We start from the raw sequence: 57,671 nt of genomic DNA on the forward strand, positions 1-57,671 counted from the left end.
CATCAATGCCTGGCAAAAGCTCCCGTTGCCTGTGGCGAACGTGATCGGCCCGCACATCGTAAAAAATCTTGGCTAGACCGATGGACGAACTTCTTTATCTCGTACATCGGTTCCCGTATCCGCCGAACAAGGGCGACAAGATAAGGTCCTACCATCTGCTCAAGCATTTGAGCCAAAGTTATCGTATCCATCTTGGTACTTTTATTGATGACGAGAAAGACCTGGAATATTTCGATACGGTCAAGGCCTTATGCGATGAGACTTGCCTTGTCAATCTTCGCCCGGCTTTCGCTCGTTTCCGCGGCCTCTACGGCCTGATTTCCAATCAGCCTCTAACCTTGCCTTATTACGCTGACAGGCAATTACAGGAATGGGTGAACAGTGTGCTGGAGCGGCGGCCCATAAAAAGTATACTGATTTTTTCCTCCGCCATGGCGCAGTATGTGAGTCACGCGCACAGGCAACACCGCGTCATCGACTTTGTGGATATCGATTCGGACAAGTGGAAGCAATATGCGGTCACGGCAAGATGGCCGATGAATTGGATTTATGGTCGTGAATCGAGGTTACTGCTGGGCTACGAAAGACAAATCGCCCAGGAATTCGACAGCGCGACTTTCGTTTCCGAGGCAGAGGCCAGTCTATTCAGACAGCTTGCGCCAGAAGCCGCACGCAAGGTCTCTCACTTCAACAATGGGGTCGACTCGGATTATTTCTCACCGGCGAATAACTATGCAAACCCGTATCCGCCCGGAATTACTCCATTGGTCTTCACCGGGGCAATGGATTATTGGGCCAATGCCGACGCGGTCGAGTGGTTTTCGCGTCTTGTCCTGCCTCTGATTAACACTCATTTGCCTGAGGTTAAGTTTTATATTGTGGGCGCACGTCCAACCCCAGCAGTGCGATCGCTTACCGCTCTTCCAGGGGTTGTCGTCACCGGTTCAGTGCCGGATGTGCGCCCTTATCTTGCCCATTCTGAGCTGGCCGTAGCGCCGTTACGTATTGCTCGCGGTGTACAGAATAAAGTGCTGGAGGCCATGGCGATGGAAAAAGCGGTTATCGCCTCATCGCAAGCCGTAGAAGGCATATTCGCTGTTCGCGGGCATGAGTTGCTGGTGGCTGATGACGAGGGCGAGTTCTCCAACCGCGTCGTTGAACTTCTGCGGGCCGAGCCCGAGCTGAAACGCGCCATCGGTCAGGCCGCCAGAGCCCGTGTTCTCGCGAGCTACAATTGGGAACAAAACCTGGCCCGGATTTCGGCGCTTCTAACCCATACACAAGCGCCGCGTGCAACCCTGGGATTGCCAGGCTACCTGCAGCACGACCTTCAATCTAATGGAGATAGGGTCGCATGAGCGCGCAAACGCCACGGGAAATTCCGCACAATGCGGTAACGCTGGACCAGCAAAACGTAAAATTGGCGGCATTGCTCACCATTCTTACGGTTGCCGCAATACTGGGCGTCTACTACAAGACTACCTGGTCCATGATCGAGATATGGGAACGATCCGACACTTTCGCTCATGGTTTTCTGATCTTTCCGTTCAGCGCATACCTGATCTGGGGACAGCGCAAATATCTCAGCGCCTTCCAGCCCCAGCCCAACCTGATGGGGTTACTGGTGCTTGCCGCTCTGGGTTTCAGCTGGTTGCTCGCGACACTTGCCAGTGTTCTGGTAGTCGAGCAGTTTTTCCTGATAACCATGATTCCAGCCGTGGTATGGACGATACTCGGGAGCCGGATAGTCCGTGAACTCGCTTTTCCCCTAGTGTATCTTTTACTTGCCGTACCATTTGGCGAGGCGCTGATTCCTCCTCTGATAGATTTCACCGCCGATTTTACTGTAAAGGCGTTGCAATTGACCGGCATTCCGGTTTACCGGGAGGGTAGTTTTTTTACCATCCCGAGCGGGAACTGGTCTGTAGTCGAAGCTTGCAGCGGCTTGCGATACCTCATCGCCTCCTTTACCTTGGGCACGTTATACGCCTATTTGACTTACCGCAGCCTAGTGCGTCGGTTGGCGTTCGTTGCACTGTCGTTAATTGTGCCCATTTTTGCCAACGGCATCCGCGCGTATCTCATCGTAATGACTGGTCATTTAAGCGACATGAGCCTGGCGGTCGGGGTCGATCATCTCATTTATGGCTGGATCTTCTTTGGTTTTGTGATGATGTTGTTGTTCTGGATCGGCTCGATCTGGCGTGAGGATGACAACAGAGGGAACACGTTCGACGCTAGGCCACAGCAAGGCCGGCTATCCGACAACAATCGGGGTTCGCCTAAAAGCGCCATCGTTGCCGTAAGCGGAGTCTTTGCGGTCGCGCTCATCTGGCCCCTGTTCGCAACCTACCTTGAGAACAGTTCGTCTGCGGACACGAGCCGGGCAATAAAAATAGCCGACACCTCCGGGAAGTGGCGTAGCGCTCAGGAGCCGATTTCCGATTGGAGGCCCATTTATTCGGGCGCCACGAGCGAACTCAGGCAAGGATACCAAAACAGCGGTAACGCGGTAGAGCTTTACATCAGTTATTACCGCAATCAGCAGCAAGGATCAGAGTTGATCAGCTCGCAAAACGTGCTCGCACCCGAGTCGGGGTCGCGGTGGCGCCATATAAGTGAGCGAACGCGCGATGTGGCGTTGCATTCCGGTCAAATCGTACTTAAGCAGAACCAGCTCGATTCGCCTTCAATTAACCTGCTGGTATGGAGGTGGTATTGGCTCGGTGACGAGGTAACCGCCAACCCTTACGTGGCTAAAATGATCCTGGCCAAGAGAAAACTTCTGGGTAGGGGCGACGATGGTGCAGAAATCCTGATCGCCGCGCCGTACGAAGACTCGCCGGATGAGGCTGTCCCGGTTCTCAGCGACTTTATGAATGAGATGATGCCTGCGATAACGACCGGGCTCGAGCATGCATCCAATCGATAGCTCCCAGCCCGACGAGATAAAAACTGGTCAGGACGTTTGCCCGGCGCCATTGATCGTGCATGTGATCTATCACTTGGGCGTTGGCGGCCTGGAAAACGGCCTTATCAACTTGATCAATCACATTCCGCCGGACCGTTACCGTCACGCTATTGTTTGCCTGAAGGGGTATTCAGATTTCCGTCGGCGAATTGTGAGAGAGAATGTGGAGATCGTCGCCTTGCACAAGCGCGAGGGGCACGATCTTACTGTTTATTTTAATCTGTTCAAAACACTCAGGCGTTTGAAACCCGATATCGTGCACACTCGAAATCTTGGCACGATGGAGGGTCAGGTCATCGCGGCGATTGCCGGGGCGCGGGTACGCGTTCATGGGGAGCACGGTCGGGATGTATTTGATTTGTATGGAAAGAACCGCAAATATAATTTATTGCGGAAAGCGATCCGTCCTTTCGTAAACCATTTCATTGCCGTAAGCAGGGACCTGGAAAGCTGGCTTGCCACTACCGTGGGTGCGGTGCCCCACCGGATCAACCAGATCTATAACGGCGTTGATAGCCAGCGTTTTCATCCGCGTCACCAAACAGAAGATCGCGGCGCTCAATTAACCGATGTGCCGGCTAGTTTTTTTTCGGAAAATACTTTTGTCATTGGCAGTGTGGGAAGAATGACGGAGGTGAAAAACTTTCCCAGCCTGATTCAGGCCTTTCTCCTGCTACTGAAAGAGGTGCCCTCCGCTCAAGCGCACTTGCGTCTCATGATCGTGGGTGATGGGAATGCGCGGCAGGCATGCCGTGAGATGTTACGTAGTGCTGGCGCCGAGGCCCTTGCGTTGCTGCCGGGCGAACGCGCGGACATACCGCAATTGATGCGGGCGATGGATCTGTTCGTGCTTCCATCATTGGGCGAAGGTATTTCCAACACCATCCTGGAAGCCATGTCCACGGGCTTGCCAGTCGTGGCGACCAGGGTAGGCGGAAACGCAGAGTTGGTGAAGGACGGTCTTACTGGAATGCTCGTTCCTCCGGACGAGCCCGCGGCGTTAATGAAAGCGATACTATGGTATTACCGCAATCCGGATCTACTGGCCAGTCACGGCAGAGCCGCGCGGCAACAAATCGAGACGGGCTTCAGCATTGAGGCGATGACACAAGGTTATATTCGTGTCTATGACAAAGCGCTGGGCGCATAGCGGAAGACTCAAAGGGAAGCAATAGCATGTGTGGAATTGTTGGGGTATTTGATACGCGCGGAAAAAGAGAAATCGATCGGCAGCTGCTGTCGCGAATGAATCAGCTGCAGGTCCACCGCGGGCCGGATGAGGGTGAACTGTACACTGAGCCCGGTGTCGGTTTTGGGCATCGCCGCCTCTCCATCATGGACGTCTCCGGCGGACAACAGCCACTATTCAATGAGGATGGCACGGTGGTCGTTGTCTTCAACGGCGAAATTTACAACTTCGAGGAGCTTGCCAAAGAATTGAGTGCTGCGGGCCACGTCTTCCGTACGCACTGCGATACGGAAGTGATTGTGCACGCCTGGGAGGAGTGGGGCGAGCAGTGCGTGGACCGTTTCCGTGGGATGTTCGCCTTCGGCCTGTGGGATCGCAACCGCGAGATCCTGTTTCTGGGACGCGACAGGCTCGGTATCAAACCGCTTTACTACAGCCTGCTTAAGGACGGAATGCTCATTTTCGCCTCGGAACTCAAGGCTCTGCTAGCCCATCCGGGCTTTATACGGGAGCTGGATCCGCAGGCGGTGGAAGAATATTTTGCTTATGGCTATGTGCCTGAGCCAAAAACCATATTCAAGCATGCTTACAAACTGTCCCCCGGGCACATCATGAAATTTCGCACCGGGCAAAGCATGGCGCGTCCCCATCAATACTGGGATGTGCCATTCATCCCACACCAGGCGATGAGCATGCAAGAAGCGGAGGAAGAGCTGATTGTCCGGTTGCGCGAATCGGTAAAAATACATCTTATGACCGAGGTGCCCCTCGGTGCTTTCCTTTCGGGAGGGGTTGACTCAAGCGCAGTGGTGGCAATGATGGCCAACCTCATGGCGGAACCGGTCAATACATGCTCCATCTCGTTCGGAGACCCCGCATTCAATGAATCCCAATACGCGCAGAAAGTGGCCGATCGCTATGGGACTCATCATCATGTGGAGCAGGTGGACCAGGACGATTTCGACCTTATCGATAGACTGGCATTTCTATACGACGAGCCCTTCGCCGATAGCTCGGCCATGCCGACTTACCGCGTTTGCGAGCTGGCGAGAAAGCGTGTCACTGTTGCCCTGTCCGGAGATGGCGGCGATGAAAATCTCGCCGGGTATCGCCGCTATCGCTGGCATCTCTATGAAGAACGCATGCGGGCCATACTTCCCCTTGGACTTCGCAGACCATTATTCGGCGTGCTGGGCGGGATCTATCCAAAGGCTGACTGGGCACCAAAGTTTTTACGCGCGAAGTCCACTTTTGAAGCGCTTGGCCGTGATTCGGTCGAAGGGTATTTCCATGGCGTGTCGATCATGAAGGACAGCATGCGTCGACGCTTGTTCAGCGCGTCCTTCCATCGTGATCTGCAAGGCTACAACGCAGTTGAAGTACTTCGTCTCCATGCCGGCAAATGCCCGGTGGAGGACCCCTTGTCCCGCGTGCAATACCTGGACATGAAAACCTACCTGGTCGGCGATATCCTCACCAAGGTAGATCGCGCCAGCATGGCTCATGCCCTGGAAGTGCGTGTACCGCTGCTGGACCATGAATTGGTCGAATGGATATCGGGTCTGCCAACGTCACTGAAGCTTCGAGGGCACGAGGGAAAATTTGTTTTCAAGAAAGCCCTGGAGCCTTATCTGCCTAATGACGTGCTTTACCGCGACAAGATGGGGTTTGCGGTACCGTTGGCAAGCTGGTTTCGTGGCCCGTTGCGCCAAAGATTGAACGAAGCGTTAATGGATCCCGTCTTGGCCGATAGTGGGTTTTTTAATAGAAACGTCATAAAGGAGATGCTGGACCAGCACCAGTCGGGACGACGTGATCATAGCGCACCGCTCTGGACGCTGCTCATGTTTCAATCGTTCCTGCGGAATGTGCTCTATGGCGAGCGGACGGGCTCAGCAAAAAATGACCTGAAGGTGGCATGAGGATGAGTTGCGCGCACAACCAGAAGCGACGAAATCCAGTTGGGATCACTGGCAAGAGGGCTAGCGCGCTGTGCCATGCCGACGGGGAAGGACAAGCCGGCGGTTTACCGAAGGCTTGTTACCTACTGCGCGTGAAGTTCGCCTGGCGCTGAACCTGAGGTGTCCCTATGCTGGATGTATTCCTGACAGTTGACGTAGAGGTGTGGTGTGACGGCTGGGACAATATTGACGCCAAGTTTCCTGATGCGTTTAAGCGCTACATCTACGGCCCGACGTCCACAGGCGATTATGGCTTGCCGTATCAGCTCAGACAGTTACAGGAGCACGGCCTGACAGCTGTTTTCTTCGTTGAGCCTCTCTTCGCCACCCGGTTCGGTTCGGCGCCGTTAGCGGAAATTGTTGGTTTGGTGCGAGAACCGGGTCATGAGATACAACTTCACCTGCATACTGAGTGGGTTGACGAATCGACCGAACCCCTGCTTGAAGGCATAACAGGTAAAAGGCAATTTCTGCGCTACTTTTCCCTCCAGGAGCAAATAACTCTCATCCGCGCAGGGGCAGGATTAATCGAAACCGCGGGTGGGGGGCGTGTCAATGCGTTTCGAGCCGGCAGCTTTGGTTTCAATAGAGAAACCCTCACAGCCCTGTCGTTGAACCGGATCCCTTTTGACAGCAGCTACAACGCCAGTTTGTTCGGCCCGGATAGTGGCGTCAGTCCGCAAATCCTCCTGGTGGAGCCCATGGAGTGTGAAGGCGTTTACGAGTATCCGATGACAGTTTTTCAAAGCGGCAGCCGTAAACTACGGCATACGCAGGTTACGGCATGTTCCTACCGGGAGATGGAAGGCCTGCTCTGGCAAGCGCTAGAGTCGAGGCGTAAGGCGTTTGTCATTCTCTTTCACAACTTCGAATTGCTCAACAGCCGCATGGATAGACCGGACGATATCGTGGTGGCGCGCTTTCGAAAGCTTTGCTCGTTTTTGGACCGCCACCGTGATTGTTTTCGAGTTCGTGGTTTCCAAGGTTTGGCTCCAGCACCGGTGCTTTCACAGCCCGCTCCACTCACTTCACCGCTATGGAAAACCGGGCTGCGAATGCTGGAGCAGGGCTTGCGCGGAGGGTTTAGTTGAGTCAGAGCTGGAGCTGTAAATCAGTGCCTATCAAGATAAGGCTTGGGGATAAGACGCTGTTTGCGCCGAAGCTGTGGCTGCAGGTGCGGGAGGTGGCGCTGGATGATGAATCGGCTTCGGTGGTAGAGCCGGAGCCACCGACCGAGGCGCTTCAAGCCGGCTGCCAGGGCTTCCTGATACGTTCGCTGGGCGTTGTTGGACGTCAACCGGTGTTTCGAAGGCAGGAGGAATATCTTTGTTATGTCCCTTCGCAATACCCACGTTATTACATCGACATGCGGCAGTCGTTCGCCGAATACAAGAACAAATTCTCGTCCAAGACACGCTCGACATTGAACCGCAAGGTTCGGAAATACGCGGAATATTGCGGCGGAGAGATTTCGTGGCGCGTATATAAGGATGGACATGAAATGCCGGAGTTCTTTCGATTAGCCCGCGCTGTTTCCAGGATTACGTATCAGGAGAAGTTGCTGGACGCCGGATTGCCCGATTCGGAGGAGTTTCTACAAGAAATGAAACGGCTTGCTGACGAGGGACGGGTGCGCGGGTTCATCCTGTTTCATCAGGACAGGCCAGTTTCGTATCTTTATTGCCCAATTGATAATGGAGTATTGATCTATGCGTTTCTCGGCTACGACCCCGAATACATGAATCTTTCGGCTGGCACTGTTTTGCAATGGCTTGCTCTGGAGTATCTGTTCGAGGAGCGTTCCTTCCGCTTCTTCGATTTTACGGAAGGTGAATCGGAGCACAAGAAACTATTTGCCACTCATAGCGTCCAGTGTGCGAACGTTTTTTTTCTGCGCAGCAATTTACGTAACAAATTTTTGTTGTATAGCCAAAAAGCGTTTGATGATTTCAGTAAATCCGCCGGTACCGCGCTTCATCAGCTCGGTATAAAAACAATGGTAAGAAAACTGATGCGATTCGGGGGGTGAAATACTCCGCCATCAGACTCGCGGACAATATGGAGTTACATGCTCAAAATCGTTTATCCCTGGTCGTTCACGAAGTTTTAAGCAATTTTAATTAAAGAGAGCCTTCAACGGTAAGGACAGTATGCCCATCAGAGAATTTGTAAAACGTGTAATAGACGCCGAATGGGTCGCCCGCGTGATCGAAGTGCTGGATCGCCGGTCTGATAATCGCATGACCGAGCTTGGAATGCTCGGCCAGGCCTTCGAGTTCGCAAAAATCAATCACGTTCCGGGAGATTATCTGGAGTTTGGGCTGTGGCGAGGAAAAACCTTCAGCTACGCGTACAGGATGATGCATCGTTACCGTCGCGGCGACATGAAGCTATGGGGGTTCGACTCCTTTCAGGGATTGCCCGAAACTGGGGATCATCCCGACAATATCTGGTACAAAGGCCAGTTTGCCTGCACGCGACCAGAGTTCGAGTCAATTCTCCGTGATCGCGGGTTTAGGCGGGCAGAATATGAACTTGTGGAGGGCTTTTACAGCGAAAGCCTGAATGATGCTACCCATAGACGATTCTCCGGACGCAAGGCGGCAATCGTTTACGTCGATTGTGACTTATATGATTCTACAATTCAGGTGCTCGATTTTGTCCAACCCTATCTCGTGGACGGTTCCATCATCTGCTTCGATGACTATTACAACTATAAGGGGGACCCGGAGCAGGGTGAACAGAAGGCTCTTGCGGAATTTTTGCAAAAGCAAACGCGTGTCCGGGTCATTCCCTATATGGACTACGCTCCCCTGGGAAAATCATTTATTTGCAGAGTAAATGAGTGAGCGAATGATTTCCGTTGTTAGCGATATGAAAAGGCACCCGATCCGGTAGTGGCGAGCCATGTTCGAATTCGATAAATATGAGGAGCATCTGCATGTGGATCGCGGACTTGCGCCGGCATCCGCTTATGATCCTGTTGATGACATTGCAAAAATGTCCTTGCTCATGTGGGGGGAGCATTGCGTGGAGTGCGCCGCTCCGAGTTGTTTCACCTCCTGCGATCTCTATCAAAGCAGGCCGGATAGCAGGTGCAGACGTCTGACTTATGGGATGTACCGCAACCAGAGTTTTCCTTCCGCTCGCGGTTACGGAGCAGAGGTTGCTTTCAAGAAGTGGGGCAAAATCGAGGCGCGCGGTAACACCTTGATGTTGCCGGCGGGCGCGGCACTCCTTATCGAACGCATGATCAGTTTTTCGGCGCCGCTTGCCAACGCCGCGGGTGCCTTGATGTACCGGCTGACACGCGACAGTCGTTGGTCATATCTGGAACAGGCGCTCCTCGAACGCTTCGGCCGCTGGTTACACCGCAGGAATTCGTCCTCGCGGCAGCAGCCTGAGGTCTTCTTGCTGGAAGTCTACAATCCTATGGATGTGCCGGTGCGCATACAACTGAACATGATTATTGCTTCCGGGATGAGCAAGACTCTGCATGCCTCTAGTCTGCCTCCGCCGTTCAGGTCATCGGTCACCCTGCCGCCCGGATACTCGCGCCATGAATTCGGACGCGAGCATTTTTCAAAAATTACCGATTGTGGCCTGCCGTTCGATGTCAACATCGTCCCCGATGGCGAAGGAATGGCCCGCATCGTGTTTCTCACAGCCGATTTTGTCGTTCACCGCAAGGGTGCAAGGGGCGAGAGTTCCGGTCCGCCAAAGATAAAGTGCGTAGTGTGGGATCTCGACAATACGATGTGGAACGGCATATTGCTTGAGAACGAAGCGGTGGCTTTGCGGCCCAATGTGATCGAGCTGCTGCGTTTCTTTGACGAGCGCGGCGTCTTGCTGAGTATCGCCAGCAAGAACGATGAGCCGAGCGCATGGAGACGTCTGGAAGAGCTGGGTATCGCCAACTATTTCCTGTATCCCCAGATCAACTGGATGCCGAAGAGCGAGAACATCAAGGTCATAGCGGAGCAACTCAATATCGGTCTGGATACCTTTGCGTTTATTGACGACAACCCGTTCGAGCTGGAAGAAGTGTCACGAGCGCTCAAGGGTGTTGCCTGCGTCAACGCGGCTGATATCGATCAGCTGTTCTCAAGCCCTCGCTATCAGGGCACGATGAGCGACGAGGCCAAGAAACGCAGCAAGTTTTACCGCGAAGAGTTCGTGCGCAAGAAGAGCGCATCGCAGTTTGGTTCAGACTATCTAGGGTTTTTGGCCTCATGTGGAATCAAATTGAACGTTGATCTTTATGCCGATGATGATCTTGACCGTGTGTCTGAACTCGTCCAGCGCACCAACCAGTTGAATTTTTCCGGACGCAAGTACCTCCGAAGCGAAATACTCCCCATACTGGTCGACAACGAAGTCAGCAAATACGTCCTGCGCTGTGCCGACAATTACGGTTCTTACGGCGCCGTGGGATTTTGTATCGTCCGTTTCGACAAGGACGAGATACGCGTTGAGGATTTCATGCTCTCTTGCCGGGTCCAAGGGAGATTTATTGAACAGGCTCTCTTCAATCACCTTGTGAACGAGCTGGAAGGCGAAAAGCCGAAGAGCTTATGGGTCAACTTTCAGCCTACGGGTCGCAATATACCGGCTCAGCAAGTGCTGGAAAGCCTGAATTTCGTCCCGTGCCCATCTGGCAAAGGCCTGCGTCTCGATCTCAGTCGCCATACGCTTGAGTGCAATTTCATCTCGGTACAGTCCTCGGCTGCGCAGCAGGAAAGGTAGAGATGGTAAAACCTCTCCATTGAATAGTGCATGCGCGCCACGCTGGAATCGAGCTTTATCTATCCGAAGTTGGCAAGTGTGGCGTATGGCTTGATCCGGCTGAGCCGTGCACATACCCGCCTTGCATTTTATCCCGCTGCGGTGCCCGCGTTACCCAGCGCCACAGCGAGCCTTGCACCATGATGACAGCTGCGACGAAAGCGCTGTAAACCAGGGCGTATCGAACAACCAGCTCGCCCGTTCCCGCCAGATTCGAACGGCTGCTGCTCAACAAGAATTGCAATGCAGAGAAAACGTGTCCGTACTTGACGATGATCTGTTCCAGACCGAAATGAAGTGCGAAATATGCCAAAGCGCCGGCTCCCAGTACCCACACGATTGCCTTGTCAGCGCGCGTGGACCCGGGGTTAAACGCCAGCGCGGCTTTTGCCCCGCCAAGCAGCATCAGCATGGCGGCTGAACCAATCAGCAAAAAAGAGCCGACGCCGCCATTGTTGGCCATCAGCTCCACCAGGTTATCAGTCGATGCTTGCGACACCACGACATAGTACGAAACCGGCACAACCAAGAAGGCGCCAATCGCCCAGCCCAATAGTGCAGTCCTGGCACCTTGGAGCACACCGGTTGCGGCCATGATCGTGCCTGCAGTGGCCGCTACGCTCCAAGCGCCGAACAATGCCAGAAAACGCCCGAGCAGTTCCCACTTCCATGGCCAACCCAGGACGGGGGATCCGACAATATCGTGAATGCTTTCGGTTGGCACTGCGGATACTATCAGCAGCCATGCAATTAAACCATGCAGCAACGCCAGCGGTGGGAAACTGAGCAAATACATTCCTCCCTTCGTCAGCCATCGTGCGATGAACACGGGGAAGCCGACCGACCAGTACAAAAGCGCTACAAGCAATGCCAGCGATCTAAACGGATGCCCGTGGTACACCAGTTCGCGCACATTGTACGGGGTCAACTCTGACCGAGTAACGAGCCATGCAATTGCGACGCATATCGTCATTCCTATTGCTATGGAGCGGAGCGCGCGTTTTCCGCTTATCTCCGCAGGGGCCGCTACCGAATTGTCGAGCTGCGGCGCGGCCGTTTCTGCCTCCGGCTCGGATCGGGGTTGATGGCTTTGCAGGACGCCCAACACCCAGCCAACCAGCATCAATAGCAGCGGCTCTGTCACATCCGCGGTCCGGCCCAGCAATCCCATATGCATAAACTCGATCAAGCACGACCATATAACCAGTCCAACGATGGCCTTTCTGGCGTCCACCCCGTTTTTATGCGCAAGCCATAGCAGGGCGGAATAAATGAACAATGACCGCACCAATCCACGTGCACCAGTTTCCATCGATCCCTGAAGCATGGTGGCGAAAGGGATGATATTTAGCGCTCCGCCGGAGGCTGGTGAGAAAGGTGTGAGCTCAATCACAGTCCAGGCTACCAGCATCAGCCAGAACGCTGCCCGAAAAATTGTTTTGAAATGCCCGCGGTGGAACATCGATATGAACAGCAGGTAACCGGATACCGTGCCGATCAAAGCCGAAGCGTCCAGCGACAGATTCACGACAACCAGCTTCGCCGCAAGAACTGATAATAGCGCGCCTGCCAGCCATAAAGCCGGTCGCCATCTCAACGCCATCAAGGCCGTCCCCGCCACAACCACGCCAGCTGCATGCATCAGGCTACGGGACAAGCTGAATCTAAACTCGAGCAGTGGCTTCAGCGCATCCTTGATTTTTTGCCAGTCCAGCGTCGGCGCCAGCGGCAACGACTCGGTGAGCAGCCACAATATCAATATGGAGAGGGGTACAAGCTCCACCAAACGCAATGAGCGGGTTCCGCTGTCCACCCCTCTCGCAAGGAAACGCCCTGCCGCCATGCCTGATGCCATACCCACCATATTCCAGAGCACATCGGCGAGCGCCGCGGAGCGAGACGGCAGCCAGACTTGCGCCAGTTGGAGGGCGAGTGAATATAAGAACGCAAGCAAAAGCGTCGCAGCGACACGAGTCCCGTCGTGCTGCCTTCCCGAAGAGAACAAAATGGCGGCGATTCCCAGGGGAAAAAAGAGCGCAATATTCCCGAGCAGATCCCCGATCGAAGTAAAAACACTGAAATTGGTTAGAAACGCGTTTAGAGCGCCTTCCGGCGGGGCGGAAAAATTTCCAGGATACAGCGAACCGTAAGCGATCAGCAGCAGGATGACCGAGAGAATCCGCATTTTTTAAAAGCTTCTGTTGAAGAGAACGTGGAAGGCAAGCCTCATCATGGTTTATCGCGGACCGGTTTGATTTCCAGGGTGGGTCGCCAGCGTGGCTGGCTCTTGTCGAGGGCATAAGCGCCTAACCCAGCCGTTTCACGCATATCGCCATCAAAATCCAGCAATGCGTCGGGGAAGGCGCGAACGCGCGGCTCATCACCGCCACCCGCACGCGTCCTTGCGCGGAAACCTGGCAGCAAATTCAACTCGCCCAGTGGTGCTCGGGGTTTGATGAGGTAGTTGACCGCTTCCTCGTATTTGCCAACCAGGTTGCCCTCATACCCAAAGCCGGCGAGCGGCGCACGAGCAAAGACCTCATTGCCCTTTGCCCATTGCTGAAACGACGAATCGTCAACTCCCCGCAAGAGGGAAATTCCTGCCCCAGCCGCGACAATCGTATTGTAGAACACGGAAATGGAGCGCACCTTGTCATTATGTGGACGAATGCGGATTGCATCACCCGAATCGTTTACGAAGAGATTGTTATATAAGGCGATGTTTCCTTCGCCTTGGAATAAGGACTCGTGCTGGTTCTGGTAAAAGAAATTACCGTATACGAGATAGCGGTCATTCGAACCGTGGCCTGCAAGCGGCCAATGCCCAACCAGGACATTGGGCCTTGCCATCTCTTTGGATCCGCCGTTGGTTTTACTGAAGACATTGTGCCTGATGATTGTCGCACTGACCCCATCGGGCATTTCCGGCAACGACGGCCGCAGCTGCTGATGTTTGATCTGCAAGTTGTAGCCAATCGTATCGACGATCAGGTTGTGCTCGATCACCCCGGCAACGAATGGCGCACGTCCGTCCGAGTTCCCAAGATAGAGACCCGTTCCCGCTCCCGTAATCACGCTGTTGCGAATCACCCAGCCCCAGGCTGGACACTTGGTTGAAATAGCGACCGTCTGTTGATTGTTGCCGTGACCTCGTACGCGCAACCCATCAAGGGTGATATGGTGCGCCCAGTCCGCATGCCCCTCGCATTTCACGCCATCCACGCGCAGGTTTCGCCCTTCGAGGTCCACGTTGCGTATGGTGACGTAACTGGAATTGATGATGCTGACTGTATTATGACCGGGTCGCGCTAGAAAAATCGCGCGTGGCCCGGTTTCGGGCCCAAGAATCGTAACTGGCGCTTCCGCCGTACCGCGAAGGTATTGAACAGGCAGACCGTTCCTATATTCTCCTGGCATGAGCCTGACGGTGGCACCCGGCTCCAGTATTCTTAACCTGGCAAGGTAATTGTCTGGATTTACCGTGTAAACCGTTGCGGCAGAAATGGATGAGGCGCAAGCTGGGACAGTGACCAGCGCCAAAAAAAGAACAAGAGTTGATTTGATCATTTGTATGAGACCAACCGGGCCATCATCCACGAATTCACTCTGAACAATTTGTCTATAGCAATTCGATCATCCTCATCTTGCAATTGCGCGGGGACGGTAATTCGGCTATAGTTAAATGCAACTTTGTTGCAATACTACCACTTATGTTGGAACTGCATAAGCAAGCTGAAGAGATGATCCGCGCCCGTGGTGAGCGAGCGACGTCTGCCAGGGTCCATGTCCTAGCCACACTTCTGGCGGAGCAACGGGCGGTTGCGCACCACGAAATTGAAGAGCGTGTGCGCCGCAAACAGAAATTGGACCGTGTTACGCTTTATCGGGTGCTCGAATGGTTACAGGAGAAATGCCTCGTTCACAGGGTCGTGAGCGCCGATCGGATCTGGTTATTCCGCGCGAATCTGGATGCGCATCCACATCCTCATGCGCATTTCGAGTGTACGCGCTGCACGACCGTAATCTGCCTCGACGATATGAAAGCCGAGTATGACCGCCAGCTCCCTCCCGGGTATCGCTCGCATGAAATTGAGCTGAGAGTGAAAGGACTATGTGCCGAGTGCACATGATTAATCCCATGCATAAATCCAAGAATTCTCCTGGTGTTGATGAAAGAACGCATCAATGATTTTGCGCAAACTCGTTAAGGCGTTATTTTTTTTATTGCTACTGGTGTTAGCGCTGGTGCCGGTGCTTCAGGCGGCGCATGCGCTGACGCATATCGCGCCTGACGAGACTGGGGGCATTGCCCAGTCAAGCGATGGCCGGTTTGTCGGCATCGTTGCGTCCGAAGCCGAAGCCGAAGCCAGTGCAACTGTAGACGCGGACCTGGACAGCGACAGAATTTGCCTGGACTGTCTCGCTTTGGCGGCGTTTGGCTTACTTCTTCCAGCGCTGGCATTCTGTTTTTTTGACCAAGCCCGGCGACAGCTGCTATCGGATTTCCGCGCAGTATTTGTTCTCATCAGTTTTTCTTCTCCCTACCTCACCCGCGCACCCCCTCGGTCGTAACGCTCTCGATTTTCCAACGGCTGACCTGATCGAACGTCGTTAACTCCGGTTGATGTGATTCACACCGGTTAACCGCGATTGGGTCTCATACCTATCCTTGCCCGTGTAATGCGCGACACGATATGTTGCGTGAGACTTTGGCGGTTGATTTTCGAAGAATTGTCATGACCTGTTTGGGTTGTAATCCAACCGATATACCCTTAGCCGGCGAGGAAAGAAGGGCACCCAACGTTCTGCCCGTAAAGTGCCAGGGCGCAAACCTCAAGTGGAAATTGCCTGTGGCGATTGTGCTTGCTCTATTCCATAACACCGCTCAAGCTCAAGGTTCCGGGACGGACAAAGTATTAACACCCGTCGTGGTGACGGCCACGCCATTTGAGAACCGTGGCGAATTGGACATGGCTCAGCCTGTTTCGGTGTTGCGTGGTGATGATCTGCGCCGCAAGCGGGAGGCGAGCCTCGGCGATACGCTTTCGCGCGAGCTGGGGGTTGCGTCAAGTTCGTTCGGTCCGGGAGCGGGGCGACCCATCATTCGCGGTCTCGATGGCCCCCGCATCAGGGTGCTGGAAAACGGAATCGGCACGCTCGATATCTCTTCCATCAGCCCGGACCATGCGGTGACCACCGAATCGCTCAATGCTTCTCAAATCGAAATTCTGCGGGGTCCGGCAACACTGCTCTATGGCAGCGGCGCTTCGGGCGGGGTAGTCAATGTCGTGAATAACCGTATCCCGAGCCAACTGTTCAAATCTCCAAAAGGAGACTTTGAAGTCCGCGGAAACACCGCAACGGAAGAACGCACGGGCGCCTTCAATGCGGCCGGGAGCATGAGGCAGATGTCCTGGAGCATCGGCGGCTTCAGGCGTAAGACCGACGATTACCATATTCCCGGCCGAGCAAATGAGAGCGATCCGGCCAGCCCGAAAGGGATTGTAGAAAACAGCGCGGTGAATTCGGGTGGTTTGTCCGGGGGCGCATCCTTCGTGGGTGAGCGTGGCTTTTTGGGCGGATCGGTAGGCCACCTGGAAAGCAAATATGGGATACCCGGCCCGGAAGGCGCGAGGATCGACCTCAAGCAGACCCGCTACGATTTCTCGAGCGAGTTGGACAAGCCGGTTGCCGGGTTCGAGAAGCTGAAAGTACGGATGGGATACAACGATTACAAGCATGCCGAAATCGAGCGTACCGGAGAGATTGCAACGCGATTTAAGAATGAAGCGATCGAAAGCCGTGCCGAGCTCTTGCATGAGCCTCTGGCGAACTGGAAGGGCGTAATAGGAGTTCAGTTTCGTGATCGCCACTTTTCAGCACTGGGCGAGGAGACAGTGGTACCCGTTACCAAATCGCATTCGGTGGGCGTGTTCCTCGTTGAGGAGCGCAACTGGAACCGATGGCGCTTGGAGCTCGGCGGGCGGGGGGAGTATGCTGTGCAGGATCCCAAGGGCGACCTCCTCCCCTCGCGCTCATTTGGACTCTACAACGCATCCGTGGGTGCGTTATGGAAATTCATGGAAGGCTACGGGTTGGGCTTGACAGCCATTCGCGGCCAACGCGCGCCATCGACCGAGGAACTGTACATAAAAGGCCCGCACCATGGCACAGCCACCTTTCAGACAGGTGATAATAATTTAAGCAGTGAGACCACCAGCAATATCGACCTTGCGCTACGCAAGACCACCGGTGCCGTGACTTGGAAAGTCAATGCATTCCACAACTGGATCAACAACTATATTTTCGTGCGCAGTGCCGATGTCAATGGTGATCGCGTGGCCGATCGTGCTGACGATACCGGAGCGCTCGATCCAAACGGCGAATTTCTGGTGCAAAATTTTACGCAGGGTGGAGCCAGATTTTACGGCGCGGAAGCGGAAGCGATATTTACCATAAAACCGGACGAGATCAATTTGCGCCTTTTTACCGATTATGTACGCGGAAAACTGGATAGCGGGGGAAATGTGCCGCGACTTACACCGTGGCGGTTTGGCGTGGAATTCAATCATCAAACCGGGCCATGGACATCGAACATAAGCGCAACCCGGGTTATGCGGCAAAACCATGTCGCAGAACTGGAAAGCAGTACACCCGGCTACACACTTGTAAATGTCGAGGTGAGCTTTCGCATCAAGCAAACCCGGTCGAATGGGATAAAAATCTTTCTTCAGGGCCGAAATCTTCTCAATGAAGAAATGCGTGTCCATACCTCCTTCCTGAAGGATTTCGCGCCGCTGCCGGGAAGGGCCCTGGTGGCAGGCGTGAGAGGCGAGTTCTAACTGCTTCAACGAGGTGCGGGTCTGTTCGCGATCGGCTTTTTACATTTGCAAGACAGCGCGTGTGCTGCCTAAATGCTCAGTCGGCTATCAAGCCATAGCGGAATGTGGCAAACTTCGGGATTGGGTTTGATATCAGGTACGCTCATCCGTGTCGTCTTACGAACTTTTTATTGGTTTGCGCTATACCCGTGCCAAGCGCCGTAATCACTTCATCTCCTTCATCTCACTGATTTCCCTGCTCGGTATTACACTCGGAATGACGGCGCTCATCACCGTCATGTCGGTGATGAACGGCTTTCAAAAAGAAGTCCGAACGCGGATTCTCGGCGTGGCATCCCACATTCAGGTGAGCGGTATCGACGGCAAGCTTACCGGGTGGCGTCTTGTTGCAGGCGAAGCCCTGAGGCATCCCGAGGTAGAAGCGGCGGCTCCCTTTGTCAGCGCGCAAGGCATGGTGTCATACGACCAGATCGTCAGCGGTGTCGCGGTAAGAGGCATTTTGCCGGAAATGGAAAACGAGGTGGCTGACTTTGCCGGCATGATGGTGGATGGAGAACTCAGCGACCTGGTGCCAGGGAGCTTCGGCATGGTCATCGGTCGGGAATTGGCGCGGGCATTGGGTGTTTTCACCGGGGACAAGATCGTATTGATCTCACCTCAGGGGCAGGTAACTCCCGCAGGCATCCTGCCGCGCCTCAAGCAGTTCACCATTACCGGTATTTTCCAGGCCGGGCATTTCGAATATGACTCCAGCTTGGTGCTCATCCACTTGGCGGATGCACAAAAGCTGTACCGTATGGGCAATGATGAGGTCTCGGGGGTACGTCTCAAGCTGCGCGATCTCTTCCACGCACCGCAGGTCGTCCAGGAGCTTGGCCCGATGATTTCGGCGGAGGTTTATATCAGCGACTGGAGCCGGCAGCACGCCAACTATTTCCGTGCGATCCAGATCGAGAAGCGGATGCTGTCTCTCATCCTTGCTCTCATCATCGCGGTTGCGGCGTTCAACATTGTGTCCACCCTGGTGATGGCAGTCACCGACAAACAGTCGGACATTGCTATTCTTCGCACCTTGGGCGCCAGTCCTCGCAGCATCATGAAGGTTTTCATCGTCCAGGGCACCCTCATTGGTGTCCTCGGGACGACACTGGGTGTGATCGGGGGGGTGCTGCTGGCGTACAACATAGAGGCGGTCATCGCGGCCATAGAGCATGTATTCAGTGTCCAGTTCCTTTCGCGGGAGGTTTATTACATCAGCGAGATTCCCTCGGACCTGCAACTTGCCGACGTGATCACAGTGGCAGTTGTATCGTTTGTGCTGACTTTGCTCGCGACGCTTTACCCGAGCTATCGTGCGTCCAAGGTCAACCCCGCCGAGGCGCTCAGGTATGAGTGAGCACATCATATCCTGCGGCAACCTGCGCAAGAGTTATTATCAGGGAAAGCATGAAGTGCCCGTGCTGATGGGTATTGACCTGGACGTTGCCAAGGGCGACACGCTCGCGATCGTCGGTGCGTCGGGCTCCGGAAAAAGCACGCTCCTGCACCTGCTGGGCGGATTGGACGCGCCCACCGGCGGCGAAATACGAATCATGGGGCACGACATCGCAGCCATCGACGAGGAAGAACGATGCAAGTTGCGTAACCGGTCGCTCGGCTTCATTTATCAGTTTCATCACCTGCTACCGGAGTTCAGCGCGCTTGAAAACGTTGCCATGCCGCTGCTCATCCGTCGCATCAGCAGTACCGAGGCCTACAAGAGCGCGGCGGAAGTTTTGAAGCAGGTGGGACTGGGTCATCGCCTCACCCACACCCCTGGCGAACTATCGGGCGGCGAGCGTCAGCGTGCCGCCGTTGCCCGGGCTCTGGTCACTCGCCCCGCCTGCGTGCTGGCCGATGAACCCACTGGAAATCTCGACCGCCGCACCGCGGGAGAGGTATTCGACTTGATGCTCGAACTCAACCTCAGCATGGGCGCAAGCCTGATTATTGTGACGCACGATCCGGAGCTGGCGAAAAAGGCCGCGCGCATGTTGCAACTGGAAGACGGTGTATTGGCAGGATAACGAGATATTCCAACGCCGCAAGGGTGAACTCAGCGTTCCGCTGTCCTCGGCCCGCCTCGTCCATAAAAGGATGAAATTCCCGTTACGAGCTCCTTCCTGCCCTTATTCCAGGCTTTTTCCAGCATGGCGTCCCCGCCGTTTCGCACGCTTGCGCCATTCGTAAACGGTGTATAGCCGCCACCCGCCCCGCACCAGAACGTAGCCGGCGATCGAAAGCAGCAGCGCCAGCAACACCAGTCCCACGAGTAGCGGTCTGCCCAGCGAGACAACCCATTCGACCAACGCTGGTATCCAGTCTCCAATGCTTTTGTCCATCAGGTTGAGCTCTGTTCGGGGCAGGGCGCGCGACCCCTCACCGGTAACGAATGCGCCTATCGCATAAGCCGCAGCATAGATCGGCAATATGGTGAAGGGATTGGAATAAAGCGTCGTAATAATTGCTACCGGGAGATTGACTTTGAAAAGGACAGCGAACAAAGCGGCGAAAAAGAACTGTACCGGGTTGCTGCCGGGAATCAGGCCGGTGAACAGGCCAACCGCTACGCCGCCCGCTACCGAGCGGCGGTGGAGATGCCACAGATTGTGATGGTGCAGCCGTTCTCCGAATATCCCCACAAAGCGGCTCTGGCGGATAGTTTCGTGAGATGGGAGGTATTTTTTGAAAAATTTTCGAGGCACAAGAAGAGTGTACGTAAATAGAGTGGCGAACTGTAAACATTATGCCCCGCGTCGATGCGATTGGCAGCATCGGATCAAGTCGCTATTTAAGAATAACCAACCGGTTACGGGTACCTGTCCATAGTTCTCAAAGGTTTCGAACGCGAAAAAAGATAATGCGCAGATATATTCTGGCGTTTGCCTTTGGGGTGATATTGCTCCAGCAACAAGCTGAACTGCCGAATACTTTTTGGGCCTGGGCACTGCCGCCACTCGCAATATCCGTGTTTCTCCTCTTGCGCTGCCAGACCGCCTTTCTCACGGAAATGGGCAAGATTTTGCTTGTCATCGTTTTTCTAGGCGGCGGATTCTTCTGGGCGGCTGCTTTGGCGCAGTGGCGGCTGGCAGACGCGCTTCCACATGAATGGGAAGGCCGCGATATCCAGTTGGTGGGCGTAGTTGCAGAGCTGCCGCAGGCCAATGAAAGCGGTGTTCGTTTTGCATTTGACGTCGAGCAGGTGCTGACGCCAGATGCCGTTGTTCCCGAGCGCATTTCCCTCGCCTGGTATAAGGATAAGGAACGGGGAAGATCATCCCGTGCTGAGGCGGTGCCGCAGCCAGTTACCGCAGGCGAGCGCTGGCAACTGACGACACGGCTCAAGCGTCCGCACGGCACCAGCAATCCTCACGGTTTCGACTTCGAGCAATGGGCACTGGAGCACAACCTCCGAGCCAGCGGTTATGTGCGCAAAAGCGACAGAAACATACGTCTGGAGGAAATGGTCAATCGTCCATCTTACCGGGTCGAGCGTTTACGTCAGGAAATCCGGGAGCGTTTCCTGGATTCTCTAGCCGGCAATACCTACGCCGGTATTCTGGTTGCCCTGGCGGTGGGGGATCAGCGCGCCATTCCACCCCAGCAGTGGCAGATACTGACCCGCACCGGCGTGAACCACCTCATGAGTATCTCGGGACTTCACGTGACCATGGTATCGGGCCTGATATTTTCGCTGGTTTACGGTTTGTGGCGCAGGAGCCACCAGTTGACATTATGGCTGCCCGCGCGCAAAGCCGCGGCTATAGCCGGCGTGGCGGCGGCACTGGGTTACGCGCTACTCGCAGGCTTTGCGGTGCCGGCGCAGCGAACGGTATATATGCTTGCGGCAATCGCCATTGCTTTATGGCTGGGGCGGTCCATTTCCATGACCGCAGTACTGGCCTGGGCATTGCTGGCGGTAGTTGTGACCGATCCGTGGTCGGTGCTCTCGGCTGGCTTTTGGTTGTCGTTTGGCGCCATCGCGGTCATCCTGCTTGTGTCTGCCGGAAGGGTAGGCAGAATGCACTGGTTGACCGGTTGGGCGCGGGTACAATGGGCTATCACGCTTGGTCTGATCCCGCTATTGTTGGCGATGTTTCAGCAGGTATCACTGATTTCACCCTTTGCGAACGCGATCGCAATCCCATTGGTCAGTCTGGTGGTGGTTCCCTTAACGCTGCTGGCGACATTGCCTCCCCTTGATGTCATGTTGTTTCCGGCGCACTGGATGCTGAGCGGATGCATGCAGATAATGCAGTGGATGAGTGAGGTGCCGCAGGCGGTCTGGAGTCAGCATGCGCCACCGGCCTGGGCAGTGGTAGCTGGAATGGCAGGCATTTGCTGGATGTTGCTGCCCGGGAGATTGGGCCCCGGTTTTCCCAGGGGCTTTCCGGCCCGCTGGTTGGGCGCAGTCGCGCTGCTGCCGCTCTTTCTAACGCCGCGGCCGACGCCTTCGCCGGGTGAATTATGGGTGGCAGTACTGGACGTGGGTCAGGGATTAGCGGTAGTGGCACGCACGCAAAATCATACCCTGCTCTACGATACAGGGCCGGGCTTCAGTCTGGAAGCCGACAGCGGCAACCGGACCATTGTTCCATTCCTGCGAGGAGAAGGCGTAAAACGTGTGCACGCAATGGTTGTCACACATGCAGACGCTGATCACAGCGGCGGCGCATTGTCCGTGCTCCAGGCAGTACCAGTTGACCGGGTGTTTTCATCTTTGAAAGAGGATCACGCCATACAACTGGCTGCTGCCAAAACGCATCAATGTCGAGCCGGCGAGTCCTGGCAATGGGATGGCGTTCGGTTTGACATGCTGCACCCGCCGGAGCAGAGCTACAGTAATCCCAAGCTTAAAACCAACGCGTTGAGCTGCGTAATGAAAATCACCACATCGCACGGCAGCGTTCTGCTGCCGGCTGACATCGAAAAAAGATCGGAATATCAATTGGTCGAACATACCGCCGATGCGCTTCCGTCGACCGTGCTGGTCGCACCTCATCACGGCAATAAAACCTCCTCCACCAATGAGTTTGTGAGCCGGGTGAACCCCAGGCTGGTAATATTCACCGCGGGTTACCGTAACCGCTTCGGCCATCCAAACGCCGAAGTGGTGGAGCGTTATCGGTCTATCGGGAGTAGAGTGCTACGAAGCGACGCGGATGGGGCGGTGTCGCTGCGCTTTGCAAACAGCGAGGTCGCGGCGCAGGCCGAGCGCACGCGAAATCGCCGCTACTGGCACAATATTCCGCAATAACCGCCGGAATCGTCCCAGGCTTTATCGCCGAATCGTTCGAGAAGACTTTTAGATTTGCCGTTCAATGAAAAACAATATTGATTCCGATCGTCCCGTCAATCGGACAGACTCGAACTTGGAAGCGAGCGCGTTGCCGGACTCAGGCTCAATCGGATCTCCATTCTCTTTCACAGCTGGTCCGTTTGCCACCAGCGAACCGAGCGCATCCGTATGGCTGCAGACGTTGGCGCCCATTTTTTCTCCTACGGAACTGGACGCATTTGCCGATGCTCTGAACTTTTCTCAGCCGTTCTATGCAGACAAAATGCTCCTTACGGGCGAGCCGGTCGCGCAACACATACGCGGAATGGTGCTGATTCTTGCGTCGCTACGAGTCGATGCCGATACACTTCTGGCGGGCATCCTGCATTCGGTTCCAATTTATCTGGATGGATATCAGGAGAAGCTGAACGCGGCTTTCAATCATCATGTGGCTCACCTCGTAGAAGGCGTTGCGCGCATGGGCCGCATCCGTTCGCTTGGAGCGCCCACCGGCAATGTTCCGGATCGTGGCGCGCAAGTGGAGGCATTGCGCAAGATGCTGCTCGCGATGGCAGAGGACATTCGCGTCGTTATCATTGCGCTGGCGGATCGGGTACAAACGATGCGTTATATTGCGGCCAATAATGTTCACGGCCGAGTGGAGACCGCGCACGAAACGCTGGACATATTTGCCCCGCTGGCAAACCGTCTGGGGCTGTGGCAGGTGAAGTGGGAACTGGAAGATTTCTCATTCCGGATCATCGAACCTGAACGGTATAAAAAAATAGCCACATTGCTGGAAGAGACGCGCCGCATTCGAGAAGAGTATATTGCCCTGGTGGTGGAGAAATTACAGGGCGAATTGCGGCGAACGGACATCAAGGCTGAGGTTACCGGACGGCCCAAGCACATCTATAGTATTCACAAGAAAATGCAACGCAAGGGCGTGGACTTCAAGGAAATACACGATTCCCGCGCGGTACGCGTTCTTGTGGACGATGTGAAAGACTGCTATGCCGTACTGGGTGCGGTGCACAATCTGTGGGTACCCATCCCGAAGGAGTTCGACGACTATATCGCACGACCGAAAGGCAACGATTACCGGTCGCTGCATACTGCAGTGATCGGCCCTGAAGACAAGGTGGTCGAAGTGCAGATTCGCACTTATGAAATGCACCGTCATTCCGAAATGGGTGTGGCCGCGCACTGGCGCTACAAGGAGGGTGCAAGACGCGACGCCAGATATGACGACAAAATCGCCTGGTTGAGGCAGATCCTCGAATGGAGGAACGACGTAGCGGATGCGGGCGAACTGGCCGAGCACTTCAAGGTTGCGCTGTTCGAGGACTCCATCTATGTATTGACGCCCCAGGGGAGGGTCATTGCTTTACCGAAAGGCGCCACCCCGGTGGATTTTGCCTACCATATTCATACTGACCTGGGCCACCGCTGCCGCGGCGCAAAAGTCGATGGCGTCATGGTACCGCTCGACTACCGGCTGAAAAATGCCCAGCGCGTGGAAATCATCTCCGCCAAACAGGGCTCGCCTAGTCGTGACTGGCTCAACCCCGCTTTGGGCTACCTGAAAAGCCAGCGTGCAAAAGCGAAATTGAGACAATGGTTTAGCGGACAAGAGCGGGAGGCTTTATTAGCCCAGGGCCGGGCCCTGGTGGAAAAGGAGTTGCAGCGGCATGGCATGACTGCGCTGGGGTTGGACAAGCTTGCTGCCGAGTTCAAGTTCGCCAAGCTTGATGCCTTCTTGGCTGCGGTCGCCCGAGGTGAGATCGGTAACCGGCAATTAGCGAACTTTCTGGGCGAGAAGATCCCGTCTCCAGTCCAAGGTTCTGAAGCGGCGCCGAGCGTCGCAGCGGTTTCTTCATCACCTACGGGCATAGTCGTTGCCGGTGTCGATAAACTTCTCACCGTTCTGGCAAAATGCTGCAAGCCGGCACCACCCGACCCCATCGTCGGCTTTATTACACGTGGACGCGGCATCACTGTACACCGGCAGGGATGCGCCAGTTTGTCGCGATTAGCTGAAGAGAGCGCTGAGCGTCTCATTGCAGCGGAGTGGGGTACGGCCGAGCTATCAAAGGGAGGGGGGTACGAGGTGGATATCGAGATCGAGGCGGTCGACCGGCAGGGATTGCTGCATGACATCTCGACTATTCTGCTGCGAGAAAAAATAAACGTGACTGCCACTCGCACTCACAGCCACCATCACGCCGCCATCATGCGGTTTACCCTGCTGATCACAAGTGTGGCGCAATTGAGCCGGCTCCTTGGATTGATACAGAGCCTGCCCGGAGTGAGCTCGGCTTTCCGGAAGTGACTGCCGGTTTGCACCAGGGAGGTGGGCGCTATTATCGGGCTTGTCTATTCCCCCGTCGCCTAATCATCTGAAGCTGCATATTCACTGCGGCAGCTATTCGCTTCTGCCGCCTATATAAGCCCTTCCTCAGACAAATTCTCGTTGTCGCGCGTCCGCGCGTTCATTATTTGCATCAACTTATTTCCAGCCCGGCATTGCCGGTTTCACTGCCCGCGATCATCTTTTTAACTCATTGTCCTACAACTAATAACCCTGCTTTTGGCCTTGACTTTGCTATTTTTTTTAATTACAGTGGGCAAAAGTGGGAAAAAGTGGGGGAAGTTTTCCGGGCAACTTCATCCTGCAAATAAGGGAGCACAATGTTTCGCGGTGGGACACCTATCAGTCTCGACAACAAGGGAAGACTCGCGGTGCCTGCTAAATACCGCGAAGACCTGCTATCGCTTTGCGGAGGCCGTCTGGTCATTACCGCCGATCCATCCAAGTGCTTGCTGGTTTATCCCCATACTGTGTGGGAGCCGATTGAGCAAAAACTCAACAGTCTTTCCAGCTTCAATCCACAAACCCGCAGTTTGCAACGTCTTCTCGTCGGCAATGCAAGTGACGTGGACATGGATGGCGCGGGCCGCATTCTCGTGCCGCCCCCTTTGCGTCATTTCGCCGGCTTGACCAAAGATGTGGTTCTGGTCGGGCAGGGTGCGAAGTTCGAGTTATGGGACGGCGAAAAATGGGATCAGCAAATCGAAAATGCGCTCACTTTTAAAGATGGAATTCCGGCGGAACTTGACGGTTTTTCGCTGTAAGCCGTGGTTGAAATATCAGCGCATACCCCGGTCCTGCTGCGGGAAGCCGTAGATGCGTTGGCGGTCACGCCGTGCGGTATTTATGTTGATGGAACTTTCGGCCGTGGCGGCCACAGCCGCTTGATACTGGAACGTCTGGGAGAATTCGGTAGGTTGATAGCGTTTGACCGAGACCCCACTGCCTTCGCGGCAGGGCAGGCGCTGGAAGCTGGAGATGCACGTTTTTGCATGGTTCACAGCAGTTTTTCACGGATACAGGAGGTCTTGCGGAAATTGGATGTGGATCAGGTGGATGGGATACTGCTGGATTTGGGTGTGTCCTCGCCACAGCTTGAAGAAGCGGACCGCGGTTTCAGTTTTCGCCTGGATGGACCGCTGGATATGCGCATGGACACGAGCGAGGGACAGACTGCTGCCGAGTGGCTTGCTTCTGCCTCGCAAGCTCATATGGAAGAGGTGATCAAAAACTATGGCGAGGAGCGGTTTGCTAAACAGATTGCAAGAGCGATTGTTGCGGCTAGATCGCGGCAGCCCATTACCACTACGCATCAGCTTGCCGCCATCGTGGCGACCGCGGTGCGTTCGCGCAAACGGGAAGATAAGCAAAATCCGGCGACCCGCACTTTTCAGGCTATCAGGATTTATATCAATCAGGAGCTTGAGAAACTGTCGCTGGTCTTGCCGCAATGCGTTGAGGTATTGAAGCCGGGCGGCCGGCTCGTGGCCATCAGTTTCCACTCTCTGGAGGACCGTATTGTGAAGCGATTTATGCGCGAGTCGGCGAACCCCGACACCCTGCCGAAGGATGTGCCGCTGCGGGCAATCGAGGTGCAGCGTTTAAGCCGGCACAAGCTGCGCGTGGTTGGAAAGGCCCGCGGCCCTGCTGAGGAAGAGTTGGCGGCAAATCCCCGCGCCCGCAGCGCGGTGATGCGCGTGGCCGAACGGCTGAACACCACCTAGCTGAAGCCCGGCGTGGCTGTGATTGGCGGTTAATGAGAGGCTGATGTGACCAGAATAAACATTCTGTTGACCTTAATCCTCGTCGCCTGCGCGCTGAGTGTTGTGACTTCACAGCACAAGGCGCGCAAGCTTTTTGTAGAACTGGAAAATGAACAGTCGCTCGCGCAGCGGCTGAGCGTAGAGTGGGGACAATTGCAGCTTGAACAGAGCACTTGGGCGATGCATACACGTGTAGAAAAGATCGCTACTGAGCAACTGCATATGCGGTTGCCGGACGCGTCGAGAGTCCAGATTCTCTCTCTGATGGCGCCTGGCGGCTCAGCAGTTTCTATCGAAGCGCCAAAATGATAAAGACGAACCGTCTGCCGCATATTGTCCTGCCCGCCGGGCGCTCTCGCCTGCTTGCGGCGCTATTGGTGCTTGGGCTGGCGGGATTGGCCGGGCGCGCCGTCTATCTGCAGGGGATACACAACGACTTCTTGCAAGAGAAGGGCGAGTCGCGCTACAGCCGCGTACTGGAGATGAATGCTAACCGGGGAATGATCACGGATCGCAATGGCGAGCCGCTCGCCATTAGCACGCCAGTTGAGTCAGTATGGTGCAGTCCTCAGGATATGAGAGCCTCCCCCGAGCAGATGAAAAAATTGGCAAAATTGGTCGATCTGGATGTGGGTGAAATTCACCAGCGCGTGAACGCTACACCGCGCGCCACAGCGGGCACGACGACGGGGGAGGCACAGCATCCCTCGCAACAGGGGCCGAGGCGAGACTTTGTATACCTCAAGCGGCACTTATCACCTGATATTGCGTCCAAGGTGGTCGAACTTAATATACCGGGTGTGTTCCTGAAACGTGAATATCGTCGCTATTACCCAGCCGGGGAGCTGACTGCGCATTTGCTCGGTTTTACTGATGTGGACGACAAGGGGCAGGAGGGGGTGGAGCTCGCCTGGCAGGATGAGCTCGCGGGCAAGCCTGGCAGCCGTCGGGTCATCAGGGACCGGAAAGGGCGTATTGTCGAGGATGTTGAAAGTATTCGCGCCCCGAAGCCGGGACAGAATATTGCCCTGTCCATCGACAGTAAAATCCAGTATCTGGCCTACCGGGAATTGAAGCAGGCGGTAGAAGTCAATAAGGCAAAGGCTGGAGGGATTATTGTTCTGGATGCAAAGACGGGCGAGATTCTGGCCCTCGTCAACCTGCCGGTTTACAACCCCAATAACCGGAAAAACATGAAAGGCGGCCGAGCCCGTAACAGGGCCCTGACTGACGAATTTGAACCAGGCTCGACCCTGAAGCCGTTCACCATCGCGGCGGCGCTGGAGGCAGGGGGGGTTAAACCTGACACCGTTCTTGAAACGGCTCCGGGCAGCTTCTCCATCGGTAAGGCAACCATACGCGACGCGCATAAGGAAGGCGCGCTGACTGTCGCGCAAGTGATTCAGAAATCGAGCAATGTCGGTTCAGCGAAAATCGCCTTGTCGCTCCCGCCGCAAACATTATGGGAAATGCTCAACGACGTGGGATTCGGGGCGGCCACCGGGTCGGGGTTTCCAGGAGAGGTGAGCGGTAAGCTGCGGCCCTACCGCAGCTGGCGTCCCATTGAGCAGGCCACCATGTCATACGGACATGGAATTGCTGTCAGTCTTCTACAGCTCGCGCGGGCCTACACCCTGTTCTCAGCGGAAGGTGAATTGAAACCGGTGTCGCTGTTGAGGCTGGATGATATTCCAGAAGGTAAGCGCGTCATTTCCCGGAATACCGCGCTCGCCGTGAGCGAAATGCTGGAACTGGTGGCGCAACCGGGGGGCACCGCAACACAAGCCCGGATCAACGGCTACCGGGTGGCGGGAAAAACTGGCACCGCGCATAAACTGGAAGGGAACGGTTACGCAAAAAACCGCTATCTGTCCACATTTGTCGGCTATGCACCTGCTTCCAACCCGCGCTTTGTCATCGCGGTCATGCTCGATGAGCCTTCCGCTGGCCAATATTTTGGCGGTGCCGTGGCGGCGCCGGTATTCAGCCGTGTCATGGCCGGCGCTTTGCGTATGCAGAACGTTCCGCATGATGCGCCCGCAACGAACGTGGTATCGCTTACTGCGGCGCCCAAGTCCCCGGGTGACGCATGAGTCTGCAGACAAACGCCGGCTCGCTTGCCGAAAGCTCCCATATTCATTTTGAGTTACATCAGCTGGACCGCCTGGGTGTCCGAATTCACAACCTGGTGACTGACAGCCGGATGATCAAGCCGGGGGATACGTTCCTCGCCTATGCTGGGGAAAAGGAGGACGCCCGCAAGTTTATTCCCAACGCGATTGTGGCGGGTGCAAATGCCGTCATATGGGAAAGCCAAGGCTTTGAATGGGAGTCGGGTTGGAAAGTACCTAATTTGAAGGTTCCCAACCTGCGGGCGAAGGCGAGCATGATCGCAGATCACGTCTACGGTCATCCTTCAGGAAAGCTGCAGCTGATCGGGATTACCGGCACGAATGGCAAGACATCGTGTAGCCATTGGATCGCACAGGCCTTGACTGCGCTGGGCAGGAAAACCGCGATAATCGGCACTATGGGAACCGGTTTTCCCGGAGAGCTCGAGCCGAGCGTTAATACGACGCCGGATGCGGTGTTGTTGCAGCGTAAAATAGCGGATTTTTTGTCGCATGGCGCATGCGGAATTGCAATGGAGGTGTCGTCACATGGAATTGCACAGGAGCGCATCGGCGCTCTGACATTTTCTATCGCCGTGTTCACCAATCTTTCGCAGGACCATCTTGACTATCACGGCAGCATGGAAGCCTATGCTGCAGCCAAAGCCCGTTTATTTGGCTGGCCTGGACTCAAGTATGCAGTGCTGAATATGGATGACGCATTTGGGGCCGACCTGGCAAAGCGCATGAACGCTGCCGGCACTCAGGTCATCGGTTACGGCTTTACTGAACTGAAGGATTCGAATCAGGAAAAATTAAAGGTGCTACAAGGCCGAAATCTCAGAGCAAGTTCCCGTGGCTTGGTTTTCGATGTCGAGTTCCACGGCCAACCGCTGGAATTCAAAACCGGCTTGATAGGGCGCTTTAACGCGTCAAATTTATTGGGCGTACTAGCGACCTTGCTGGCAAGCGGAATCGGATTGGAAGAAGCTGCGCGAGTCCTGCAGGAAGTGGGGCCAGTCGCTGGCAGAATGGAGCTAATAGGTGGCGGGGATCGACCCCTGATCGTCGTGGATTACGCGCATACGCCGGATGCAATGGAAAAGGTGTTGGTCACGCTGCGCGAAATTCTTCAATCCGGCTCGAACCAGAATGCGGGAACGCAACTCCCCAGGTCAAAGTTGGTCTGCGTGTTTGGCTGTGGCGGCGAGCGTGATCGCGGCAAGCGGCCATTGATGGGGGAAGTGGCGACGCGACTCTCAGACGAGGTCATCATCACCAGCGATAATCCTCGGCGGGAGAACCCCGATGCAATTATCGGCGAAATCGCCTCGGGTACAACCGCCCGCTTCCACATCGAAAAGGACCGGGCGGCGGCGATCGGACGGGCCGTTCATTGCGCGCGCAGAGGCGATATCGTATTAATCGCAGGAAAAGGGCACGAAGCTTATCAGGAAGTCGACGGACAAAGATTGCCTTTCGACGATCGAGCGGTCGCCCGACGGGCTCTGGTCGAAAGCGTGGGGGCAAACGCATGATGACTGTTCAGGCAGCAGCCCGTGCGTTGCAGGCAGAGTGGGCGGGCGAGGACAAATGGTTTGACCGGGTCAGTACGGATAGCCGCGCAGTGATGCCCGGCGATTTATTTATCGCCTTGATGGGAGACAAGTTTGACGGTCACAGTTTTGTTGCCGAGGTGATGGAAAAGGGCGCCGCAGCAGCTCTCGTCCAGATGGACTGGGCGCAAAAAAATCCGCAGCCAGGACGCTCTCTTGTTCTGGTGGAAGATACGCGGCTGGCATTAGGACGCCTCGCCGCGTACTGGCGCAGGCGTTTCCAGATTCCGCTGGTCGCGGTGACTGGCAGCAACGGCAAGACGACGGTAAAGGAGATGATTGCGTCGATCCTCCACCATGTTACTGCTGAGGCAGGGGGGGCAGGGCAGATGGATGACTCCGACAGGGTGCTCGCGACGGAAGGGAATCTCAACAACGATATCGGTGTGCCTTTAATGCTTTTGCGATTGCGCGAAAGGCATCAATACGCGGTAATCGAAATGGGGATGAATCATGCCGGTGAGATTGGCTATCTCACCAGGCTCGCCCGGCCCACCCTAGCGTTGATAACCAACGCAGGCGCCGCGCACGTGGAAGGACTGGGTTCAGTAGAGGCAGTAGCGCGTGCCAAGGGCGAAATTTTCGAGGGGCTTGATCAACAGGGCATTGCTGTTATCAACGCGGACGATCCGTACGCGTCGGTGTGGCGCGGCCTTGCCGGCGACAGAAAAGTGGTGGATTTCGGTCTTGAAGAAAAGGCAGCCGTGCGTGTCCGCTATCAGCCTGGTCCCTTTACGAGCAGAGTAACACTGCTCCTGCCTGATGGGACTCAAGAGGTGGAATTAAAGGTTCCCGGGGAGCATAACGTGGCCAATGCCGCCGCTGCCGCTGCCGTAGCCGTCGCCATGGGTATCAAGATCGCAGCGATTGCTTCCGGACTGAGCATTTTCACTGGGGTAAAAGGGCGCATGCAGAAGAAACAAGGTTTACATGGGTCCACCTTAATAGACGATACGTATAACGCCAACCCTGATTCGGTGCGCGCCGCTTTGGCGGTGCTGGCGAAAGCGGCGGGCAGGAAGATACTGGTGCTGGGCGACATGGGCGAGCTGGGTGCAGCTGCCAGGGACCTACATGAACGGATTGGGGCTGAGGCGCGTGCTGCCGGCGTGGACGCCCTGCTGGCCATGGGCGAGTTGAGCGCGTATACGGTGGCGGCATTCGGCGCAGGAGCCCGGCATTTCACGAGAATCGAGGAGCTGGTTTCCGAAGTCCAAAGTCTGCTGGCGCCTGGAGACACCATGCTGATAAAAGGTTCGCGCTTCATGCAAATGGAGCGGGTGGTCAAGTGCGTTGAGTCATAACCTGCTAAACGATGAGTATGCCAGGATGGTAACGGAAGTGCGTCAATTGATGTTTTTGCATATGCTGAAGAGCAATGTCTCGTTCTGGCGGTTGACATGCTGCTAGAACTCGCCCAATGGCTGGCGAAAGACATTCGTATCTTCAACGTGTTCAACTATATCACCCTGCGCACTGTCCTGGCCGCGCTGACCAGTCTGGCGATTTCGTTCATAGTCGGCCCGGCAATGATACGCAAGCTTACCGCCTATAAAATCGGCCAGTCCGTGCGCGATGACGGGCCACAAACTCATCTCGTCAAAGCGGGGACGCCGACGATGGGCGGCGCGCTCATCCTGGTATCCATCGCCGTCACCACGCTGCTTTGGGCGGATCTCAGCAATCGCTACGTCTGGGTAGTGCTCCTGACAACGCTTGGCTTCGGAATGATCGGCTGGGTGGACGATTACCGCAAAGTGGTATATCGCAATCCAAAGGGGCTTTCCGCCCGCGCCAAACTGTTCTGGCAATCGGCCATCGCGATCTCGGTGGCATTGTATCTCGCTTTGACGGCAGAGCTGCCGGCGCAAACGACGATGATTGTTCCGTTCTTCAAGCAGGTGGCGATACCTCTTGGCGTCGCCGGGTTTGTGGCGCTCGCCTATTTCGTCATCGTGGGCACGAGCAACGCGGTGAATCTCACCGATGGCCTCGATGGGCTCGCCATTATGCCAACGGTAATGATAAGCAGCGCCCTGGCCATCTTCGCCTATGTGGCCGGACATGCGGTGTTCGCGAAATACCTGGGTATTCCCCACATCCCGCAAGCGGGCGAGCTGGCTGTATTTTGCGGTGCGCTCGCTGGCGCGGGACTTGCGTTTCTCTGGTTCAACGCCTACCCGGCCGAAGTATTCATGGGCGATGTGGGCGCGTTGGCGCTTGGGGCGGCCCTCGGCATTGTGACGGTAATCGTGCGGCAGGAGATCGTACTCGTCATCATGGGCGGGGTTTTCGTGGTCGAGACCCTGTCGGTTATGTTGCAGGTGGCCTCGTTCAAGCTGGTCGGTAAACGAATTTTTCGCATGGCGCCGCTCCACCATCATTACGAATTGAAGGGCTGGAAGGAAAATCAGGTGGTGGTCAGGTTCTGGATCATCACCATGATGCTGGTGTTGTTCGGATTGTCCACGTTGAAGTTGAGATGACATTCAGCATATGAGCTTTCAGGAAAAAAAAGCAGTTGTGCTTGGAATGGGAGAGACCGGGCTCTCGATGGCCAAGTGGCTGTCCCGCAGGGGAGCGAACGTGCGGGCTGTTGACAGCCGCGCCACGCCGCCTTGTTTGGAGGCGTTGAAGCGGATTCTGCCCCAGGACCGGCTGTTCACCGGCACTTATCCAGCGGAAGTTTTTGCCGGGATAGACCTTATTGCTATCAGTCCTGGGGTGCCGCTGGCGCAGGCATCCGTGCAGCAGGCGGTACAGGACGGCATCGCCGTAATAGGCGATATGGAGCTTTTTGCTTCGGCAATCAGGCAACCTGGCGCGTCGAAGCCAATAGTACTGGGCATAACCGGCTCCAACGGCAAGACTACCGTGACCGCCATGGTCGGCGCGATGGTGAAAGAAGCAGGTATGGATGTCGAGGTGGCTGGGAACATCGGTCCAGCTGTACTCAATGCGCTAATGCGGCGCGAAGATTCAGGGACACTCCCGCAAGCGTGGGTGCTGGAGGTTTCCAGTTTTCAGCTTGAAACGACGCAAAGTCTTGAACCGGACGCGGCCGTGGTACTGAACGTGAGCGAGGACCATTTCGATCGTTATTCCGGAATGCAGGACTACGCAGCCGCAAAAGCACGAATATTTACGGGCACCCGCGATGGCGGAAGTGAAGCGGGGGTGCAGATTTTGAACCGTGACGATTCCATCGTGCGCGCAATGGCATTGGCCGGACGCAGGCAAATAACTTTCGGTCTGGATGAGCCAGCGAGCGATAACGATTTTGGCCTCCTGCACGAGAGCGGGAATATCTGGTTGGCACAGGGGCAGGTGCGCCTGCTGAAAACCAGCGAACTCCACGTCGCAGGGCTGCACAACGTGGCCAATGCGCTGGCCGCGTTGGCGCTATGCCGGGCGGTAGCGCTTCCATTGCCACCTTTGCTGCACGCTTTGCGCGAATTTCAAGGGTTGCCGCACCGGATGGAGAAGGTCGCGGCTTTCGGCGACATCACATTCTATGATGACTCGAAAGGCACCAATGTGGGCGCGACCGTCGCGGCGCTGAACGGGATGATGCAAAGCGTGGTTTTAATAGCTGGTGGAGACGGCAAAGGCCAGGATTTCTCACCATTGGCGGCCCCGATCGCGCGTCAGGCTCGGGCAGTGGTGTTGATCGGGCGAGATGCAGATAGAATCGGCGCCGCCATAAATCACCGGGGGGTCCCGCTTTATTATGCGAAAACAATGGAAGAGGCGGTGCAAAGGAGCGTTGATCTGGCCCGCGCCGGGGACGCGGTATTGATGTCGCCTGCCTGCGCAAGCCTGGATATGTTCAGGGACTACGCTCACCGTGCGGAAGTGTTCATCGCGGCAGTGCGGCGTATTGAGGCTGGAAGACAGGCCATGGTTCAGACAACTGTCAACTCATGATTTACCAATACGACATTCGCGGCAAAAAAAACCTGCCTGACTTTGATCAGTCACTGATCTGGTCATCAATATTATTGTTGAGTCTTGGGCTTGTGATGGTTTATTCCGCTTCCATTTCTATCGCTGAGGCGGGCCGGGGCACGAATGGCCATCCAGCCCATTTCCTTGCCCGGCATGGCGCTTATCTTGCAGTGGGCTTGCTGACGGGTCTGGTCGCTTTTCAGGTTCCGATGCGTCTGTGGCAGAAATACTCGTTTCCACTCTTCCTTCTGGGTGTGGTGTTGCTGGCCCTGGTGTTGATTCCGGCCGTAGGTCATGAAGTAAACGGCAGCCGGCGCTGGATATCGTTGTGGATCGTGAATCTCCAGCCATCGGAGTTCATGAAACTGTTCATTGTCTTCTACGTGGCCAACTATACCGTGCGCAAGGCGCATCAGCTAGGAAGCTTTCGTAAAGGATTTCTCCCCATGTTGATCGTGGTGCTGATCGTGGGCGGATTGCTGTTGCTCGAGCCGGACTTTGGCTCATTCGTCGTTATTACCGCCATTATGATGGCCATATTGTTTTTGGGCGGGATGGACCTGAAGCTGTTCGCGGGTTTGATCGGCTTTTTGATTGCGGGACTGCTGGCTCTAATCTGGATTGAGCCCTATCGCATGCAGCGGTTTTTCGGATTCATGGATCCGTGGGACGATCCCTACGGGAAGGGCTACCAGTTGAGTCATGCTTTGATCGCATTCGGGCGGGGCGAATGGCTGGGTGTCGGCCTGGGTGGCAGCGTGGAAAAACTTTTTTATTTGCCGGAAGCGCATACCGATTTTTTGCTTGCCGTAATCGCCGAGGAACTCGGCTTTGTCGGTGTTGCGACAGTCGTGTCGCTGTTCGCATGGCTGGTGATACGCGCATTTGTCATCGGGAGACGAGCTGCGGCGCTCGAGCGACATTTTTCGGCATTAGCGGCGCAAGGCATCGGCGTGTGGCTGGGCGTGCAGGCTTTTATAAATATGGGCGTGAACATGGGTGTGCTGCCAACAAAGGGATTGACACTACCGTTAATGAGTTTCGGCGGCAGCAGCATCGTCGCCAGCTGCATTACGCTGGCGGTGCTCATGCGCGCGGATTGGGAGAACAGGCAGTTGACGAAGGGGTTAACGATATGAAAACGCAGCGGACGAGGTGGCAAACAACGCATTCAGTTGCTCGGATTAACGTCGTACTCGCGTGATTCGCACCGTTCTCATCATGGCTGGCGGAACCGGTGGACATGTATTTCCAGGGCTTGCAGTAGCGGATTACATGAAGTCGGCGGGTTGGCGAGTCATTTGGCTGGGAACTGAGGGAGGGATGGAAACAACGCTCGCGCCGCGGCATGGGTATGACATGGAAACAATCCGGTTCTCGGGTTTGCGCGGTAAAAATCTCCGCACTTGGCTGCTGCTGCCGCTGCGCCTGTTATTGGCGCTATGGCAAAGCGCCAGCGTCATACGCAGGGTGCGCCCGGATGTAGTTCTGGGTATGGGCGGATATCCAGCCTTTCCGGGGGGAATGATGGCGTCTTTTTTGGCGAAGCCGTTGCTGATACACGAACAGAATTCGATTCCAGGGCTCGCCAACAGGATCTTGACGAAGGTCGCGGATAAAGTGTTGCTGGGTTTTCCCGGCGCCATCAGGAACGGGGGAAAAGTGATGTTTACGGGCAATCCCGTCCGCAGCGAGATCAGTCAATTGCCCCCGCCCAGAGAGCGATATGCGTCACGCAGCGGCAGACTGAAGCTGTTGGTGATCGGGGGCAGCCTCGGGGCCCAAGCGCTGAATACTATTTTGCCACTAGCTTTAAAACGCATTCCAGGGGAGGCGCGACCGTCTGTAACTCATCAGGCTGGAGCGCGTCACCTGGAAGTGCTCAAAAAGAATTATGCGGAAGCGGGCGTGGAAGGCGAGTTGGTTACATTTATCGACGATATGGCGGCTCGATATGCCGAATGCGACCTTGTGATCTGCCGGGCCGGCGCGCTCACCATTGCCGAGGTCAGCGCCGCGGGCGTGGCAAGCATCCTGGTGCCGTTCCCATACGCTGTAGATGATCACCAGACATTCAATGCGAAATTTCTGAGTGACAGGAACGCGGCGGTACTCATGCCTCAAACTGCGTTGACGCCGGAGACACTGACGGAGTTACTGATGGGTTTGAGTCGTGAGTCACTCATGGGAATGGCAATAAAGGCGCGTGAACTGGCGAAACCGAATGCGACGAGGGATGTGGCGGACGCATGCATGAAAATGACAAAGAGATGATAGTTGTATTGAAAATGGATAATACCTCCTTTTTTTCACCCTCACTGATCCCCACCCGGTTTCTGGCTCGCAGATATGAAACATAAGGTAAAGCGCGTTCATTTTGTCGGTATCGGCGGTTCCGGCATGAGTGGAATCGCAGAGGTGTTGCTCAATCTGGGATATCAGGTCAGCGGTTCTGATCTATGCGACGGGGTCACTACGCAACGTTTGAAAAGACTTGGGGCCATTGTTCACATTGGCCATGCAAGCAGTCATGTGCAGTTTGCCGATGCAGTGGTGACGTCTACAGCGATCAAGCCGGAAAATCCCGAGGTTGTGGCGGCTCGAGAGCGCAACGTTCCCGTCGTGCCCCGCGCGATCATGCTCGCGGAACTATTGCGGTTGCGCCAGGGGATCGCCATCGCGGGTACTCATGGCAAAACAACTACCACCAGCCTGGTCGCCAGTATTCTTGCGGAAGCAGGGATGGATCCGACATTCGTAATCGGAGGAAGGCTGGAAGCGGCAGGCTCGCATGCCAAGCTCGGCCGGGGCGAATTTATCGTGGTGGAGGCCGACGAGTCCGATGCTTCTTTTCTTTATCTGCAACCCGTATTGGCGGTCGTTACCAATATAGATGCCGACCACATGGAGACCTATGGGCACGATTTGAGCAAGCTCAAACAGGCCTTCGTGGACTTCGTGCAGCATCTGCCATTTTACGGCATGGCGGTATTGTGCGTGGACGATCCAAGGGTGCGCGAGGTCATGCCCGCCATTACCAAGCCCATTACTACCTACGGCTTGTCGGATACGGCGCAAGTTCGCGCCGCGGATGTTTGCCATAGTGCGGGACAGATGCATTTTGCCGCGTTGGTGGGCGTTAACGGCAAGACGCGCAAGTTGGATGTCATACTTAATTTGCCAGGCTTGCATAACGTGCAGAATGCGCTTGCGGCAATCGCCGTGTGCAACGAGCTGAATGTGCCTGATGCCGCTATCGTGCGTGCGCTGGCCGCGTTCAGAGGGGTTAACCGCCGCTTTCAGCGTTATGGCGAAATAAGGCTAGCTGAAAACGGCGCTTCAGGGGCCGGGAGTTTTACCCTGATCGACGATTACGGTCATCACCCGGCAGAAATGGCGGCTACCATTGCGGCGGCGCGTGGCGCCTTTCCCGGGCGTCGGCTTGTACTCGTGTTTCAGCCGCACCGCTACACGCGCACGCGTGACTTGTTCGAGGAATTCGTCAAAGTGCTGTCCACCGCCGATGTGCTGCTTCTTACCGAGGTTTATGCGGCTGGCGAAACACCGATGGTTGCAGCCGACAGCAAGTCGCTGGCGCGAGCACTGCGAGTGCAGGGCAAGGTCGAGCCAATTTTCGTCGAAACGGTGGACGAGTTAACGGCAACCATTCTTAACGTGGCTCAGGACAAGGACGTGGTACTGGTGATGGGAGCGGGGTCGGTCAGCGGTGTTGCGCCTGGCGTGTTGAGAGATTTTGGAACCACACACGAGCAGCCGGTAGTCGCCGCGAATGCAACGCCGGTTTGACCGCTTGCCGAAGAACACGCCTGGATTGCAGATGAATATGTCCGAAATTGATTTAACCCTTAGCCGGCGACCGCTTCGCGGCGAACTGCGCATAAACCAGGCAATGAAAAAATATACTTCCTGGCGTGCGGGCGGGCAGGCAGAACGGCTATACATTCCGGCGGACCTTGCCGATTTTGCTGAGTTCCTGCGCGGCCTGCCGTCCGATGAGCCGATATACGTCATTGGCCTCGGCAGTAATGTGCTGGTGCGCGATGGGGGTGTGCGCGGCACCGTGGTGATACTGCACGCGCGGCTGAATGCGTTACGGGTGGAGCAGGGGGATAAAGATGGCGCATTGATCCACGCCGGAGCGGGCGTGGCATGCCCGAAAGTAGCGCGGTTTGCTGCTCTCCACGGTTTGGCCGGAGCGGAGTTTCTTGCGGGGATCCCTGGCACGCTCGGCGGAGCGCTGGCGATGAACGCCGGCTGCTACGGCGCTGAAACCTGGGAAATTGTCGAGCACGTGCAAACCCTCAACCGCGCCGGGGAGCTCCGTAAGCGTGGGCGTGGGGATTATGTAATTGCTTATCGGCATGCCGCCTTGAAGCGTGAGACCGGAAACGGAAAGCAGGACGAGCAGAAACTGGTAAATCCTGCGGGCGACGAATGGTTTGTGGGTGGGTGGTTGAGGTTATCGCGCGGCGAAGAGGCCGAGTCGCGGCAGAAGATCAAGAAGTTGCTCGCGATGCGTATCAATAGCCAGCCTTTAAACCTGCCAAACGCCGGTTCCGTGTTTCGCAATCCTGATGGAGATTGGGCGGCACGAATGATTGAGTCATGCGGACTGAAAGGTTTTCGTGTCGGCGGGGCGATGGTTTCGCCCAAGCATGCGAATTTCATTGTCAACACCGGTGACGCCTCAGCGGCGGATATCGAAGCGTTGATAGTGGCATTACGCAACAAGGTAAAAGAGCAGACCGGCATCGAACTGGTACCGGAAGTGCGGATTATTGGAGCAATCGCCTGATGGTGTTGCATTCAAGATACCCCTCCTTTTTCCGCCGGGGATGAGCGACATGGTGAGGAATCAGGATTTCGGAAAAGTAGCCGTTTTGCTGGGTGGGCGCTCGGCTGAGCGCGCGATCTCGCTCAGAAGCGGCCATGCTGTGCTTGATGCCCTGCTGAGGCAGGGAGTCGACGCGCATCCTTTTGATCCATCCGAGCAGCACATGGAGCAGCTTCTGCAGCAGGGGTTCAACCGGGCTCATATTGCCCTGCATGGACGCTATGGCGAGGACGGTACTGTACAAGGCGCACTGGAACTCATGGGCATTCCCTATACCGGGAGCGGCGTAATGGCGAGCGCGCTCGCAATGGATAAGTGGCGTACGAAACTGCTGTGGGAGGCCGCGGGAATTACCACTCCCCATCATATCCTTATTAACGAACAGAGTGACTTTGCCAAGGTAGCACAGGAGGTTGGCCTGCCCTTGATCGTAAAGCCCGGGCGCGAGGGGTCGACCATCGGCTTGAGCAAGGTGGAAGACGTAAACGATTTACCCGTCGCATGCGGCCTCGCGGCCCAACATGACGCCATGGTGCTTGCGGAGCAGTTTATCGAGGGGACGGAACTGACAGCCGCGATCCTGGGAGACGTGGCGCTGCCTTTGGTCAGGATTGAAGTAGAAAGCGGATTGTACGATTACGAGGCCAAATATCTTTCCGACCGCACCCGATACTTCTGCCCCAGCGGTGTAGCGAATGCGCAGGAGCAGTCAATTCAGGCGCAGGCACTGCGCGCGCATCGTGTGCTGGGTTGCGAGGGGTGGAGCAGGGTCGACGTGATACTGGATAAGTCAGGTCGTCCCTATTTTCTTGAGATTAACACGTCCCCTGGCATGACTGACCACAGCCTTGTGCCAATGGCTGCGAAAGCCGCTGGAATTTCATTCGACGATCTGGTGCTGCGGATACTGGAGCTTGCCCATGTGGGATAACCATCAGGGGCTGGACCTCATATCGAACGTGCTGATCGTGGCGGCGGTGTTGATCTCGGGTTACTTCATCAGCCAGTGGGCAGTGAATTTGCCCATTTTTCCATTCAAGCAAGTAAATGTCAGCAGCGGGGGTGGCAGCGATGGTGGTAACAGAGCGCCAAAGCACGTGACCAGGGAACAGATTGAGGCGGTCATCCGCCACGAGGTCAGGGGAAATTTTTTTACGGTTGACTTGGACAGGTTGCGAAACGGACTCACAAAGCTGCCCTGGGTGCGGACCGCTGCCGTTCGCCGTGTCTGGCCGCAGAGCCTGGAAGTAACGCTGGAGGAAAATGTCGCGCTGGCGCGCTGGGGCAGTAGCGCGCTGTTGAACGTGCACGGAGAGCTGTTCCGTGCCGCTTCGGATGAGGAATTACCACTGTTTGAAGGCCCCGACGATAGCCCGCTTGAGATGCTACGGCAGTACGTTGTGTTTAGCGGGTTGCTGCGACCGCTGCAGCAGAACATCCAGGAAATGAATCTTTCCCCCCGTCGCGCCTGGCGGCTTCATCTTGAAACCGGAACGGTGGTGGAGTTGGGGCGCGAGCAGATGGAAGCTCGGCTGGAGCGCTTTGTACGGGTACATGATCGGGCCAGCGGGCAATTAAATCCGCAGCCCCATCATGTGGATTTGCGTTATCCAAACGGATTTGCAGTGCGATGAGTGAAAAGTTTGCGGACGGAACCCGGGCGGGTTTGTTTAATGCAGCAGATTTCAGGCTCCTGATGTAGATGAGTAGAAGTAACGAAACAAAAAACCTGATCGTGGGCCTCGACATCGGCACATCAAAGATCGTGGCAATTGTCGCCGAAGTAAAACCCGAGGGTGGGTATGAGGTGATCGGGATGGGCAGCCACCCTTCCAGGGGCCTGAAAAAAGGCGTGGTCGTCAATATCGAAACGACCGTGAATGCGATCCAGCGGGCGCTGGAAGAGGCGGAACTGATGGCCGACTGCAAAATTCGCGAGGTCTATACCGGCATTGCCGGCAGTCACATCAAAAGCTTTAATTCCCACGGAATGGTGGCGATCAAGGACAAGGAAGTGTCCCGCCTGGACGTCGAACGCGTAATGGAAACCGCGAAGGCAGTGAACATTCTCAATGACCAGCAAGTTCTCCATGTCCTCAACCAGGAATTCATCATAGATGGGCAGGAGGATGTGCGTGAGCCCATCGGCATGAGTGGCATCCGGCTGGAAGTGAAGGTACATATCGTGACCGGTGCTGTTTCCGCGGCGCAGAACATCATGAAGTGCGTGCGCCGCTGCGGGCTGGAAGTACGCGATTTAGTGCTCCAGCCGCTGGCCTCGGCGATGGCAGTCCTATCCGAAGATGAAAAAGATCTGGGCGTCTGCCTGGTGGATATCGGCGGCGGCACCACCGATATTGCCGTGTTCACGCACGGCGCCATCCGCCATACGGCCGTGATCCCGATTGCCGGAGACCAGATCACCAACGATATTGCCATGGCGCTGCGCACCCCAACGAAGGACGCGGAGGATATCAAATGCCGCTACGGTTGCGCGTTGCGAGGAATGGCCGACCCGCACGTAATGGTTGAAGTGGCGGGAGTGGGAGATCGCGGAACCCGACAACTTTCGAGGCAGACATTGGCGGAGGTCATTGAGCCGCGTGTGGAAGAACTCTACTCAATGGTTCAGGCAGAACTGCGCCGCAGCGGTTTTGAGGAATTGCTTTCGTCCGGGATCGTGATTACCGGCGGAAGCAGTTCCCTTCAAGGAATGGTGGAGCTCGGTGAGGAGATATTCCACATGCCGGTGCGGCTAGGTCTTCCCAACTACCGCGGCGGACTGGAAGAAGTCGTGCTTACGCCGCGATGCTCCACTGGTATTGGATTAATCGCGGCGGGGCTGGAGCAGTTTCAGCGGCATCAGCATACGCGATTGCAGGGTAATTCTTTCAAGCGGATTTTGGAAAGGATGAGGAGTTGGTTCCAGGTCAACTTCTGACCGGGGATTTTTATGAGGAGCTCGCGGGGCCATGCAGGAAAGGTGGTGCCGATGCTGGATGGGTATAAACCGAAGGTTTGAATAAGTACTGAACAGTTGTTCCAATTTTTTAAGGGAGGACCGCTATGTTTGAAATCATGGACACACAAACACAGGAAGCCGTTATTAAAGTCATCGGGATTGGCGGTTGCGGCGGCAACGCGGTGGATCACATGATCCAGAATGGCGTGCAAGGCGTGGAGTTCATCTGCGCAAATACGGATGCTCAGGCGCTGAAACGGAACCAGGCGCGCACCTTGCTGCAAATGGGATCGGCAATCACCAAAGGGCTCGGGGCAGGCGCCGATCCGGAAGTGGGCCGCAACGCAGCGTTAGAGGATCGCGACCACATTGCCGAGTTGATCGAAGGCGCAGACATGCTGTTTATCACCGCTGGAATGGGAGGCGGGACCGGGACAGGGGCAGCCCCCGTCGTCGCGCAGGTCGCCAAGGAACTTGGCATTCTGACGGTGGCAGTAGTGACGAAGCCCTTTTCGTTCGAAGGACGGCGCCTGAGGGCGGCACAGGCAGGGATGGACGCATTGTCGCAATATGTCGACTCCTTGATCGTGATACCCAACGATAAACTGATGAGCGTGCTGGGGGAGGACATCAGCATGCTGGATGCGTTCAAGGCCGCAAATAACGTATTATATGGCGCCGTAGCTGGCATCGCCGAGGTCATCAATTGCCCGGGTCTTGTCAATGTTGATTTTGCCGACGTAAAAACGGTGATGTCGGAAATGGGGATGGCTATGATGGGTTCGGCATTTGCCGCAGGCCCTGGCCGTGCTCGGGCCGCGGCGGAACAGGCGGTGGCCAGTCCTCTTCTCGAAGACGTGAATCTTTCCGGTGCACGAGGAATACTGGTCAATATTACCGCCAGCTCGGCAATGAAGATGCGCGAGGTTCACGATGTCATGAGTACTATCAAGGACTTCACCGCCGAGGATGCCACCGTGATCGTGGGCACCGTGATTGATGAGAACATGCAGGAAAATCTCCGCGTGACCATGGTTGCTACCGGATTGGGGGGCGTAGTCAATCGCGCGCAACCCAAGCCGCTCAGTGTCATCCATTCACGCACCGGGACGGATAACGCTTTTGCCGACGGCATGAATTGGAAGGACCTCGATGCCCCGGCCGCGATCCGGACCAACAGACGGCGCGATGCAACCATCGAGGCGATGAAGCAATCGGGCGTAGATGTATTGGACATTCCCGCATTCCTGAGGAAGCAGGCTGACTAGAAACGATTAAAACGAATTCCCGTCTGGGATGGTAATGCGTCCGAGAAAAGATGCGGAAGGGGTGGCATGTATGCGCTACGAAGCAGGGCTTACGCCAGGACGAGTATTGAAGAAATCCTACTCCTGGCTCTTCGCTTGCCCTTTCAGCAACTGCGCGACCGCGGTTCTTAGCGGCGACGCAGGCAATACCGAAACGAGATTGCTCAGGCTTTCCAAACCTGCCTCACCTATTTCTAGCCTTTTTACCGCTCTCTCGGTCTCGGTAATACTATTGTAATTTGCTTGCACGGCAATTCGAATTGCAGTAACCTCATAACCCCTCGCCCGAAATTTTAATAATAACGAGGGCAGCATTTGTCTGAGTTTTGCTGCAATTGCGCCGCTTCCGGCGTATATGGTCAGGTCTCCTTCAACGAACGCGCCTAGGGCGCAACGCTGAGCCAGTTGAGGCGGGGCGATTTTCATGAATACCTGTTGCATCGCGGTAAGCTTGTCTGTGTAGCTGAACAGCCGCTGATGCTCGGACGTCAGTCTTAAGGACCCGAGGTAAAAATTGATTTTGCGCGCGGCCATGGCTGAATCATAATTTAGGGAATGAGATGAATATTATTCTAATTTCCAACAATTTGGCAAAAGCCAGAACTCTCACCTTAACCACGAAGCACCTTGTATTGCTGGCAGGGGCGTTCCTTTCATCTTCCGTATTATTGGCGATGGGGTTGAATTATCTCTCCCTTCGCTATGCCGACAAGCTCGACAGTCCCACATTGCGGTCGCTGGTTTTGAGCGTACATCAGGAAGAGCATCAGAAAGCCCAGTCCTATTTGCGCGACAGCTTGAATGCAATGGCTATCAGGATGGGGCAGATGCAGGCGCAACTGTTGCGTCTCGATTCCGTCGGTGCACGTCTGGCAGAGTTATCGGGCATGAAGCCACAGGAATTCCTGTTCAATCAAAGCCCGGGGCAGGGTGGAGCGCTTCCCACCCTCCCGACACAGGATCTATCATTTGTAGAGATGGGCAATAAGATACAGGAGTTATCCGCCATTTTGGACGACCGTAGCGACAAGCTCGGCGCTCTGGACTCGCTCCTCATGCAGGACAGGCTCAAGAAAAAGATGCTTCCCTCGGTGATGCCCATAGAGGCGAAGTGGTACTCCTCCGGATTTGGCGTGCGGATCGATCCATTTACCGGACGGAGCGCATTTCATGAGGGCGTCGATTTCACCGCTACCACGGGAACGCCCATTAAGGCTGCGGCGAGCGGGGTGGTAGTGTATTCCGACTACCACCCCGAATATGGTAATATGATTGATGTTGACCACGGTAATGAGTTTGTCAGTCGGTACGCGCACGCTTCCAAGCGCTTGGTTAAAGTCGGCCAGGTAGTGGTACGAGGACAGAAAATTGCAGAGGTGGGCAGCACTGGCCGTTCTACCGGTCCGCACTTGCATTTTGAAGTCAGGCACAAGGGCTTACCACAAAATCCGTCACGATTCTTAAAGATGCCCGGTTGAGCTGGACGAATACTCTGCGAGGGGTGAGGCCAAAAACCTCACCCCTTATTTTTTGGATGTCGTTTAATTGAATTTCCAGATTTCATGCTGAACAATCTGCTAAAGAAAGTCTTCGGAAGCCGCAACGATAGGCTGATCAAACAGTATTTCCAGTCTGTAGCGACTATCAACGCCCTGGAAAGCAAAATTGCGCCGCTTACGGATGCTGAGCTGCGCACAAAGACTGACGAGTTCAAACAACGCATCGACGCTGGGACAAGCCTCGACGCCATTTTGCCCGAAGCATTCGCGGTCGTGCGCGAGGCCAGCAAACGTGTTCTCAATATGCGCCATTTCGACGTGCAGTTGATCGGGGGCATGGTGCTGCATAACGGCAGGATTGCCGAAATGAGAACAGGCGAAGGCAAGACATTGATGGCGACCTTGCCGGTATATTTGAATGCTCTGGCTGGCAAGGGCGTTCACCTCGTGACAGTGAACGATTACCTCGCCAAGCGGGATGCGGAATGGATGGGGCGCATTTACCAATTTCTCGGTATTAGCGTTGGGGTGGTTCTTTCGCAAATGGAACATGGCGAGAAACAGGCTGCCTACGCCGCGGGAATCACTTACGGCACCAATAACGAGTTTGGATTCGATTACCTGCGCGACAACATGGTTAATCACCCTGCCGAGCGGGTGCAGCGCGTGCTCAATTACGCCATCGTTGATGAGGTCGATTCGATTTTGATTGACGAGGCGCGCACGCCATTGATCATCTCAGGCCAGGCGGAGGGCAATACCGACGTCTATGTGCGTATGAACGCGCTCATTCCCAAACTTGTCCGTCAGGAAAACGAGAAAAGCTCCGGCGACTTCAGCGTGGATGAAAAGGCCCAGCAGGTGCTCTTGAGCGAGGCCGGGTTCGAACACGCGGAGAAATTGCTTGCCCAAAGTGGCCTGCTCTCACCTGGAACCAGTCTTTACGACCCCGCAAACATCAACCTCGTCCATCATCTTTACGCGGCGCTGCGCGCGCACGCCCTGTTCCTTCGCGATCAGCATTATGTAGTACAGAATGGCGAAGTGGTGATCGTGGACGAGTTTACGGGACGGCTAATGTCCGGAAGGCGCTGGTCCGAAGGCCTGCATCAGGCCGTGGAAGCCAAAGAAGGGGTTCCGATCCAGAAAGAAAATCAGACACTCGCCTCGATCACTTTTCAGAATTATTTTCGCATGTATCAAAAGTTGGCGGGTATGACAGGAACCGCGGACACGGAGGCTTACGAGTTCCAGCAGATTTATGGCCTCGAGACGGTAATTATTCCAACTCATCGTCCCATGGTACGGATCGACAGGATGGACCAGGTGTTCCGGACTATGGATGAGAAATACAACGCCATTATCGAAGATATCAAGGACTGCCAACAGCGAGGGCAGCCGGTTCTGGTTGGCACCACCTCGATCGAGAACAATGAGCTGTTGTCGAGCCTGCTGACGCGTGACAACTTGCCGCACCAGCTGCTTAATGCCAAGCAGCATGCGAGAGAAGCGGAGATCGTCGCCCAAGCGGGACGTCCAAAGATGATTACGATTGCTACAAATATGGCTGGCCGCGGTACCGACATCGTGCTGGGGGGTAATCCGGAACCGGAACTCGAGCGGATTCGCTCTGATAGTGATTTGAGCGACGCGGCGAGAGATGAACGTATCGCGGAGGTGCAGGGTGAGTGGCAGCAACTGCATGAAGAGGTACTGAAGCAGGGAGGGTTGCATATCATCGGCACGGAGCGGCACGAGTCCCGCCGGGTGGATAACCAGCTTCGGGGCCGCGCGGGTCGTCAGGGCGATGCCGGTTCAAGCCGTTTTTACCTCTCCCTGGAAGATCCGCTTTTGCGCATATTCGCTTCCGATCGCGTCGCAGGCATTATGCAAAAGCTCAACATGCCGCAAGGGGAAGCGATTGAACATCCCTGGGTCACCCGCGCCATCGAAAACGCGCAGCGCAAAGTCGAAGCCCGCAATTTTGACATCCGCAAGCAGTTACTGGAATACGATGATGTCGCCAACGACCAGCGTAAGGTGATCTATCAGCAGCGTAACGAGATTCTAGAGTCGCAGGACATTTCAGAGACGATCACGGCAATGCGCGTCGACATGCTGCGGAATCTCATGGCAACGCATGTGCCACCGCAGAGTGTTGAAGAAGAATGGGATGTCCCAGGACTGGAGAAGGCGTTAAGCGCCGAATATCAACTGCCGTTGCCCGTGCACGAGTGGCTCGAGCAAGATTCCGACCTGCATGAGGAAAACCTGCACGAGCGAATTGTCGAGGCAGCGCACCAGCAATATTCTGGCAAGGTGGATCAGGTGGGGGTGGACATCATGCATCAGTACGAGCGAGCCGTCATGTTGCAAAGCCTGGATACGCACTGGCGCGAACACCTCGCCGCGCTGGATCATTTACGCCAAGGCATCCATTTGCGGGGATATGCGCAAAAAAACCCCAAGCAGGAATACAAGCGCGAAGCGTTTGAGCTCTTTACGGGCATGCTTGAGGAGATCAAGGCAGAGGTCACCAGGATACTCATGACGGTACAGATACGGAGCGAGCAACAGGTGGAAGCAGCGGCTGAGATGCAGCAACCTCCGGTCAATGTGCAGTACCATCATGCCGCTTATGAAGAGGCACTGGGCGAAGAGTTGCCAGTAGAGGAAGGAGAAGCTCAAGAGCGTTCAGACAAGCTGCAACCCTTTGTGCGGCAGGGCGGCAAGATTGGCCGCAATGATCCCTGTCCATGCGGGTCAGGAAAAAAATATAAACAATGCCACGGCAAGCTGAGCTGAGAAGCGTCAAGTGCTCCTCCATCGCGTCAAGTGCGCAACTCGACTGGCAAGCGTCGATGCACCATTATCCGATTACTCTTGTCGGATCTATTCCACGAGGGTTGAGGGGCCGGAGGGTGTAGGGTTAACGCTCATATCGTCGTTGCCTATGCGATATGCGAGAGACATCGGTTCATTATGCTTGCGGCGGCCGCCACAAGCATAATGAACGTCGGCGGTGCTATCCGCGTTTCTGGAAATACTCGTCGTAACGGAAGATATAATCCTTGTCCTTCAGCGGCAAGTGGCACGCGCGGCATGTGGCGGTATCATCGGGCGCTTTGGTTTTTCCATCAGCCATATACATCGCGTAAATCCAGTCGCCATTCCTGAGTTCCGGGGGAGTTACATTTTCACCCCATCCAGGACCTTTCCCCATCACCGCCACTTTCAACAACTCGCCTTTTACAAATTTGCCATCGGGGCCCTTCAACGGAGAACCATCTGCGGCTTCGCGCGCCTTGTAAATCTCCATAACGGAAATCGTCCCATTGGGGAAGGCATCGCCCATCTTTGTGCTGTGTCCGATCGGGTTAATATAGATTTCCCGGACCTGCTTGTTATCCGCGCGCTCGATATCTGACAGGAACTTCGGCCAATTCTTGTACTCCGCCGGGACGGGTAGTTCCCCATCCTTGTATTTTTGAACTTGCGGCGATGGCGGCACCTGCGCGCAGCCCGCCAGTACTGCTGTCAGCGCGGCAGCTGAAAGAATCCTGCTGAAACATTTCATCTGGTTTTTCTCCTTCCTGATTATTGAAAGTGATACGAATACGATCTGTCTTGGTTTACTCGCTGGAAGCGTGCCTGTCCTGCAACATTCCCGGCGGGAACGTCTGATTCACGCGCCAGGTGCGGCGTACGTGTCATTTATAGATGGACGTCGCTCGTTCATGGGCAAACGTCAATTCTTCCAACTCGTTCAGCGTTTTCCATCGGGCTCAGTGGCGAACGGTACCGTCAGGCGGGCATCATTCCATTATGACGCAGGAGAGCATCGATCATAGGTTCGCGTCCGCGAAAGGCGATAAACGACTCTAGCGCCGAGCGGCTTCCGCCCACCGCCAGGATCTCATTGCGGAATCGCGCGCCGGTATCCGCATTTATCACCTCTCCGGTGTGACTTTCCTCAAAAAGGCTGTAAGCGTCCGCAGATAATACTTCTGCCCATTTGTAGCTGTAATAGCCGGCAGCGTAACCGCCACCGAAAATATGCGAAAAACTGTTGGGAAAGCGATTGAATTCCGGCGGAGCGACCACCGCAACCTGTTCACGAATCTCATGCAGCAGTTGCTGCGCCGTTTTGACGCTGCCCGGGTCAAAGTCGTAGTGGAGGCGTATGTCGAACAATGCGAATTCAATCTGACGAAGCATTTGAAGGCCACTCTGAAAGTTCTTTGCCGACAGCATCTTGTCAAACAGCGCGCGCGGAAGGGGCGCGCCAGCATCCACATGCTTCGTCATATTGACCAGAACGTCCCATTCCCAGCAAAAATTTTCCATGAACTGGCTCGGCAGTTCCACCGCGTCCCATTCCACGCCATGAATGCCGGAGACACCCAGGTCTTCCACCTGGGTGAGCAGATGATGGAGACCATGACCAAATTCATGAAACAACGTTATCACTTCATCGTGGGTAAACAAAGCAGGGCGAGCCTGGCCGTCAGCAACGACGGGCCCCGAAAAATTACAATTCAGGTATGCGACAGGCGCCTGGATCCCTTGCTCGCTTGGCTCCCCAGTTCCAACCCGTCGGCGACTGATCGCATCATCCATCCACCCGCCACCGCGTTTGCCGGCACGTGCATAAAGGTCAAGATAAAATCGGCCGATCAATTCCCCGCCGCCACCCGTTATATTAAAAAGTTTAATATCCGGATGCCATAGTTGAATACCCGCCTCATCCGCCGGGGCGATAGCGATGCCGTAGAGGTTCTCCACCAGTTTGAACATTCCCGGCAGCACGCTGGTTTCGGGAAGATACTGCTTTACCTCTTGCTCGGAAAACGCGTAGCGCTCAGCACGCAATTTCTCGCTTGCGTAGGCCAGATCCCACGCTTCCAGCTTGTCCAGTTGCAGCTTATCGGTCGCAAATTGACGTAGTTCCGCCAGGTCGCGCTCCGCATATGGTCTCGCCTTGGTTGCCAGCTCACCGAGGAAATCGAGCACCTGTTGTGGCGTAGAGGCCATTTTTGTCGCTAGCGATACCTCTGCGTAGCAAGCAAACCCCAGCATCCTGGACTCTTCCTGGCGAAGCTCAAGTATTTTCCCAATCAGGGGTGCATTATCGAGATCAGCCGTACCGTCCTTGACTGGGCCCGGTGGCGCAATCTCGCTGGCGCGAGTGGCGTAGGCGCGATACATCTTTTCCCGCACGGCCCTGCTCTCCGCATACTGCATGATCGGCATGTATGACGGGGCGTGCAAGGTGAATATCCAGCCGACTACACCTTCACGTTCCGCGAGTCCCTTTGCCATTGTCAGGGCATCGTTGGGTATGCCGTCAACATCGCCTGCGTTCTCGACATGTAATACAAAGTTATTGGTCGCATCCAGCAGGTTGTCATTGAACTTGGACGCGAGCGCAGATAACTCTTCCTGAACTTGGAGGAAGCGGGCCTTTTTCTCCTGTGGCAATTCCGCGCCGCCGAGGCGAAAATCACGTAACTCGTTCTCGATGATTTTTTTCCGGGTACTACTCAGACTTTCAAACTCCTTTCCGTCGCGGAGCTGCTTGAATTTTTCGAATAGCGCCTGGTCCTGGGCCAGCTCGGCATAATATTGCGTGACCAGCGGCAGATTGCCGTTATAGGCTTCACGCAGCTCCGGATTATTGACTACCGCATTCAGGTGCGACACCTGTCCCCAGGCGCGGGACAGGCGCTCGTTGGCATCGATCATCGGTTGCACGAAATTATGCCAAGTAGGCAAAGCCCTATCCTCGCGTACCCTGTCGACGAGCGCATGGTTCTCGTTCAGCAACTGCGCTATCGCGGGCGTGATATGCTCGGTTCGAATATCAGCAAAGCGCGGCAGTCCGGAAAAATCAAGCAGTGGATTCATCATATTGTCGAGAAAACAGCCCAGATGTTCGTCCTATGCATGCAAGTGCGTGCTCTAAGGTCTTACGGTCTTACCCCTCATGCACAATGTTACCATCAACCACGGTATATTTTACCCTGCCTTTCAGTTCCATACCTAGAAACGGGGTATTCTTGCCCTGGCTTTTAAGTTCTGATGCCTCTACCGTCCAATATTGGTCGGGATCGAATATGCACAGGTCCGCGAGCGCACCTGCCGATAGATGGCCGGCATCCAAACCGAGTATACGCGCCGGTTCCACGGTAATTTTTGCCAGTGCGGCAGCAAGCGGGATCTTCATTTCCGTCGCCCACTTTAAAGTCAGGGGCAGCAACAATTCCAGGCCGACCGCGCCAGCTTCGGCCTCAGCAAACGGCAGCAGCTTGGCATCCTCGTCCACGGGCGCGTGGTCGGAGCAGATCGCATCGATCGTGCCATCTCGCAGGCCGGCGCGAAGCGCCTCACGATCGCTTAACGCGCGCAGTGGGGGAACGAGATGGCAGTTGGAATCAAAGTAGCCGATATCCATTTCGGATAGATGGATGTGATTGACGGCTACATCACAGGTAATGGGCAACCCTTCCCGTCGGGCTGCACGGATCATGGCGGTCCCTTCCGCGCTGGAGACGCGACACAAGTGCACTCTGGCCCCGGTTGCGCGCGCCATCAAAATAATATTCGACAGCGCTACCGTTTCGGCGCATACCGAAATCGGTGGCAGACCCAGTCGTGTCGCTACTTCACCGTCATGCGCCACTCCGCCATCCGCCAGATGCACATCTTGTGGCCGCAACCATACACTGAAGCCGAAGGTCGAGGCGTATTGCATTGCCTGCATCAGGACGCGGGTGTTGGGAAGCGGCATATCCGATTGCCCGAATGCAATACACCCTGCGTCGCGTAGTTCCGCCATTTCTGTCAGCCATTCGCCCTTTAATCCTCGCGTAAGTGCCCCGAGAGGATAGACGCGAGCCTGGTGAAGGTTACGTGCGCGGTGTTTCAGCATCTCTACCAAACCTGGTTCGTCCAGCACGGGATCAGTATCGGGCAAACACACCAGACTGGTGATACCGCCGGCCACCCCCGCTGCCATTTCAGATTCCAGCGTGGCCTTGTATTCAAAGCCGGGCTCGCGCAGTCGAGCCGATAAATCTACCAGGCCCGGGGAGACAACCAGTCCGCTCGCCTCAACTTCGCGATCGGCATGGAAGCCGGCAGGGATGGGTCCCACAGCGATAACTTTTCCAGCGTCGATGGAGACATCGGTCACCGCGTCCACGCCATTTTTGGGATCGACGATACGGCCATTCCTAATGACGAGTTTCATACCTGCCTTCAATTGCCCGCCAAGATCGACATGACTGCCATACGTACCGCTATGCCGAAGGTCACCTGTGGCAGAATGACCGATTGCCCACCATCAGCTACGGCGGAGTCGATTTCGACCCCCCGGTTCATGGGGCCCGGGTGCAGAACAATTGCATCTTGCCGTGCCAGCGAAAGCTTTTCCTGCGTCAGCCCATAATACTTGAAATATTCCTCCGTACTAGGCAGGCGGGCGCTGAACATGCGCTCGTTTTGCAGGCGCAGCATCATGAGCACATCCACGTCTTTCAGCCCCTTTGTCATATCGTGATAAACATGTACGCCCAGACGTTCAACCTTGGTGGGGAGCAATGTCTTGGGCGCGATAACCCTCACTTCCGGAACCCCGAGCGTGGTAAGCGCATGTATTTGCGAACGCGCCACCCGCGAGTGAAGAATATCGCCCACTATGGCAACCCGCAAGCTGCGAAAATCGGGTTTATAACGACGAATGGTGAACACATCCAACAGGCCTTGAGTAGGGTGCGCGTGCCGTCCATCGCCGGCATTGATGACATGAATCTCGGGCCGCACATGCCGCGCGATCAGGTGCGCTGCGCCGCTTTGAGCGTGACGCACCACGAACATATCGGCATGCATGGCAGAAAGATTGTTCACTGTATCGAGCAGTGTCTCTCCCTTGGATTGAGACGAGGCCGCTATGTTGAGATTGACTACGTCGGCCGAGAGCCGCTTTGCCGCGATTTCGAATGTTGTGCGGGTGCGGGTACTGGGTTCGAAGAATAGATTGAAAATTGATTTGCCGCGTAGCAACGGGACTTTTTTTACGTCGCGTTCGGTGACCCCAACAAAGGATTCTGCGGTATCGAGAATATTGAGCAGGATGGGAGCAGGCAACCCCTCGGTAGTAAGAAGATGCTGCAGTTGTCCGTTTCTGTTCAGTTGCGGGTTGTTACTCATTGTCCCGAATCTTGCTGTAGAGGCTCAGGCCCAATGTTCCATCTGCGGATTGTTCAAGAGCCAGCATTTTGTCTGACGGCACGTCGACCACAGCGCCAACATACTGAGCGGCAATGGGAAGCTCCCTGCCACCCCGATCTATCAGGGCTGCCAGCCGGACACTTGCCGGCCGGCCGTAATCGAATAATTCGTTAATTGCCGCGCGGATGGTGCGACCCGTATAGAGGACGTCGTCCACCAGAATGATATGGCTGCCTTCCACCGTGAAGGGGATATCTGAAGGCCTGACCTGCGGATGCAGGCCGATCTGGGCAAAGTCGTCGCGATAGAATGACACATCCAGCGTGCCGGACGGAAGCGGGAGCTGCAAGTTTTGAAGCAACCGCTCAGCTAGCCATACCCCCCCGGTATGGATTCCTACCAGCGCGGTGCTCGGGGAAATATCACGCCGAATGCTCTCGGTTAATTGGATCAGTAGTTGTTCCGCGTCAGGTAGCTGCATCTCGTCCGTCGAAATAGGTTTGCAATATCAGCTGGGCCGCCACCTGATCCAACATGTGTTTCTGTTTGATTCCGTTTACACCGGCATCCCGCAACGCGGCGCTGGCGGTGACTGAAGTGTAGCGCTCATCGACCAGTAATGTTTCGATCCCAAAGTGGCTTTCGAGCCGCCGGGCAAAGCGACGGCTTCTCCGGGTGAGTTCGTGTTCGGCGCCATCGGGATAGCTGGGCAGGCCAACCACAAGGAGGACCGGCTGCCATTCCTCAATGAGCTGAGCGATGCCTGCAAAACATGTGCTCCTGCTCTCATTGCTGATGGTGGAAAGCGGGTGCGCGAGGCCGAGCTCCAGATTCCCCACCGCTGTGCCGATGCGCTTTGAGCCAAAATCGAATGCCAAGATCGTCCCGGCACGGTGACATGCACGAGTCTTATTTTCCTTATCAGTAACGGCCGCAAGTTGTTCAGCTTGATCCCGCATAACTCAGGTATTATTCCATGCCCAAGCCGTTCACGAATGCCCGATTTCATCAGATAAGCTCGAGAAGTCTACGCCGAGCAAGCGCATCGCCGCTGCCAGCCTCTCCTCAGCCGGCAATTCGAAAATAATGCTGGGCGCTGCGGGTACGGTCAGCCAGGCATTCTGGGATAATTCATGCTCGATCTGGCCCGGCGCCCATCCTGAATAGCCTAACGCGATCAATAATCCTTTCAGGCTTTCTCCATTTGCTATTGCCCGCATAATATCGAGCGAGGTAGTCAGCCCCACTTCTTCATTGACGACCATGGTCGACTGCCAGTTGCCCACCGGTTGATGCAGCACAAAGCCTCTATCCAGCTGGATCGGTCCACCAAACATGACTGGTACCGCCTCTGCACCCTCACCGTCCGACGAGATGCCAAGCTGATCGAACAGATCTTTCAGAGTAAGATCAATGGGACGGTTAACAACCACACCAAGTGCACCCTGCTCGCTGTGCTCGCAAATATAAGTTAGCGTCCTGGAAAAAAACGGGTCTGCCATCGCTGGCATGGCGATCAAAAAATGGTGGGTCAGATCGACGCTTTGCATGAATGGGCAAATTGGCTATAACGGCAGGATAGTGAGTAGAGCATCTAACTCGAAAAATGTCGCGTTCGTGTTTCGTTTCTGGCAACGCTTGGGATTTATCCAGACCAGCGCCGGTCACCAACAATGTCTGGGCTTGCTTTCCCCGCGCGCCTTGCGTTTCTGCGCGTTTACGGGTGTTTCCTTCTTACGCTAGCCTCTTCCTCCACCGCTGCTATCATTGTAGAACGAATCGGCGCGGAAGTAGGGGCTTTTACAAGCCATCCCCGTTGGAGCTGGAGGCAGTCCTATCTGTACCGAAGAGCGTTTATCGCCATGCATCACGCTGCTGTTTACACTGGTAGGGGCGATATACTTTATGGCAGAGGTGCCATGGTTGAAACCTTCATCTCATGTCTTTGAGCTGGATCCGCGCGGCCGTCGCCGGGATTGTAGCCGGTGTTGTGGCCACGGTCGCGCAAATCATACTGTGGTGGGCGTTCACGGATGACCTGCCATGGATACTGTACCGCGATGCGCGTTTAACTGCGGCCATCGTTATGGGGCCAGCAGTTCTACCGCCTCCCTCCACGTTCGATCTGACGGTGATGATCGTCGCGATGGGTATTCACACCGGACTTTCCGTTGCATACAGCCTGATCCTGGTGTTCGCAATTCGCCGTCGGCCCATACGGGGGGCGTTGCTGGCCGGGCTTGTGTTCGGGCTGATTTTATATGTAGTGAATATGTATGGCATGACGGGCATGTTTCCATGGTTTTCAGAAGTCCGGGAGTGGATCACAGTCGCGGCGCATGTCGTGTTCGGAATATCCGTAGCGGCCGTCTACAAAATACTGCCGGGAAATCAGTCGGCATAATGTAAAAGCTTGGATATCAAGGCATGGAATTTTTTTTTGGGATCCGGGACGTGGCCCGGATTCAGCTCCGCCTCGACGCATTTATCGTCGGTCACCTCGTGGCAGAAATCGTAATAGTTGTCCCAATCGTCGTTATATGCCGGAATGTCTTTCTGTGGGACGTTGGGCCGAAAGCTTTCGATGATTTCATGCATTACGGGCAGCCTGGCGGAGAGATAAGTATCAATGCTTTTAGGCCATCTGGTGGGCTCGGGATACAGGCCGGAAAGCGTTGCGAGAATAGCAGTACGAAATTCGTTGGCTGCGTCGGCGCGGCGCTTGCGGGTGAACAGCTCATAGATACCGGCAAAGACGATGCCAACTGCAAGCAACACCAGCGGCCACAGGGGTACACGGTCGAAGTATGCTGCTATCTGGTCGGTAAATTCATTCATTTATTCAATTCCAGTTGTCTTATTTTATGTGAGCGAGCGAATTCGCGTGCGCCCTCGCCACACAAGATTCAAAATCCGTCGCGGCGCTGTCATTTCGATAGAGTTGCCTTTATGTTACTTGCAAGAAGGAGGGCGGTGTTGCGGCAGCAGTGTCCCGGGATTCAAGCCCGGAACCCCGACTGCAGGGTCAGTACTGTCGTTACAGATCCATTTCGCGCCATTCGCCGTGGCCAACACCAGGGTTCGGCCACTACCACTGTTCAAGAGTCCGGGGCTGACGCCGCTATTCCTGAATGTTGCCGTTACCTGAAACCCGGAAGCCAAGGCGATAGGGCTCAGGTTTGCTACATACTTTCCGCTTCGGTCGGTTATCAGACCATCGAACTCCGGTTGGGTGGGCCATCTTCCCTTTTCCGAGTAGAACTCAGCGATTGGTGATTTTACGCTTTCCAGGAGGTTAAGCGCCTCTGTAGCCTGTGCCCGAGCCTGGGAATCCTCATAGAGCTGGTACGCAGGGGGAATGGAGATGGTTGCGAGGATACCGATGACCGCCAAGATCATCATTGTTTCGATCAAAGTCAAGCCCTGCTGATCCTGCTTATTCCTCATAAAACTCCTTCGGTTGAACACTTAATGGCTGCTTGTTTTACTTACCTTGCCCGGCATTATCTGATAAGCAGTACGGGTATGGTTGAAAGCTCGATAACCTTGCTCGCCACTGAACCCAGCAATATCCTCTTTACTGTGCCGAGTCCGCGCGGCCCCATCACTATTTGATCACAGCCGAGTTCCTGCGCACATTGCAGGATAACGTCAGGCGGCGTTCCCACTGCAATATGGTAATGACAGGTAATGCCGGCCTGATCAAGTAGCTCGCGTGCTGTCCGCATCTCTTTCATCCCCTCTTCCTGATGATACCTGTCGATGCTCTCCTTATCGATGAAAAGCGGCACGTTTCCGCGCTGCGGAAATTGCACATTCAGCAGGTGTATTTCCGGAAATTGCCGGTACCAGTCGATGCGTTTGAGGAATTCAGAAATCGCTCTATTGGAAGCTTCGGAGCCATCAACCGGAAAAAGAAATCGCAACATGTTACCTCCGTCC

The 57,671-nt window shown here is 55.4% G+C and carries 49 protein-coding genes (1 of these 49 only partly in view); 35 read left to right on the top strand and 14 right to left on the bottom strand.

Annotated elements, in window-relative coordinates:
• From BM022_RS01925 to BM022_RS01965, 9 genes are all read left to right on the top strand, one after another.
• Nucleotides 1-76 carry the 3' portion of a FemAB family XrtA/PEP-CTERM system-associated protein gene (locus BM022_RS01925; protein ID WP_091136347.1) on the top strand. It extends 1,010 nt beyond the left edge of the window, so the window shows 76 of its 1,086 coding nt (coding positions 1,011-1,086); the start codon falls outside the window, past its left edge; it ends in the stop codon at nucleotides 74-76.
• 4 nt (nucleotides 77-80) lie between these two features.
• Nucleotides 81-1,358, top strand: a complete 1,278-nt coding sequence (locus BM022_RS01930; RefSeq protein WP_091136348.1) for a TIGR03087 family PEP-CTERM/XrtA system glycosyltransferase — start codon at nucleotides 81-83, stop codon at nucleotides 1,356-1,358.
• Nucleotides 1,355-2,932, top strand: a complete 1,578-nt coding sequence (gene xrtA / locus BM022_RS01935; RefSeq protein WP_091136351.1) for an exosortase A — start codon at nucleotides 1,355-1,357, stop codon at nucleotides 2,930-2,932. The genes BM022_RS01930 and xrtA overlap by 4 nt, the downstream gene beginning before the upstream one ends.
• On the top strand, nucleotides 2,916-4,121 hold the full coding sequence (locus tag BM022_RS01940; protein WP_091136353.1) for a TIGR03088 family PEP-CTERM/XrtA system glycosyltransferase: 1,206 nt from the start codon (nucleotides 2,916-2,918) through the stop codon (nucleotides 4,119-4,121). The genes xrtA and BM022_RS01940 overlap by 17 nt, the downstream gene beginning before the upstream one ends.
• A 26-nt stretch (nucleotides 4,122-4,147) precedes the next feature.
• Entirely contained in the window at nucleotides 4,148-6,082 is a 1,935-nt protein-coding gene (locus BM022_RS01945; protein WP_091136355.1) for an XrtA/PEP-CTERM system amidotransferase, read from the top strand.
• A 167-nt stretch (nucleotides 6,083-6,249) separates the two neighbouring features.
• Nucleotides 6,250-7,212, top strand: coding sequence for a polysaccharide deacetylase family protein (locus tag BM022_RS01950; protein ID WP_091136358.1), 963 nt, complete (start codon nucleotides 6,250-6,252; stop codon nucleotides 7,210-7,212).
• A gap of 23 nt (nucleotides 7,213-7,235) precedes the next feature.
• Nucleotides 7,236-8,150, top strand: a complete 915-nt coding sequence (locus BM022_RS01955) for a GNAT family N-acetyltransferase (protein WP_256208830.1) — start codon at nucleotides 7,236-7,238, stop codon at nucleotides 8,148-8,150.
• A gap of 121 nt (nucleotides 8,151-8,271) precedes the next feature.
• Nucleotides 8,272-8,970, top strand: a complete 699-nt coding sequence (locus tag BM022_RS01960) for a TylF/MycF/NovP-related O-methyltransferase (protein ID WP_091136362.1) — start codon at nucleotides 8,272-8,274, stop codon at nucleotides 8,968-8,970.
• 58 nt (nucleotides 8,971-9,028) lie between these two features.
• On the top strand, nucleotides 9,029-10,867 hold the full coding sequence (locus tag BM022_RS01965) for an HAD-IIIC family phosphatase (protein WP_091136364.1): 1,839 nt from the start codon (nucleotides 9,029-9,031) through the stop codon (nucleotides 10,865-10,867).
• Nucleotides 10,868-10,922: 55 nt separating this feature from the next.
• On the opposite strand, the gene BM022_RS01970 is transcribed toward BM022_RS01965, so the two are convergent.
• Nucleotides 10,923-13,091, bottom strand: coding sequence for a VanZ family protein (locus tag BM022_RS01970; RefSeq protein ID WP_091136367.1), 2,169 nt, complete (start codon nucleotides 13,089-13,091; stop codon nucleotides 10,923-10,925).
• A 44-nt stretch (nucleotides 13,092-13,135) separates the two neighbouring features.
• On the bottom strand, nucleotides 13,136-14,473 hold the full coding sequence (locus BM022_RS01975; RefSeq protein WP_256208831.1) for a right-handed parallel beta-helix repeat-containing protein: 1,338 nt from the start codon (nucleotides 14,471-14,473) through the stop codon (nucleotides 13,136-13,138).
• Nucleotides 14,474-14,616: 143 nt separating this feature from the next.
• Between BM022_RS01975 and BM022_RS01980 the strand changes: the two genes are divergently transcribed.
• From BM022_RS01980 to lolD, 5 genes are all read left to right on the top strand, one after another.
• Entirely contained in the window at nucleotides 14,617-15,036 is a 420-nt protein-coding gene (locus tag BM022_RS01980) for a Fur family transcriptional regulator (protein WP_091136369.1), read from the top strand.
• 55 nt (nucleotides 15,037-15,091) lie between these two features.
• The gene (locus tag BM022_RS01985; RefSeq protein WP_091136372.1) at nucleotides 15,092-15,478 is read left to right on the top strand and encodes a DUF2946 family protein; all 387 of its coding nucleotides are present in this window, start codon (nucleotides 15,092-15,094) and stop codon (nucleotides 15,476-15,478) included.
• A 278-nt stretch (nucleotides 15,479-15,756) separates the two neighbouring features.
• Nucleotides 15,757-17,748: a TonB-dependent receptor gene (locus BM022_RS01990; protein WP_256208833.1), complete on the top strand. Its 1,992-nt coding sequence runs from the start codon at nucleotides 15,757-15,759 to the stop codon at nucleotides 17,746-17,748.
• Between the two features lie 148 nt (nucleotides 17,749-17,896).
• Entirely contained in the window at nucleotides 17,897-19,144 is a 1,248-nt protein-coding gene (locus BM022_RS01995) for a lipoprotein-releasing ABC transporter permease subunit (RefSeq protein WP_091136375.1), read from the top strand.
• The gene (gene lolD / locus BM022_RS02000; protein WP_091136377.1) at nucleotides 19,137-19,814 is read left to right on the top strand and encodes a lipoprotein-releasing ABC transporter ATP-binding protein LolD; all 678 of its coding nucleotides are present in this window, start codon (nucleotides 19,137-19,139) and stop codon (nucleotides 19,812-19,814) included. Before BM022_RS01995 ends, lolD begins: the two co-directional genes overlap by 8 nt.
• A 102-nt stretch (nucleotides 19,815-19,916) precedes the next feature.
• On the opposite strand, the gene BM022_RS02005 is transcribed toward lolD, so the two are convergent.
• Nucleotides 19,917-20,429 (bottom strand): DUF2062 domain-containing protein, encoded by a 513-nt coding sequence (locus tag BM022_RS02005; protein WP_256208834.1) that lies wholly within the window; start codon nucleotides 20,427-20,429, stop codon nucleotides 19,917-19,919.
• A gap of 218 nt (nucleotides 20,430-20,647) precedes the next feature.
• Here BM022_RS02005 and BM022_RS02010 point away from each other — a divergent pair, with 218 nt between their 5' ends.
• The 18 genes from BM022_RS02010 (at nucleotide 20,648) to ftsZ (ending at nucleotide 43,959) form a co-directional block, all read left to right on the top strand.
• Nucleotides 20,648-23,044 (top strand): DNA internalization-related competence protein ComEC/Rec2, encoded by a 2,397-nt coding sequence (locus tag BM022_RS02010; RefSeq protein ID WP_091136383.1) that lies wholly within the window; start codon nucleotides 20,648-20,650, stop codon nucleotides 23,042-23,044.
• Nucleotides 23,045-23,108: 64 nt separating this feature from the next.
• A complete protein-coding gene (locus tag BM022_RS02015) occupies nucleotides 23,109-25,397 on the top strand; it encodes a RelA/SpoT family protein (protein WP_091136385.1) in 2,289 nt (762 codons plus the stop codon).
• 359 nt (nucleotides 25,398-25,756) lie between these two features.
• Entirely contained in the window at nucleotides 25,757-26,200 is a 444-nt protein-coding gene (gene mraZ / locus BM022_RS02020; protein ID WP_091136388.1) for a division/cell wall cluster transcriptional repressor MraZ, read from the top strand.
• Nucleotides 26,201-26,203: 3 nt separating this feature from the next.
• Nucleotides 26,204-27,160, top strand: coding sequence for a 16S rRNA (cytosine(1402)-N(4))-methyltransferase RsmH (gene rsmH, locus BM022_RS02025; protein WP_091136390.1), 957 nt, complete (start codon nucleotides 26,204-26,206; stop codon nucleotides 27,158-27,160).
• Nucleotides 27,161-27,205: 45 nt separating this feature from the next.
• A complete protein-coding gene (ftsL, locus tag BM022_RS02030; protein WP_091136392.1) occupies nucleotides 27,206-27,508 on the top strand; it encodes a cell division protein FtsL in 303 nt (100 codons plus the stop codon).
• Nucleotides 27,505-29,292, top strand: coding sequence for a peptidoglycan D,D-transpeptidase FtsI family protein (locus tag BM022_RS02035; RefSeq protein ID WP_091136395.1), 1,788 nt, complete (start codon nucleotides 27,505-27,507; stop codon nucleotides 29,290-29,292). The genes ftsL and BM022_RS02035 overlap by 4 nt, the downstream gene beginning before the upstream one ends.
• Nucleotides 29,289-30,848, top strand: coding sequence for a UDP-N-acetylmuramoyl-L-alanyl-D-glutamate--2,6-diaminopimelate ligase (locus tag BM022_RS02040; RefSeq protein ID WP_091136398.1), 1,560 nt, complete (start codon nucleotides 29,289-29,291; stop codon nucleotides 30,846-30,848). The genes BM022_RS02035 and BM022_RS02040 overlap by 4 nt, the downstream gene beginning before the upstream one ends.
• The gene (gene murF, locus BM022_RS02045; RefSeq protein WP_091136399.1) at nucleotides 30,845-32,230 is read left to right on the top strand and encodes a UDP-N-acetylmuramoyl-tripeptide--D-alanyl-D-alanine ligase; all 1,386 of its coding nucleotides are present in this window, start codon (nucleotides 30,845-30,847) and stop codon (nucleotides 32,228-32,230) included. The genes BM022_RS02040 and murF overlap by 4 nt, the downstream gene beginning before the upstream one ends.
• A 96-nt stretch (nucleotides 32,231-32,326) precedes the next feature.
• Complete coding sequence (gene mraY / locus BM022_RS02050; protein WP_091136402.1) at nucleotides 32,327-33,412, top strand: phospho-N-acetylmuramoyl-pentapeptide-transferase; 1,086 nt, start codon at nucleotides 32,327-32,329, stop codon at nucleotides 33,410-33,412.
• 10 nt (nucleotides 33,413-33,422) lie between these two features.
• Nucleotides 33,423-34,853: a UDP-N-acetylmuramoyl-L-alanine--D-glutamate ligase gene (gene murD / locus BM022_RS02055; RefSeq protein ID WP_091136404.1), complete on the top strand. Its 1,431-nt coding sequence runs from the start codon at nucleotides 33,423-33,425 to the stop codon at nucleotides 34,851-34,853.
• Nucleotides 34,850-36,013 (top strand): putative lipid II flippase FtsW, encoded by a 1,164-nt coding sequence (gene ftsW, locus BM022_RS02060; protein WP_091136406.1) that lies wholly within the window; start codon nucleotides 34,850-34,852, stop codon nucleotides 36,011-36,013. The genes murD and ftsW overlap by 4 nt, the downstream gene beginning before the upstream one ends.
• A gap of 64 nt (nucleotides 36,014-36,077) precedes the next feature.
• Nucleotides 36,078-37,148, top strand: coding sequence for an undecaprenyldiphospho-muramoylpentapeptide beta-N-acetylglucosaminyltransferase (murG, locus tag BM022_RS02065; RefSeq protein WP_371264286.1), 1,071 nt, complete (start codon nucleotides 36,078-36,080; stop codon nucleotides 37,146-37,148).
• 75 nt (nucleotides 37,149-37,223) lie between these two features.
• A complete protein-coding gene (gene murC / locus BM022_RS02070; RefSeq protein WP_091136411.1) occupies nucleotides 37,224-38,681 on the top strand; it encodes a UDP-N-acetylmuramate--L-alanine ligase in 1,458 nt (485 codons plus the stop codon).
• Between the two features lie 31 nt (nucleotides 38,682-38,712).
• A complete protein-coding gene (gene murB / locus BM022_RS02075; RefSeq protein ID WP_177191599.1) occupies nucleotides 38,713-39,690 on the top strand; it encodes a UDP-N-acetylmuramate dehydrogenase in 978 nt (325 codons plus the stop codon).
• 49 nt (nucleotides 39,691-39,739) lie between these two features.
• Complete coding sequence (locus tag BM022_RS02080) at nucleotides 39,740-40,660, top strand: D-alanine--D-alanine ligase (protein ID WP_177191600.1); 921 nt, start codon at nucleotides 39,740-39,742, stop codon at nucleotides 40,658-40,660.
• Nucleotides 40,650-41,363, top strand: coding sequence for a cell division protein FtsQ/DivIB (locus BM022_RS02085; protein WP_091136414.1), 714 nt, complete (start codon nucleotides 40,650-40,652; stop codon nucleotides 41,361-41,363). The genes BM022_RS02080 and BM022_RS02085 overlap by 11 nt, the downstream gene beginning before the upstream one ends.
• Nucleotides 41,364-41,431: 68 nt before the next feature.
• On the top strand, nucleotides 41,432-42,670 hold the full coding sequence (gene ftsA, locus BM022_RS02090) for a cell division protein FtsA (RefSeq protein ID WP_091136417.1): 1,239 nt from the start codon (nucleotides 41,432-41,434) through the stop codon (nucleotides 42,668-42,670).
• A 125-nt stretch (nucleotides 42,671-42,795) separates the two neighbouring features.
• Complete coding sequence (ftsZ, locus tag BM022_RS02095; RefSeq protein ID WP_091136419.1) at nucleotides 42,796-43,959, top strand: cell division protein FtsZ; 1,164 nt, start codon at nucleotides 42,796-42,798, stop codon at nucleotides 43,957-43,959.
• A gap of 117 nt (nucleotides 43,960-44,076) precedes the next feature.
• Here the strand turns inward: ftsZ and BM022_RS02100 are convergent, their stop codons facing one another.
• Nucleotides 44,077-44,532, bottom strand: coding sequence for a DciA family protein (locus tag BM022_RS02100; protein WP_091136421.1), 456 nt, complete (start codon nucleotides 44,530-44,532; stop codon nucleotides 44,077-44,079).
• A 26-nt stretch (nucleotides 44,533-44,558) separates the two neighbouring features.
• Here BM022_RS02100 and BM022_RS02105 point away from each other — a divergent pair, with 26 nt between their 5' ends.
• Nucleotides 44,559-45,476 carry a M23 family metallopeptidase gene (locus BM022_RS02105; RefSeq protein WP_091136424.1) on the top strand — a complete coding sequence of 306 codons (918 nt, stop codon included), beginning with the start codon at nucleotides 44,559-44,561 and terminating at the stop codon, nucleotides 45,474-45,476.
• Between the two features lie 84 nt (nucleotides 45,477-45,560).
• Nucleotides 45,561-48,302 (top strand): preprotein translocase subunit SecA, encoded by a 2,742-nt coding sequence (secA, locus tag BM022_RS02110; protein WP_091136425.1) that lies wholly within the window; start codon nucleotides 45,561-45,563, stop codon nucleotides 48,300-48,302.
• A gap of 220 nt (nucleotides 48,303-48,522) precedes the next feature.
• Here secA and BM022_RS02115 read toward each other — a convergent pair whose 3' ends face one another.
• The 7 genes from BM022_RS02115 to BM022_RS02145 all read right to left on the bottom strand — a co-directional run bounded on the left by BM022_RS02115 (nucleotide 48,523) and on the right by BM022_RS02145 (nucleotide 55,279).
• Entirely contained in the window at nucleotides 48,523-49,074 is a 552-nt protein-coding gene (locus BM022_RS02115) for a cytochrome P460 family protein (RefSeq protein ID WP_091136428.1), read from the bottom strand.
• 227 nt (nucleotides 49,075-49,301) lie between these two features.
• Complete coding sequence (locus tag BM022_RS02120) at nucleotides 49,302-51,407, bottom strand: M3 family metallopeptidase (RefSeq protein ID WP_091136430.1); 2,106 nt, start codon at nucleotides 51,405-51,407, stop codon at nucleotides 49,302-49,304.
• A gap of 67 nt (nucleotides 51,408-51,474) precedes the next feature.
• Nucleotides 51,475-52,749 carry a dihydroorotase gene (locus BM022_RS02125; RefSeq protein ID WP_091136433.1) on the bottom strand — a complete coding sequence of 425 codons (1,275 nt, stop codon included), beginning with the start codon at nucleotides 52,747-52,749 and terminating at the stop codon, nucleotides 51,475-51,477.
• Between the two features lie 8 nt (nucleotides 52,750-52,757).
• Entirely contained in the window at nucleotides 52,758-53,708 is a 951-nt protein-coding gene (locus tag BM022_RS02130) for an aspartate carbamoyltransferase catalytic subunit (protein WP_091136435.1), read from the bottom strand.
• Entirely contained in the window at nucleotides 53,701-54,210 is a 510-nt protein-coding gene (gene pyrR / locus BM022_RS02135) for a bifunctional pyr operon transcriptional regulator/uracil phosphoribosyltransferase PyrR (protein ID WP_091136437.1), read from the bottom strand. The genes BM022_RS02130 and pyrR overlap by 8 nt, the downstream gene beginning before the upstream one ends.
• Nucleotides 54,197-54,688, bottom strand: a complete 492-nt coding sequence (ruvX, locus tag BM022_RS02140) for a Holliday junction resolvase RuvX (RefSeq protein WP_091136439.1) — start codon at nucleotides 54,686-54,688, stop codon at nucleotides 54,197-54,199. The genes pyrR and ruvX overlap by 14 nt, the downstream gene beginning before the upstream one ends.
• 30 nt (nucleotides 54,689-54,718) lie before the next feature.
• The gene (locus BM022_RS02145) at nucleotides 54,719-55,279 is read right to left on the bottom strand and encodes a YqgE/AlgH family protein (RefSeq protein WP_091136441.1); all 561 of its coding nucleotides are present in this window, start codon (nucleotides 55,277-55,279) and stop codon (nucleotides 54,719-54,721) included.
• A gap of 389 nt (nucleotides 55,280-55,668) precedes the next feature.
• On the opposite strand from BM022_RS02145, the gene BM022_RS02150 reads away from it, so the two are divergent.
• Nucleotides 55,669-56,133: a sodium:proline symporter gene (locus BM022_RS02150; protein ID WP_091136444.1), complete on the top strand. Its 465-nt coding sequence runs from the start codon at nucleotides 55,669-55,671 to the stop codon at nucleotides 56,131-56,133.
• On the opposite strand, the gene BM022_RS02155 is transcribed toward BM022_RS02150, so the two are convergent.
• The 3 genes from BM022_RS02155 to BM022_RS02165 form a co-directional block, all read right to left on the bottom strand.
• Nucleotides 56,121-56,567 carry a hypothetical protein gene (locus tag BM022_RS02155; RefSeq protein ID WP_091136447.1) on the bottom strand — a complete coding sequence of 149 codons (447 nt, stop codon included), beginning with the start codon at nucleotides 56,565-56,567 and terminating at the stop codon, nucleotides 56,121-56,123. The genes BM022_RS02150 and BM022_RS02155 overlap by 13 nt on opposite strands.
• 114 nt (nucleotides 56,568-56,681) lie before the next feature.
• Nucleotides 56,682-57,176, bottom strand: a complete 495-nt coding sequence (locus tag BM022_RS02160; RefSeq protein WP_091136449.1) for a pilin — start codon at nucleotides 57,174-57,176, stop codon at nucleotides 56,682-56,684.
• Nucleotides 57,177-57,232: 56 nt separating this feature from the next.
• A complete protein-coding gene (locus BM022_RS02165; RefSeq protein WP_091136452.1) occupies nucleotides 57,233-57,658 on the bottom strand; it encodes a universal stress protein in 426 nt (141 codons plus the stop codon).
• Nucleotides 57,659-57,671: the final 13 nt, after the last annotated feature.

Source organism: Nitrosospira sp. Nsp14 (assembly GCF_900113575.1).
Classification (GTDB): Bacteria; Pseudomonadota; Gammaproteobacteria; order Burkholderiales; family Nitrosomonadaceae; genus Nitrosospira.

What these genes read in the sequence shown, in the direction of transcription:
- BM022_RS01930 (WP_091136348.1), top strand. Translation starts at nt 81, where the DNA reads ATGGACGAACTTCTTTATCTCGTACATCGGTTCCCGTATCCGCCGAAC.
- xrtA (WP_091136351.1), top strand. Translation starts at nt 1,355, where the DNA reads ATGAGCGCGCAAACGCCACGGGAAATTCCGCACAATGCGGTAACGCTG.
- BM022_RS01940 (WP_091136353.1), top strand. Translation starts at nt 2,916, where the DNA reads ATGCATCCAATCGATAGCTCCCAGCCCGACGAGATAAAAACTGGTCAG.
- BM022_RS01945 (WP_091136355.1), top strand. Translation starts at nt 4,148, where the DNA reads ATGTGTGGAATTGTTGGGGTATTTGATACGCGCGGAAAAAGAGAAATC.
- BM022_RS01950 (WP_091136358.1), top strand. Translation starts at nt 6,250, where the DNA reads ATGCTGGATGTATTCCTGACAGTTGACGTAGAGGTGTGGTGTGACGGC.
- BM022_RS01960 (WP_091136362.1), top strand. Translation starts at nt 8,272, where the DNA reads ATGCCCATCAGAGAATTTGTAAAACGTGTAATAGACGCCGAATGGGTC.
- BM022_RS01965 (WP_091136364.1), top strand. Translation starts at nt 9,029, where the DNA reads ATGTTCGAATTCGATAAATATGAGGAGCATCTGCATGTGGATCGCGGA.
- BM022_RS01970 (WP_091136367.1), bottom strand. Translation starts at nt 13,091, where the DNA reads ATGCGGATTCTCTCGGTCATCCTGCTGCTGATCGCTTACGGTTCGCTG.
- BM022_RS01975 (WP_256208831.1), bottom strand. Translation starts at nt 14,473, where the DNA reads ATGATCAAATCAACTCTTGTTCTTTTTTTGGCGCTGGTCACTGTCCCA.
- BM022_RS01980 (WP_091136369.1), top strand. Translation starts at nt 14,617, where the DNA reads ATGTTGGAACTGCATAAGCAAGCTGAAGAGATGATCCGCGCCCGTGGT.
- BM022_RS01985 (WP_091136372.1), top strand. Translation starts at nt 15,092, where the DNA reads ATGATTTTGCGCAAACTCGTTAAGGCGTTATTTTTTTTATTGCTACTG.
- lolD (WP_091136377.1), top strand. Translation starts at nt 19,137, where the DNA reads ATGAGTGAGCACATCATATCCTGCGGCAACCTGCGCAAGAGTTATTAT.
- BM022_RS02010 (WP_091136383.1), top strand. Translation starts at nt 20,648, where the DNA reads ATGCGCAGATATATTCTGGCGTTTGCCTTTGGGGTGATATTGCTCCAG.
- BM022_RS02015 (WP_091136385.1), top strand. Translation starts at nt 23,109, where the DNA reads ATGAAAAACAATATTGATTCCGATCGTCCCGTCAATCGGACAGACTCG.
- mraZ (WP_091136388.1), top strand. Translation starts at nt 25,757, where the DNA reads ATGTTTCGCGGTGGGACACCTATCAGTCTCGACAACAAGGGAAGACTC.
- BM022_RS02035 (WP_091136395.1), top strand. Translation starts at nt 27,505, where the DNA reads ATGATAAAGACGAACCGTCTGCCGCATATTGTCCTGCCCGCCGGGCGC.
- BM022_RS02040 (WP_091136398.1), top strand. Translation starts at nt 29,289, where the DNA reads ATGAGTCTGCAGACAAACGCCGGCTCGCTTGCCGAAAGCTCCCATATT.
- murF (WP_091136399.1), top strand. Translation starts at nt 30,845, where the DNA reads ATGATGACTGTTCAGGCAGCAGCCCGTGCGTTGCAGGCAGAGTGGGCG.
- mraY (WP_091136402.1), top strand. Translation starts at nt 32,327, where the DNA reads ATGCTGCTAGAACTCGCCCAATGGCTGGCGAAAGACATTCGTATCTTC.
- murD (WP_091136404.1), top strand. Translation starts at nt 33,423, where the DNA reads ATGAGCTTTCAGGAAAAAAAAGCAGTTGTGCTTGGAATGGGAGAGACC.
- ftsW (WP_091136406.1), top strand. Translation starts at nt 34,850, where the DNA reads ATGATTTACCAATACGACATTCGCGGCAAAAAAAACCTGCCTGACTTT.
- murC (WP_091136411.1), top strand. Translation starts at nt 37,224, where the DNA reads ATGAAACATAAGGTAAAGCGCGTTCATTTTGTCGGTATCGGCGGTTCC.
- murB (WP_177191599.1), top strand. Translation starts at nt 38,713, where the DNA reads ATGAATATGTCCGAAATTGATTTAACCCTTAGCCGGCGACCGCTTCGC.
- BM022_RS02080 (WP_177191600.1), top strand. Translation starts at nt 39,740, where the DNA reads ATGGTGAGGAATCAGGATTTCGGAAAAGTAGCCGTTTTGCTGGGTGGG.
- BM022_RS02085 (WP_091136414.1), top strand. Translation starts at nt 40,650, where the DNA reads ATGTGGGATAACCATCAGGGGCTGGACCTCATATCGAACGTGCTGATC.
- ftsA (WP_091136417.1), top strand. Translation starts at nt 41,432, where the DNA reads ATGAGTAGAAGTAACGAAACAAAAAACCTGATCGTGGGCCTCGACATC.
- ftsZ (WP_091136419.1), top strand. Translation starts at nt 42,796, where the DNA reads ATGTTTGAAATCATGGACACACAAACACAGGAAGCCGTTATTAAAGTC.
- BM022_RS02100 (WP_091136421.1), bottom strand. Translation starts at nt 44,532, where the DNA reads ATGGCCGCGCGCAAAATCAATTTTTACCTCGGGTCCTTAAGACTGACG.
- BM022_RS02105 (WP_091136424.1), top strand. Translation starts at nt 44,559, where the DNA reads ATGAATATTATTCTAATTTCCAACAATTTGGCAAAAGCCAGAACTCTC.
- secA (WP_091136425.1), top strand. Translation starts at nt 45,561, where the DNA reads ATGCTGAACAATCTGCTAAAGAAAGTCTTCGGAAGCCGCAACGATAGG.
- BM022_RS02115 (WP_091136428.1), bottom strand. Translation starts at nt 49,074, where the DNA reads ATGAAATGTTTCAGCAGGATTCTTTCAGCTGCCGCGCTGACAGCAGTA.
- BM022_RS02120 (WP_091136430.1), bottom strand. Translation starts at nt 51,407, where the DNA reads ATGATGAATCCACTGCTTGATTTTTCCGGACTGCCGCGCTTTGCTGAT.
- BM022_RS02125 (WP_091136433.1), bottom strand. Translation starts at nt 52,749, where the DNA reads ATGAAACTCGTCATTAGGAATGGCCGTATCGTCGATCCCAAAAATGGC.
- BM022_RS02130 (WP_091136435.1), bottom strand. Translation starts at nt 53,708, where the DNA reads ATGAGTAACAACCCGCAACTGAACAGAAACGGACAACTGCAGCATCTT.
- pyrR (WP_091136437.1), bottom strand. Translation starts at nt 54,210, where the DNA reads ATGCAGCTACCTGACGCGGAACAACTACTGATCCAATTAACCGAGAGC.
- ruvX (WP_091136439.1), bottom strand. Translation starts at nt 54,688, where the DNA reads ATGCGGGATCAAGCTGAACAACTTGCGGCCGTTACTGATAAGGAAAAT.
- BM022_RS02145 (WP_091136441.1), bottom strand. Translation starts at nt 55,279, where the DNA reads ATGCAAAGCGTCGATCTGACCCACCATTTTTTGATCGCCATGCCAGCG.
- BM022_RS02150 (WP_091136444.1), top strand. Translation starts at nt 55,669, where the DNA reads ATGTCTTTGAGCTGGATCCGCGCGGCCGTCGCCGGGATTGTAGCCGGT.
- BM022_RS02155 (WP_091136447.1), bottom strand. Translation starts at nt 56,567, where the DNA reads ATGAATGAATTTACCGACCAGATAGCAGCATACTTCGACCGTGTACCC.
- BM022_RS02160 (WP_091136449.1), bottom strand. Translation starts at nt 57,176, where the DNA reads ATGAGGAATAAGCAGGATCAGCAGGGCTTGACTTTGATCGAAACAATG.
- BM022_RS02165 (WP_091136452.1), bottom strand. Translation starts at nt 57,658, where the DNA reads ATGTTGCGATTTCTTTTTCCGGTTGATGGCTCCGAAGCTTCCAATAGA.